The following is a 55822-nucleotide window of genomic DNA, read 5'->3' on the forward strand; positions in this document are numbered from 1 at the left end:
CCCTCCCCCACCTCCCTATCCTCCCGGCGTCGCGGTCAATCCCGCGACCGGGTTTGACAGCCCGAACTTACAGGCGCGATTGCGCTTCAGGTGCATGCGAAAAACGGCGGACGTTTTTTGCAGGCACGTGTTCGTATGCAGTTTTCTGACTGCACTGCGTCATGGCAGATCGCGCGGGGAGACCCTCGGGTCTGCCGGGTCCTGTAACCGGTCTGTCAACCCCGCGCGGTTTGCCACCCTTCGATTGACAGCGTGGGTGGCGATCCTGAAATCACTTACAGGAGCAACACCATGCACGACGCACATACCCCCATCGTTTTCCAACGCCACAACCACCAGCTCCGTGCCGCCATGGTCGACAACCAGCCCTGGTTCGTGGCCATGGACTTCGCGCGGATGATCGGCGCGCTGAAGCCCGGCCGCCTGCCCCGCCTGGTGGATCCGCACCAGCGCCGCGCCGTCCGCTTGCGGCACGCCAGCGGTGGCAGCGAGGAAGTCATCGCCCTCAGCGAGGCCGGCGCCTACCGCCTGCTGTACCGCTACCAGCACCCGGAGCACCGCTGCCTGAGCCGCTGGCTCAGCGAGGAGGTGGTGCCGACGCTGCATGACCACTACCGTGACGCCAACGCGGCGCCCCGCCGGGCGTACATGAGCTGGGCCAACCAGCGGATCGGCGTGGTGAAGTGGCAAGGGGACATCTGGATCGCCCGGCGCGACCTCCCGGTGTTCCTCTGCAGCCGCGAGGAGCCGGCACTGGGCAACGAGCCGAGCTGGAAGCACATGCCCTTCGGCGATTGGTAGCCGAACCGGGAGCGGGTGCGCCCCGCTCCCGGTTGTCGAAACTGTGCGCGTGTGCGGTATGCACCGGTGGCCGTTCGGCTAGGGTGCTGCTTTTGCCCCCACCGAGCGGATTTGAGCATGGACACCCTGCAAAACGGCATCGACGCGTACAACCAGACCTTCCAGGAACTGCACGGCGAAGACGATGAGCTGGCCTGCGACGGGCCCGCGCCGGCGTCGGACATCGAGCGCTTCCAGGCCCTGGCCGGGATACCGCTGCCGGCGGAGCTGGTGGCCTTCTACCGCCACTTCGGCAGCCTGAAGAACAACACCCAGGACGACAACCACTGCTTCTGGCTGCCCGCCCCGGGCGAGCTGGTGGACTGGCTGGAAGACCAGGGCAGTGGCGCCGGGCTGGTGTCGCTGATGCGGGCCTTCTGGGGTGGCGACCGTCCGGAGCTGGACGCGGGCACGCACTTCGATGCGGCCCAGCTGCAGGCGCTGGACCAGCGTTTCATCGGCTTTGGCTGGTTCATGGGCGACGACATGCTGGAAGGCGCGCACTTCCTGTTCTTCGACCGGGCCGGCGGGTTCGGCCGCCTGCACTACCACCAGGACCGTTTCGCCGAAGCCCGGCGTGGCCTGCTCGGGCTGCTGGAGTCGGGCCTGCCCGGCCACTCGCTGGAGGCCCTGCTCGGCCAGGCGCTGGACGAGGTGCGCGAGGGGCTGGAAGCCTTCGGCTGACCCAGGGAACAGCACCAGCTGTGCCAGGATGCGCGCGGCCCAGGCGCTCCGCACGACAAGGAGTGGCCAGCCCTGCGCGCTGAACCAGCGAGGGCTTACCTGGGCCTGTCGTCAGGCTGCACGCCTAGTGAGGCACTCAGGAGAGGCTGCGCGGTTGATGATCAAGCAGCAGCACCAGGTCACGCACGTGCAGAACCTTGCCGTAGAAGGGGTTGTTCTCAACGCCCGCCAGAGACCGGCCACTTAGTCGGGCCATATCCTCCAGCAGCTCGAATTCCAGATCCTCGTCGTCCAGGTTCAGATCCTCCTCGAAGCGATCATCGGCACGGATCGGCAAGCGTCCACCGAGATAACCGTGCAGAGACTCGTACACGGCGCGGATCACCCAGGTGTCCACCTGCCACCGAGGGAAGGCGCGAGCGAACTGGCATATGGACTGCCCCTGGCGCTGCGCAGCCAGCCTCGCCAAACGTTGCTGCTCTCGCCAGCTCAAGTACTTCACCAGCACAGCCGTGCCGGCCACAACCCACAGCAGCGCAGGCTGCTGCACGATGCTCCAGACCAGGCCAACGAGCAGGCACAGCAGCAACAGAACCAAGCCGAGCGGTAACCGTGCCGGTGCGTGTGGCATGTCGTGCATGTGTCTTGAAGGTTTGCGCATGGCGTTGCCCCGTTGTGGACAGGCTCGCAACCTATCCCAGCCCTCACCGGGCGGGCAAGACAGCACAGGAGCACCTTTGCGGCAAGGCGTCTCTGGCAAGCGCTGTACAAGGCCAAGCAGCCGCAACCGTATCGTCCAAAACTGATGAAAGCGCCTCAGGAAGAAACCACCCGCTCAGGCGCACACCACTGAAAAGAGTTCGGCAGGTGGCAAAGCCCCGTGGCTGGCTGTGGACTGGCGGCGACCTTCACCCCCTGCGAAAAAGCGCCAGCCAGCAACCGAAGCCCACCAGCAACGCGCCGAAGCTGCGGTCCACCCAGTGCCGCACCGCCAGCAAGCGCTGGCGCACGGCGCCGGAGGAGAAGCACAGCGCCACCAGGCCGAACCAGGCGACGTGGGCGCTGGCGATGAAGGCGCCATAGCCCACCTGTACCGCCAGGGGCGTATCCGGGCGCACCACCTGCAGGAACAGGCTGACGATGAAGACCGTGGTCTTGGGGTTGAGCACGTTGGTGAAGAAGCCCATGCGCAGGGCCGCTGCGTCGCTCAGCGGTGCTTCGGGCGCCTCGGCCTGGGTGCCGGCGGGCTGGCTGCGCAGCATCTTCACCCCCAGCAGGATCAGGTAGGCGGCCCCGGCCAGGCGGATGGCATCGAACAGCCAGAGCGACTGCTGGATGAGCACGCCGACACCCACCAGGGTGTAGCTGACATGCACCAGCACACCCAGCCCGATGCCCAGCGCCGTCAGGCCGCCGGCGCGGCGGGAGCGCAGCAGGCTGTTGCGTGAGACGAGGGCGAAGTCCGGCCCGGGGCTGATCACCGCGAGCAGGGTAATGGTGATGACGGCTAACAGTTCGGCCATGGCGTATCCTCTGGCGGTTCGATAGAGGTGCCGATCATAGGAAGCCAGCCAGGGGCCTGACCAACGATGCTTTCTGACCATTCCGGTGAGCCTGGCTCACCATCCAGTGACTCCCGCCTGCCCTCGCTGATGGCGCTGCGCTGCTTCGAGGCCGCAGCCCGCCTGGAGAACTTCACCCGCGCGGCGGAGGCGCTGCACCTGACCCATGGCGCGGTGAGCCGGGCAGTGCGGCTGCTGGAAGACGACCTCGGCGTAGCGCTGTTCGAACGGCGCAACCGCCGTGTCTTCCTCACCGAGGACGGCCGCACCCTGGCCCGCGCGGTGCACGACGGGCTGGCGCTGATGCAACAGGCTGCCCAGGGCTTGCGAGCCAAGACACGCCGGGAGCGGCAATGGGTGGTGTCGTGCGAGCCGACGCTGCTGATGCGCTGGCTGATCCCGCGCTGGCCGGACTTCCAGGCGCGCCACCCGGACTGGGTGATCCACCTGGTGGCCGGCGGCGGGGCCTTCTCCTTCCAGGCCGGCATCGACCTGGCGATCCGCCGCGAGGATTTCCCGCACCCGCCGCACTGGCACGTGGAGCCATTGTTCGAGGAGCAGGTGGGGCCGGTGTGCCGGCCGGAGCGGGCCACCCAGTGGTTCGAGGCCGACGACCTGCGCCCGGATGCGCCCCGGCTGCACACCCGCACCCGGCCAGCAGCCTGGGCGGACTGGAGCGCGGCGGCCGGTCGCGCTCCGGGCCTGCCGGGCGGGCAGGTGTTCGAGCACTTCTACTTCAGCCTGCAGGCGGCGGTGGCCGGGCTGGGGGTGGCCATCGGCCCGTGGCACCTGGTGCGCGACGACCTGGCGAGCGGCGCGCTGGTGGCGCCGCTGGGGTTCGTGGCCGATGGCTCGCGCTACTGCCTGCTGAGCGAGGCCCCGCCACCGCCCGGCAGCCTGCCGGCCGCGCTGCTGGCGTGGCTGCGGGAGCAGGCCTGATGCAACGAATGACGGAACGGCATGCGCGCCGTAGCATCCAACCCCACATGCCCTATTTGAAAAGGAGATCGACATGCCCTGGTATGCCTGGCTGATCCTGGCGTTGGCCCTTGGCTCCATCGTCGGCGGCCTGATGATGCTGCGTGACACCGCGAAGAAGGTTCCGCTGACCGAGGAGCAACTGGCGCGCATCCGCCAGCGCAACGCGGAAGCCGACGCCAAGGACGCGGAAGACCGCTGAGAGCCGGCACGGAAGCCGGCCACGGGCCGGTTTCCCGCACATCCGCCAACACCTGATGGCGAGATGGCCTTAAAGTGCGCCACCTGATTTCTCAGGAGGTGCCATGCCTATCCATCTACAAATCCTGCTTCCCCTGCTCACCCTGGCCCTGGGCCATGCCACCGGCCACATCAGCCCGCTCGGCCTGGCGCTCGGCGTGGCCTATGCCGGCTGGGTGCTGGCGGCGAAACGCCTGCCCAACTGGCTGTGGCTGCCGGTGACGCTGCTGGCCAGCGTGGCCCTGGCCGCGCACCTGGTGCCGGGCTTCGCCTACCTCTCCCTGACCGAGCCGACACCCTGGAGCCCGGACGCGCCGCCCTACGCCCTGCGGGTGAACTGGGACAAGGCGCTGGTGGGCATGAGCCTGCTGGCCTGGTGGCTGGGCCGCCCGGACCCGGTGCCGACGGCGCGCCGGAGCGCGACCCTGGCGGTGATGCTGGCGACGCTGGTGGCCGTGCCGGTACTGGCGCTGGCCCTGGGGCTGGTGGGCTGGGTGCCGAAGTGGCCGGAACACCTGGCGCTATGGCTGGCGGTGAACCTGCTGGTGACGGTGCTGGCGGAGGAGCTGGTGTTCCGCGCGCTGCTGCAGCGCTCCCTGGCGGCGCGCCTGGGCCCCTGGGCGGGGCTGCTGCTGGCGACGCTGCTGTTCGGTGCGGTGCACCTGCCCTTCAGCACGCTGTTCGCCGTGGTGGCGACGGTGGCGGGCCTGGGCTACGGCCTGGCGTTCCACTTCTCGGGTCGGCTGGGGCCGGCGGTGGCCCTGCACCTGGGGGTCAATCTCTGCCACGTCCTGCTGCTGAGTTATCCACTGAAGCTGGGCTGACGCGGATGCGGTAGCGGCCGAAGATGCGCTCCAGGCTGCCATCGGCCCGCAGCGTCTCCAGCAGGCGCGCGAAGCGCTCGGGGGTGATGGGCGCCCCCGGCCGCAACAGGGCGTAGTGGCGGTAGTACTGGTCGACCCGGTCGGAGACGAGGAACTGCCCCGCCACGTCCGGGTTGCGCTCCAGGTACATGCCCAGGTACGAGCGCGTCACCAGGGCGATGTCGGCGCGGTCTCGCAGCACCATCAGCAGGTTGCTGTCGTGGGAGTAGGTCAGCATCGCGTTGAATTCGCGCATGAGGTATTCCGGGTCGGCGTCGAACCCGGCGAAGCCGTAGTGGTAGCCGCTGTAGAGGGCCAGGCGCTTGCCATCCAGGCTGCGGAAGTAGTCCTGGCCACGGCTGTCGCGCTTGTGGGCGACGAAGACTTCGGCGTCCTCCAGGCCCATGTCGATACGCGCCGCCTCGATGTCCTGCCAGCCCCAGCCGGGGTTCTCGAACACCGCCATGTCGATGCGCCCGCTCTGGAAATCGCGGAAGCGCCGCGGGATGGCCGTGGGCAGCATGACGAAACGGTAGTCCGCCTGGGCCTGGTTGAGGGCCTCCAGCAGTTCGGGCAGCAGGCCGGTGGCCGCTTCCGATTCCGGCTTGATCACATAGGGCGGGAAGTGGGCGCCGCCCACCTTGACCACCTCGGCGGCGAGCGCCGGCTCCAGCGAAGCGAACAGGGCCAGAGCGGCCAGCAGTCCCTTGCGTCCCCCAATCCGTTGTCGGCCGTCCTTCCGCCGAACGCGTGCAAAAGCCATGTTTTCCCCGTATGCGCCGTTCTTAATCTCGGTCGTTCTTCTTGAACGGCAGCTGGTATCGCTCCAGCAGCCGTTGGTAAGACTCATCCGCCTGCAACCGCTGCAACAGCCCCTCGAAGTCCTGGGGCTCGATGGGGGCGTTGGGTCTGAGCATGGCGTTGAGATGGTATTCCTGATCGAACCGACGGGAAACAAGCAGTTTGCCGCGCAGTTCGGGGTCCCGCTGGAGCATCTGCCCGAGGTAGGACCGGGTGACAACGGCTATATCGGCACGATCATGCAAAACCATGAGCAGGTTGCTGTCGTGGGAATAGGTGAGCGTGGCCTGGAAGCGTTTCTGCAGCATGAGCGGATCGGCGTCGTAGCCGGCGAAGCCGTAGTGATAGCCGGCATAGAGCACCAGGCGCTTGCCGAGCAGGGTGTCGAAATAGTCCTCGCCCCGTTCGGGCTCGGCGCGGGCCACGTAGACCTCGGCATCGTCGATGCCCATGTCGATGAGGGTGTAGCGCGCGCCCTCCCAGCCCCAGTGGGGGTCCTCGAAGAGGATGAGGTCGTAGCGGCCGGTCTGCAGGTCGCGGTAACGGCGCGCAGAAGAGGTGGGCACGATGCTGAAGTGGAAGCGCTTCTGCACCTGGTTGAACAGCGCCACCAGCTCCACCGTCAGGCCGCTGCCGGTATCCCGCTCGGGGTGCACCATGTAGGGCGGGAAGTTGTAGGCGCCGATGAGAATCTCGCGGGGCAGCGCGGCCCAGGCGCTCCCTGCCAGGAGGCAGAGCGACAGCAGGAACAACCGTGACGTGATAGACCAGACACCCGACATCTTGGCCCCGGAGAAAGAGGTGGAACGGCTCCCGGGGAAGACTAGTTCATGCCGGCTCAGCCGTCCTTGAGCACCAGCGCCAGAGCCTCTTCGCAGAGCTGATCGAGGCTCATGGGGCCCTCGGGGCGGAACCAGGTGGTGGTCCAGGACAGCGCGCCGGTGAGGAAGCGCCGCAGGATGAACGGGTCGCCCTGGACGTAGCCCTGGGCACGGGCCTCGCCCAGCACCTCCAGCCAGAACTGCTCATAGGCATCGCGCAGTTCGAGGATGTAGCGCTGCCCCTCCTCCGAGAGCGAACGCCACTCGTACACCAGCACGGCCATGGCCTCGCCGGTGCCGCCCATGATCGACTGCAGTTCGCAGCGGATCAGCGCCAGCACCCGCTCGCGCAGGCTGTCGGCCTCGGCCAGGGCGGCCTTCATCAGCGCGGTGTTGTAGAGGATGGTCTCCTCCATCACCGAGCGGAGGATCTCGTCCTTGCTCTTGAAGTGGTGAAAGATGCTGCCCGACTGGATGCCCACGGCACTGGCCAGGTCGCGCACGGTGGTGCGCTCGTAGCCCTTGCTGCGGAACAGGTGGGCGGCGGTCTGCAGCAATTTGCCGCGGGGGCTCTCCGGGTCGGTGATCTGCCCGCTTTCCACCAGTTCACGCATCACGTCTTGGGCTTTTGGGTTGTCCAGGCTCATCGCTCGCCACTACCTCGTTCGCACGGCGCTTGCCCATCCAACTTAAGAATGGAGCGCAAGTCTCTGTCTTGATTCGCGAAATCTATTCCCCGCCCGGCGCCCAAGCAAGCGCTTGGGCAAAAAACTGCCACCCTCCACTTTTCAACCAAGCGCTTGCTTGGTAATGTCACCCCACCTTCTCGAGTGATACGGGCCACAACAATGACCAGAGCCGTACGCATCGGTTGCGCCTCCGCATTCTGGGGCGACACCTCCACCGCCGCCGCCCAGTTGGTGAACGGCGCGCACTTGGACTACCTGGTGTTCGACTACCTGGCGGAGATCACCATGTCGATCCTCGCCGGGGCACGCATGAAGAAGCCGGACGAAGGCTATGCCACCGACTTCGTCGAGGTGCTGGCACCGCTGCTGCCGCAGATCGCCGACAAGCGCATCCGCGTGATCAGTAACGCCGGCGGAGTCAACCCGGTGGCCTGCGCCGCTGCGCTTTCCGCGGCCTGCGAGAAAGCCGGCGTGGCGCTGAAGATCGCCGTACTGCACGGCGACAACCTGCAGCCACGCCTGGGCGAGCTGGCCAAGGCCGGCGTCCGCGAGATGTTCACCGACGCCCCGCTGCCGCCCATGTGCGTCTCCGTCAACGCCTACCTGGGCGCCCCCGGCATCGTCGCGGCGCTGGAAGCCGGTGCCGACATCGTCATCACCGGCCGGGTGGTGGACAGCGCCGTGGTCAGCGCCGCCCTGGTCTATGAATTCAAATGGCGCTGGGACGACCACGACCGCCTGGCCCAGGCCGCCCTCGCCGGCCACATCATCGAATGCGGCGCCCAGTGCACCGGCGGCAACTTCACCGACTGGGAACAGGTGCCGGACTACGAGCACATCGGCTTCCCCATCGTCGAAGTGGAGGCCGACGGCCAGTTCTGCGTGACCAAGCCGGACGGTTCCGGCGGCCTGGTGACGCCCTTCACCGTCGGCGAGCAGATGCTCTACGAGATCGGCGACCCGCGCGCCTACCTGCTGCCCGACGTGATCTGCGACTTCACCCAGGTGCGCCTGGAGGCCGCCGGCACCGACCGCGTGCGCGTCTCCGGCGCCCGGGGCCTGGCGCCCACCGACCGCTACAAGGTCAGCGCCACCTACCCCGACGGTTTCCGCTGCACCGCCAGCTGCCTGATCGCCGGCATCGACGCGGTGAAGAAGGCCGAGCGGGTGAGCCGCGCCATCATCGCCAAGACCGAGGAAATCTTCGCCGCACGGGGCTGGGGCCCCTACCGCGAGGTGAACATCGAACTGCTCGGCAGCGAGGCCACCTACGGGCCCCACGGCCAACGGCAGGACAGCCGCGAAGTGGTGATCAAGCTCGCCGTGCGCCACAGCAAGAAGGAGGCGCTGATCCTCTTCTCCCGCGAGATCGCCCAGGCCGCCACCGGCATGGCCCCCGGCCTGACCGGCATCGTCGGCGGCCGCCCCACGGTGTACCCGGTGATCCGCCTGTTCTCCTTCCTGGTGGACAAGAGCGCCTGCAGCCTGGAGGTGGAGCTGGACGGCGAGCGCCACCCGGTGGCCCTGCCCGAAGCCGGCAGCGCCGACCCGACGGCCCTGGCCGAAGACCTGCACCCGCCACGCCCGGTCGGCGAGGCCGACGCCAGCGTGCCGCTGATCAGGCTCGCCGTGGCCCGCTCCGGCGACAAGGGCAACCACAGCAACATCGGCGTCATGGCGCGCCGGCCCGAGTTCCTGCCGTGGATCGCCGAGGCGCTGACGCCCGAGGCCGTGGTGGACTGGATGGCCCACGTGCTCGACCCGCAGACCGGCCGCGTCCAGCGCTGGTACCTGCCCGGCACCCACAGCCTGAACTTCCTGCTGGAGAACGCCCTGGGCGGCGGCGGCGTCGCCAGCCTGCGCATCGACCCGCAGGGCAAGGCCTTCGCCCAGCAACTGCTTGAATTCCCCGTACCGGTGCCGCGCGCACTGGCCGAGACCCTGTAGCGCGACGAGGACGACAACAACAATGAGCTACGACTCCGTATTCCGGCCCGGCCTGTTCGCCGGCCAGACCATCCTGGTTACCGGCGGCGGCAGCGGCATCGGCCGCTGCGTGGCCCACGAACTGGCCCACCTGGGCGCCCACGTGGTGCTGGTGGGGCGCAAGGCGGAAAAACTCGAAGCCACCGCCGGCGAGATCATCGAAGACGGCGGCAGCGCCAGCTGGCAGGCCTGCGACATCCGCGACGAAGAAGCGGTCAAGGCCATGGTCAAGGCCGTGGTGGCCGAGCGCGGCCCCATCCACCACCTGGTCAACAACGCCGGCGGCCAGTTCCCCGCGCCGCTCATCGGCATCAACCAGAAGGGCTTCGAGACCGTGGTGCGCACCAACCTGGTGGGCGGCTTCCTGGTGGCCAAGGAGGTCTTCCTGCAGAGCATGAGCAAGACCGGCGGCAGCATCGTCAACATGCTCGCCGACATGTGGGGCGGCATGCCCGGCATGGGTCACTCCGGCGCCGCCCGCGCCGGCATGGAGAACTTCACCAAGACCGCCGCCTACGAATGGGGCCACGCCGGGGTGCGGGTCAACGCCGTGGCGCCGGGCTGGATCGCCTCCAGCGGCATGGACACCTACCCCGAGTCGATGAAGGCGATGATCCGTTCCCTCAAGGACCACGTCCCGCTGCAGCGCATCGGCACCGAGTCCGAGGTGGCGTCCGCCATCGTCTTCCTGCTTTCCCCCGGCGCCCATTTCATCAGCGGCAACACCATCCGCATCGACGGCGCCGCCAGCCAGGGCACCCGCGCCTGGACCCTGGGCAAGGCCCGCGCCAGCGAGTCCTACAACGGATTCCACCGGGCCTATCTGCCCGCCGTGTTCAAGGACGAGGAGTAAGCCATGGCCGTGATCCAATCCGAACTCGACGTCCACGGCGACGACTTCGCCCGCAACCGCGAGGCCATGCTGGCCGCGGTGGCGAGCTTCCGCGAGGTGGAGCAGAAGGTGCTGGACAAGGCACAGGACGCCAAGCCCAAGTTCGAGAAGCGCGGCCAGCTGCTGCCCCGCGAACGCCTCAACCTCCTGCTGGACCCGGGCAGCCCCTTCCTGGAGCTGTGCTCCCTGGCCGGCTACAAGCTGCACGACGACAAGGACGGCACCCAGGCCGGCGGCGGCATCATCGCCGGCATCGGCTACATCGCCGGGGTGCGCTGCCTGATCAGCGCCAGCAACAGCGCCATCAAGGGCGGCACCATCTCCCCCACCGGCCTGAAGAAGACCCTGCGCCTGCAGCAGATCGCCGTGGAGAACAAGCTGCCCATGGTGGCCCTCACCGAGAGCGGCGGCGCCAACCTCAACTACGCGGCGGAGATCTTCGTCGAAGGCGCGCGCGGCTTTGCCAACCAGGCGCGCATCTCCGCCATGGGCATTCCCCAGGTCACCGTGGTGCACGGCTCCAGCACCGCCGGCGGGGCCTACCAGCCGGGCCTGTCGGACTACGTCATCGTGGTGCGCGGCAAGGCCAAGATGTTCCTCGCCGGTCCGCCCCTGCTCAAGGCCGCCACCGGCGAAGTGGCCACCGACGAAGAACTCGGTGGCGCCGAGATGCACGCCCAGGTGGCCGGCACCGCCGAATACCTGGCCGAGAACGACGCCGACGCCCTGCGCATCGCCCGCGAGGTGCTCGCCATGCTGCCCTGGAACGCCCAGTTGCCGGCCCCGGCGAAGCCCACCTGGCGCGAGCCGCTGTACAGCACCGACGAGCTGCTGGGCGTGGTGCCGGCGGACCCGAAGAAGCCCTACGACGTGCGCGAGATCATCGCCCGCATCGCCGACGGTTCCGAATTCCTCGACTTCAAGAACGAGTTCGACAGCCAGACCGTCTGCGGCCACCTGCGCATCGAGGGCCGCCCCTGCGGGCTGATCGGCAACAACGGCCCGATCACCCCGCGCGGCGCCGCCAAGGCCGCGCAGTTCATCCAGCTCTGCGAGCAGAGCAACACCCCGCTGCTGTTCCTGCACAACACCACCGGCTTCATGGTGGGCACCGAGTCGGAGCAGCTGGGGGTGATCAAGCACGGCTCGAAGATGATCCAGGCCGTGGCCAACGCCAGCGTGCCCAAGCTCACCCTGGTGGTGGGCGGCTCCTACGGCGCCGGCAACTACGCCATGTGCGGCCGTGGGCTGGACCCGCGCTTCATCTTCGCCTGGCCCAACAGCCGCACCGCCGTGATGGGCGGCGCCCAGGCCGGCAAGGTGCTGCGCATCGTCACCGAGGAGAAACACGCCAAGGAGGGCAAGGAGGCCGACCCGAAGATGCTCGACATGCTGGAACAGATGACCGCGCAGAAGCTCGACAGCCAGTCCACCGCGCTCTACGGCACCGCCAGCCTGTGGGACGACGGCCTGATCGACCCCCGCGACAGCCGCAAGCTGCTGGGCTACCTGCTGGACATCTGCGCCGAGGCCGAGGCCCGGCCCCTGAAGACCAACCGCTTCGGCGTGGCTCGCTTCTGAGAACCCTCACGGTGCGCCTGGCGCACCCCCAACGGCTTACTCACGGAGAACAACAACAATGATCTTCACCCAGGAACACGAAGAACTCCGCCGTACCGTCCGCAACTTCGTCGACAAGGAGATCAACCCCCACGTCGACCAGTGGGAGAAGGACGGCCGCTTCCCCATCCACGACATCTTCAAGAAGGCCGGCGAGCTGGGCCTGCTGGGCATCTCCAAGCCGGAGAAATTCGGCGGCATGGGCCTGGACTACAGCTACTCCATCGTCGCCGCCGAAGAGTTCGGCACCATCCATTGCGGCGGCATCCCCATGTCCATCGGCGTGCAGACCGACATGTGCACCCCGGCCCTGGCGCGCTTCGGCTCCGACGAGCTGCGCGAAGAGTTCCTCCGCCCGGCCATCGCCGGCGAGATGGTCGGCTGCATCGGCGTCTCCGAGGTGGGTGCCGGCTCCGACGTCGCCGGGCTCAAGACCACCGCTCGCAAGGACGGCGACGACTACGTGATCAACGGCAGCAAGATGTGGATCACCAACTCCCCGTCCGCCGACTTCATCTGCCTGCTGGCCAACACCTCCGACGACAAGCCCCACGTCAACAAGTCGCTGATCATGGTGCCGATGAACACCCCCGGCATCACCCTCAGCCCGCACCTGGACAAGCTCGGCATGCGCAGCTCCGAGACCGCCCAGGTGTTCTTCGACAACGTCCGCGTGCCGCAGCGCAACCGCATCGGCCACGAAGGCGCCGGCTTCATGATGCAGATGCTGCAGTTCCAGGAAGAGCGCCTGTTCGGCGCCGCCAACATGATCAAGGGCCTGGAGCACTGCATCGACGCCACCATCGACTACTGCAAGGAACGCAAGACCTTCGGCAACGCGCTGATCGACAACCAGGTCATCCACTTCCGCATGGCCGAGCTGATGACCGAGGTGGAATGCCTGCGCGCCCTGGTCTACCAGGCCACCGAAATGTACGTGAAGGGCAAGGACGTCACCCGCCTCGCCTCCATGGCCAAGCTCAAGGCCGGGCGCCTGGGCCGCGAGGTCACCGATGCCTGCCTGCAGTACTGGGGCGGCATGGGCTTCATGTGGGACAACCACATTTCCCGCGCCTACCGCGACACCCGCCTGGTGTCCATCGGCGGCGGTGCCGACGAGATCATGCTCGGCATCATCTGCAAGCTGATGGGCATCCTGCCGGGCAAGAAGAAAGACTGAGACGGGGGTGACCATGGAACTGCCGAACACCGAGACCCTGCTGCTGGAGCCCGCTGACGGCGTGCTGCACATCACCCTCAACCGCCCGGAGAGCCGCAACGCCATGAGCCTGGCCATGGTGGAAGAGCTGCGCGCGGTGCTCGCCGCCGCGCGCCAGGCGCCCGAGGTGCGTGCCTTGGTGCTGCGCGGGGCCGGCGGGCACTTCTGCGCCGGCGGCGACATCAAGGACATGGCCAGCGCCCGCGCCACCGGCGGTGAGGCCTACCAGCGCCTGAACCGCGCCTTCGGCCGCCTGCTGGAAGAGGCCCAGGCCCAGCCGCAGGTGGTGATCGCCGTGCTGGAAGGCGCGGTGCTCGGTGGCGGCTTCGGCCTGGCCTGCGTGTCCGACATCGCCCTGGCCGCCGAAAGCGCCCAGTTCGGCCTGCCGGAGACCAGCCTCGGCATCCTCCCGGCACAGATCGCGCCCTTCGTGGTCAAGCGCATCGGCCTCACCCAGGCCCGCCGCCTGGCCCTCACCGCCGCCCGCTTCGACGGCCGCGAGGCCCTGCGCCTGGGCCTGGTGCACAGCGCCGAGGCCGACGCAGCGGCCCTGGACCAGCGCCTGGCCGACACCCTCGACCAGGTGCGCCGCTGCGCCCCCGGCGCCAACGCCCGTACCAAGGCGCTGCTGCTGGCCACCGAGGAACGCGAGCTGGGCCCGCTGCTGGACGACGCCGCCGCCTGGTTCGCCGAAGCCGTCACCGGCACCGAAGGCACCGAGGGGACCCTGGCCTTCGTGCAGAAGCGCAAACCGACCTGGGCCCAGTGAGCCCAGGCGGTGGATCGATAGAGCGCGATCCACCCTACGCCCGCCCCCACGCAACACCGAAGCACCCGTAGGGTGGATGTCGCTCTTCACATCCACCGCAACACCGAACACCACAGGCGGATCACCCCAACCCGATCCCCACGCAACACCGAAGCACCCGTAGGGTGGATGTCGCTCTTCACATCCACCGCAACATCGAACACCACAGGCGGATCACCCCAACCCGATCCACCGGCAACACCGAACGCAAACAGCCCGGATCCCGGACGCCCTCCGGTCCCCCAGCAGGAGCACGAAGATGCCCGCATTCAACAAGATCCTGATCGCCAACCGGGGCGAGATCGCCTGTCGGGTGATGCGCACCGCCCACGACCTGGGCTACCGCACCGTGGCCGTGTACAGCGAGGCCGACCGCGACGCGCGCCACGTGCAGCTGGCCGACGAAGCCGTGTGCATCGGCCCGGCACCGGTGGGCCAGTCCTACCTGTGCGTCGAGGCCATCCTCGACGCTGCGCGGCGCACCGGCGCGGATGCGGTGCACCCGGGCTACGGCTTCCTCTCCGAGAACGCCGCCTTCGCCCAGGCCTGCGAGGCCGCCAGCATCACCTTCATCGGCCCCACCGTGGAGGCCATCCATCTGATGGGCAGCAAGCGCCTGTCCAAGATCGCCATGCTCGAAGCCGGCGTGCCCTGCATCCCCGGCTACGAAGGCGCCGATCAGGACGACGCCACCCTCGCCCACGAGGCCGAGCGCATCGGCTACCCGCTGATGATCAAGGCCAGCGCCGGCGGCGGCGGGCGTGGCATGCGCCTGGTGCACGAGGCGAGCGAGCTGGCGGCGCAGATCCGCACCGCGCGCTCGGAAGCGCAGAACGCCTTCGGCAGCGGCGAGCTGATCCTCGAACGCGCGGTGATCCAGCCGCGCCATGTGGAGATCCAGGTATTCGGCGACCGCCACGGCCACATCCTCTACCTGGGCGAGCGCGACTGCTCGGTGCAGCGCCGCCACCAGAAGGTGGTGGAAGAAGCCCCCTGCCCGGTGATGACACCGTCCCTGCGCCAGGCCATGGGCGAAGCGGCCGTCAAGGCGGCCGCCTCGGTGAACTACCTGGGCGCCGGCACCGTGGAGTTCCTGCTGGACGCCGAAGGCCGCTTCTACTTCCTGGAAATGAACACCCGCCTGCAGGTGGAGCACCCGGTCACCGAACTGGTCACCGGGCTCGACCTGGTGGCCTGGCAGATCCGCGTCGCCGCCGGCGAAGCCCTGCCGCTGGCCCAGGACAACATCCGCCTCGACGGCCACGCCATGGAAGTCCGCCTCTACGCCGAGGACCCGGCCGCCGGCTTCCTGCCGCAGACCGGCGACGTGCTGCGCTGGGAACCCGCCAGCGGTGCCGGCGTGCGCATCGACCATGGCCTGGTGGAAGGCCAGCCGGTGACGCCCTTCTACGACCCCATGCTGGCCAAGGTGATCGCCTGGGGCGCCACCCGTGACGAAGCCCGGCGCAAGCTGATCCGCGCCGTGGAGGACTGCGTGCTGCTGGGGGTCAAGGGCAACCAGCGGTTCCTCGCCAACCTGCTGGCCCACCCCGAATTCGCCGCCGGCCACGCCACCACCGCCTTCATCGGCGAACACTTCGCCGCCGACCCGAGCCTGGCCCCGCAGCCGTTACCGGCCGCGGAGCTGGCCGCCGCAGCCACTCTGCTCTACCAGGCCTCCGCCGAATCCCGCGCCCACCAGGCCGGCCTCGCCGGCTGGCGCAACGCCGGCAGCGCGCCCTGGCGCCTGGTGCTGCGCCAGGGCGAGCAGAAGCACGAAGTCCTGCTGGACGTCCGCGCCAGCGGCCCGCAACCGCAGTTGCAGGTCCAGGCCGCCGGGCAGTCCGTCGCCGTAAGCCTGCTGACCTGCGACGGCCGCTGGGCCACCCTGGAGCTGGACGGCATCCGCCGCCGCCTCGCCTACCACCACGACGGCGAGCACCTGTGGCTCAAGGGCCACCAGGGCAGCATCGAACTGCAGGACGTCACCCACGAACCCGCCGGCGGCCAGGCCAGCGCCGCCTCCGGCACCGTCAAGGCGCCCATGGACGGCGCCATCGTCGACGTGCTGGTGGAGGAAGGCACCCCGGTCACCAAGGGCCAACTGCTGGTGGTGCTGGAGGCCATGAAGATGGAACACCCCCTCAAGGCCGGGATGGACGGCACCGTCCGCCGCGTGCAGGTCAGCGCCGGCGACCAGGTGAAGAGCCGCCAGGTGCTGGTGGAGGTCGAAGCCGCCGACTGAACAACCGCTCGAACCGCGCGACTCGACTAGGTTGAGTAGCCAGGAACCCGACAACACCAACAGGAGCACCCCCATGTCCCTTTCCGGCAAGACCCTGTTCATCACCGGTGCCAGCCGTGGCATCGGCCGCGAGATCGCCCTGCGGGCCGCCGCCGATGGCGCCAACATCGTCATCGCCGCCAAGAGCGCCGAGCCCCATCCCAAGCTGGAAGGCACCATCCACAGCGTCGCCGCGGAAGTGGAAGCGGCCGGCGGCCGGGCCCTGCCCCTGCAACTGGACGTGCGCGACGAAGCCGCCGTACGCGATGCCCTGGCCCAGGCCGCCGAGCACTTCGGCGGCATCGATGCCCTGGTCAACAACGCCGGCGCCATCAAGCTGGTGGGCGTCGAGCGCCTGGAACCCAAGCGCTTCGACCTGATGTACCAGATCAACACCCGCGCGGTGATGGTCTGCAGCCAGGCCGCCCTGCCCTACCTCAAGCAGAGCGGCAACGGCCACATCCTCAACCTGTCCCCGCCGCTGAACCTCGACGCCAAGTGGTTCGCCCAGCACGGCCCCTACACCGTCACCAAGTACGGCATGAGCATGCTCACCCTGGGCATGAGCGAGGAGTTCAAGCGCTACGGCATCAGCGTCAACTCGCTGTGGCCGAAGACCATGATCGCCACCGCCGCCATCGAGTTCGAACTGGGCAGCCGCGACGCCTTCAAGCGCGCCCGCACCCCGGCGATCATGGCCGACGCCGCCCACGCCATCCTCTCCAGCGAAGGCCGCCGCATCACCGGGCGCCTGCTGGTGGACGAGGAGATCCTCCGCGAACAGGGCCAGACCGAGTTCGAGCACTACCGCTTCGACCCCGAGGGCGGCAGCCTCATCCCGGACCTGTTCGTCGACTGAGCCACGCCACGCGCCGTGCGCACACCCGCGCACGGCGCCGCACTTCGCCTCCCTGGGCACCGCACCTGAACCACACCCCCGGTATTTGCCGAACTGCCCGCCCTCCTCCGCGCGCGGGCCAAGTGCATGCGCCGGAAACGCGTCTAGATTCGCCGGTGGCGCCTATTCCCACCCCGCGAAGGTGGTCAGAACAACAAGACTGAAGTGCGAGAACCATGACCCAGGCCGACCTGATCTCCCCGTTCCGCTTCCTCGCCCGCCTGCCGGCGAACCTCAACCGCGTGCCCCGCATGTTGCTGGGCCTCTACTTCACCGGGATCCGCAACCGCGACAAGACGCTCTCCCTGGGCTGGGCCCTGGAGCGGGCGGCGGCGCGCTATCCGCAGCGGCCGGCGGTGATGGACGAGACGCGCAGCCTGACCTACGCCGAGTTCAATGCCTGGGCCAACCGCATCGCCCACGCGCTCAAGTCCGAGGGCGTGGGCCCCGGCAAGGTGGTGGCGATCATGCTGGAGAACCGCATCGAGATCCTCGCGGTGCTGGCGGCGGTGGCCAAGCTGGGCGGCATCGGCGCGCTGGTCAACACCACCCAGCGCGGCAAGGTGCTCGCCCACAGCCTCAACCTGGTGAAGGCCGGCCACCATGTGGTCGGCGAAGAGCTGCGCAGCGCCTTCGAGGAGGTGGAGGCGGAACTGGAGACCGCCGGCGCCCGGCGCTACTGGGTGGCCGACGATCTGGACACCCGCCGCGATGCCGGACAGGCCCCGCGCGGCTGGACCAACCTGATGCGCCTGGCCGGCGAGCACAGTGCGGAGAACCCGGCGGACACCGGGCGGGTGCGCCTGAAGGACGCCTGCTTCTACATCTACACCTCCGGCACCACCGGCCTGCCGAAGGCCTCGATCCTCAGCCACGGCAAGTGGATCAAGGCCTACGGCGGCTTCGGCCACTCCGGGCTGGGGCTCACCGACCGCGACGTCTTCTACCTGACGCTGCCCTGCTACCACAACAACGCCGTGACCGTGAGCTGGGCCTCGGTGCTGGCCGGTGGCGCGGCCATCGCCCTGCGCCGCAAGTTTTCCGCCAGCAACTTCTGGAAGGACGTGGCGCGCTACCAGGCCACCTGCTTCGGCTACATCGGCGAGCTGTGCCGCTACCTGCTGAACCAGCCGCCCTGCCCCGAGGAGAAGGACAACACCCTCACCAGCATGATCGGCAACGGCCTGCGCCCGGCCATCTGGGACGAGTTCAAGACCCGCTTCGGCATCCAGCGCGTCACCGAGTTCTATGCCTCCAGCGAGGGCAACATCGGTTTCACCAACGTCTTCAACTTCGACAACACCGTGGGCTTCTCCCCGGCCACCTACGCCATCGTCCGCTACGACCTGGAGAACGACTGCCCGGTGCGCGACCACAAGGGCTTCCTGACCAAGGTGGACAAGGGCGAGCCGGGCCTGCTGATCAGCGAGATCAGCGAGAAGTGGCCCTTCGACGGCTACACCGACCCGGCCAAGAGCGAGGCGGTGATCCTGCGCAACGTGTTCAAGAAGGGCGATGCCTGGTTCAACACCGGCGACCTGATGCGCGACATCGGCTGCAAGCACGCGCAGTTCGTCGACCGCCTGGGCGACACCTTCCGCTGGAAGGGCGAGAACGTCTCCACCACCGAGGTGGAAAGCGTGCTGGGGGTGTTCGACGGGGTGGAGGATGCGGTGGTCTACGGCGTGGAGATTCCCGGCACCAACGGCCGCTGTGGCATGGCGGCCCTGCGCCTGAGCCCCGACGCGGACCTGGACGCCGCCGCCGTGGCCGAGCACCTGGACCGCGAGCTGCCGCCCTACGCCGCCCCGCTGTTCCTGCGGCTACTGGACGAGATCGAGACCACCGGCACCTTCAAGTACAAGAAGACCGACCTGAAGAAGGCCGGCTTCGACCCCACCCAGGTCAACGAGCCGCTCTATGTGCGGCTACCGGGGGAACCGGCCTTCCGCCCCCTGGACACCGACCTGCATGCAGCGATCCAGAGCGGCGAGTACCGCTTCTGAGGCTGCTCCACGGGGTGAGCCCGGCTCACCCCGTTGCCTTCTCGCCATGAGCGCCAGCCGGGCTACTGCTTGAACTCGATCTGCAGCTCGGCGCCCTCCACGGAGCGCAAGTAGTCTTCTTCCCGCTGGTTGGTGATGAGCTTGCCGTTGAGCTGGTAGGGGCTCTGCTCCGGCGGCTTCTCCACGAACATCGGCGGCAGCAGTGGCCGGTCGGAGTGTTGCTCCTGCTTCACCCGCGGTTCCAGTTCGTCCACCAGGTGCTTGGGCAGGCTCAGGTCGAGCTTCGGCTCGCGCAGCTTGACCTGCTCCACCTTGGACGGCTTGGGCTTGGCGGGCGTGGGCTTCGGTTTTGGCTTGGGGGTGGCGGGCTTGGGTTTGGGCTTCGGCTTGGCTTGCGTAGAGGCCTCTGCGCAGGCGTTGCCGGGGCTCACGGCGGGCATGGCCACCAGGCCAGGCCAGGCGTCCACCCGGGGGGCCACCGGGGCCGGGCTGGCCAGGGTCGATGCGCAGAAGCCAAGGAACAGGGCAGGCAGCAGGATTCGGGTCATGGAGCGGCTACCGCAGGGTGAGATGTGCGCCATGCTGGCGCGCCAGGCGGACACTGGCAACCCTGCTTCATTCGCGGGCGGCTTCACGGCCGGTGAATACGGCCACCAGCAGCAGGCCGAAGCCCAGGGTATGGACCAGCCCGCCGATGGCGCTGATGCCGCTGAAGACCACGCTCACCCGCGCTGCCTCCATGTCCTCGGCCCACAGGTAGACGGTGAGGTAAAGCACCTGCTGCAGCAGGGTCCAGGCCAGCATCACGCCCATGCTGGCCAGGCAGAAGCGGGCGGCCCGGGGGCGCTCGCGCCAGTAGCGGACGGACAGGGCGATGCCGGCCAGCCAGGCGATGATCAGCGGTACCAGGCCGATGTAACCGAGAACCTGCATGGTCAGGGCGTGGGAGAGGATGCTCTCGCTCATTGGGGTCTCCAGGGGTCGAGATGGGCGGTATCGAGGCGCCGCCACTGGGCAGCACGGAGGCGCTCGGAAGGTGGCAGCCAGAGGCCGTCCACGGCCTCCAGCGCCTCGGGGGCGACGCCCAGGAGGGCGTCGAGGGGCAGGTGTCGAGGCTCGCCAGCCTCTTCTGCGACGTCGTCGTGGTACGGGTGGTTCCGCCAATGCAACGCCCCACCGCTGAACCCTTCGAAACGCGGCATCGGGCCGATGGGGTCGGGCCAGGGGTGGAGCCGGTGCGCGAAGGTGTCCAGCACCAGCAGGTGCCACTCGCCGTCGTCATGGCGTGTCAGGGCCAGGTAGCGGCCGTCCGCCGACCAGGCCATGGCCGGGGCGAGATCGGCCAGGGCGCAACCGCAGGCGGTAAGCAGGTACCCACCCTGGCGCGGCAGGCGCTCATGCAGGTAGGCGCCGCCATAGGCGGTGCGGCTGCCGAACAGCCAGGCCGCATTGCCACCGGCGGGCGCCGGCAGCACGAAGTCGCCGTAGGCGTTGGAAGCGGGCGGCTGGCTCAGCGGGCGCCAGTCGGGCAGCGGTTCGAGCGCCGCGCCCACACGCAGGCGGCGCAGGGCATAGCAGAGCTGGCTGCCCTCCCGGCGCGTGAGGAAATCCGCAGCGCTCGCCACCGGGGGTGGCGGCTGGTCGATGGTCTGCAACGGGGTGGCCGTGCGCGTGTCGGCCAGGCGTCCGGTCACCACGGCCAGTTCGACGATGCCGTCCTGGAAATCCATCAGCCGTGCCAGGGGCAGGCCGAGGTCGATGCCCAGCAGGCGACGGGCCGGCACGTCCGCCACCACCAGGCGATGGGGTACGGCCGGGGCTTCGGCGAACGCCACCAGTGCGAGGTAGCGACCGCAGGCGGAAACACGGTGATCCAGGCACCACTCGCCCTCCAGCACCCACTCACCGATGCGGCAGCGGTAGGCGGCCCGCAGCCCGTCGGCGCTCTCCCGCTGCCACTCCAGCAACGGGCGGCGGCCATCGGCCAGCGGTGCCAGGCGCAGGTCGGCCTGCATCACCGGCGTGCCCCGGCCGAGGGGGTACAGCAGCTCCAGCCGCGTGGCAGCACGCAAACCCGGCACGGCGCGGCCCCAGGCGTCGAAGCCGGCCAGGCGTTCGAGTTCCTCGTTGAAGATGTGGTGCACGGCGTTCCCATGCTCCATCTGGTCCAGTTCGGGGAGGTCGAAGCGGGCCTGCATGACCAGGTGGGTCGGCTCCAGCGCGAGCGGCGCTTCGAGCATCAGGCGCGGCTCATCCTCCCGCGGCTGCCAGTCGTCCAGGGTGCGCCAGCCCGGCCCGGCTTCCCAGACCCGGACAGGGCATGGCCAGGGACGTTCCTGGGCGGTGTCGCGCAGGCGGCAGGCGAAGGCCAGGCCGTCGGCTCGCCACACGGGGCGCGCGTCGTCGGGCAGCAGCAGCCCGGTGGGGGCGTCGTCCAGCCACAGCTGGTAGCTGGGGTAGCGCAGCGGCAGCAGCGGATCGTCACGCTCGCGCAGTCGCTCCGGCAGCCAGGGTTCGCCGCGCAGGCGATGGGGGCCGGTGGGGGGCGAGAGGTCCAGCACGGCCTGCTGCTGCCTCTCGGCCCAACCGGGAGCGAGCCAGAGGTCGCCGATGGCGACGAAGTCCTCGCAGGTCGCCTCGCGCAGCACGGCTTCGAGGCTGAGGCGGTAGCCCTGGTCCGACACCAGCGGGCTGTGGCGACCGCGCAGCTCGCCGCCACTGAAGGCATCCAGCTCCCAGAAGGCGTCGTTGGCGCAGTGGTAGAGCCGGCGCAGCTGGCGATCAAACACCGCCAGCGACCAGGCGCCGCGCGAGGGGATCGGCGCGGCGAAGTAGCGGCCGTCGTCGGAGAAGCGGGCCGAGCTGCCCAGGCCCTCCAGCAACACGCCGTCAGGCATCAGGTAATCGGTGTACACCGGCCCGCCCATGGCGATCTCGCCCCAGCCCAGGGTGCGCACCGGCTCGCCTTCCGGCGTGAGCAGCTCACCGCCGCCCCAGGCGCTGGTGCCCCGGGCGCCCGTGGCCACCGGGCCGATGGGTTCGGCCGTGACCGGGGCGCTGGCCAGGCCCAGGCGACGCTCCAGGGTCGCCGCGCTGGCCAGGCCGATGAACACCCAGAGCACGCCGGCGCCGATGCCCCAGTAGCCGGGCAGCGTGGCTCCCAGGCTGAAGGCGGCGCCGATCACGGCGCTGGTGAGCAGGCTGCTGACGCCCTTGCCGATGCGCGGCCAGCGGGCGACGACGATCAGCACCAGGGCCAGCCCCACCACGCTTGCGGCCGCACCGGCCAAGGGCAGGCTGGCCACCAGCAGGATCGGAAGCACCAGCACCGCCAGTTGCCAGACGAGCCCCAGCAACAGGCGCGGCAGGCTCTCGGTCGGGGCGTCGGATTCGGGAACGGGGGGCATGTCAGGCTCCTGCGCGGGCGTCACAGGGTGACGGATCGACCGTCACCCTGGCGTGACACAGGCGGCAAGTCGCGACCATCAGGGCGCCGGGGAAGGCTCCAGGGCCTTCAGCAGGGCGTCCAGGTCCTGCCGGGGGTAGGCCTTGCGCAGGGCCTCCAGGCGCTCGTCGGCGGCCTTGGCCTGGCCTTGGCGTCGCAACTCCAGCACCTCGCGCAGGCCCTGCTGCAGGGCCGGTTCGAGGGGCGCAGCTACGGGCTTGGCCAGCTTGGCGGCGGGCGGGAAGGCCTCGTCGGCGGCCAGGCGGGCCTGCTCGGCGATCCGCGCATCGGCAGTGGCGCTGTCGGCCAGCGCGGCCACCGGGGCGGACTCGAACTGGGACGCGGCCTTTTTCATCTCCGCCGCCGGCGCGGGCGCGGAAAAGGCCTGCATCGGCGGCGCAGCCGGCTCGGCGCTGTAGCCGGCATCCGGGTCGGGAGCGCTGCGGGCCAGGGGCGCCGGGGCGGCTGGAGCCATGGCCGGTGCAGGGGCGACGGCGTACTCCGGCGGCTGCCGGTCGAGGTTCTGGAAGGTCAGGCTGACGCCCACGCCCAGGCAGGCCAGGCCGGCGAAGGCCACCGACCAGCGCTGGCGGCCACCGGGGCCGAACAGCCAGGCATGCAGGCGCTGGCCCAGGCTCGGCGCCGGCGGGCGTACGGCCTCGCGGGCGGCGGCGAGGATGCGTGCATCCAGCTCGGCGGAGGGCTCGCCCTCGCCGTGGGCACGGAAGTGGGCGAGCAATTGCCGCTCCAGCTCGTCCTCTCTGCGTTGGTCCTGGTTCATGCGGATATCTCCTCGGCGGCGGGGTCGGCCAGCAGCCGGCGCAGCTTCTGCAGGGCATAGCGCAGGCGACTCTTCACCGTCTCGGCGGGTGTGCGGGTCATCTCGGCGATCTCGTGCAGTTCGAGGTCGCCATGGGCGCGCAGCAGGAAGACTTCTCGCTGCTCGCCGGGCAGTTCGTCCAGGGCGGCCTGCAGGCGCTGGCGGTCGCGGCTGAGGCTCAGCTGGGCCTCGGGGCCGTCGGCCTCCTCGCTCGGCAGCAGGTCGGCATGGGCCTGCTCGTCGAAGGCCTCCACCTTGCCCTGCAGCCGTCCGTGCTTGCGCCAATGGTCGATCAGGCGGTTGCGGGCGATCTGGTAGAGCCAGGTGCGGAAGGCCACGGCCTCGCGCTGCTCGCTGGCGCTGCGCACCAGGCTGAGCCAGGTCTCCTGGAAGATCTCTTCGGCCAGCGAGCTGTCGCCGCACAGGCCGCAGAGAAAACGGTAGAGGCCGAGGCGATGGCGTGCGTAGAGCACGCCGAAGGCCTCGGCATCGCCGCGTCGGTAACGCCGCAGCAGGGCGGCGTCGTCATCCGTGATGGTGTCGCTCAAGTCACTCGGTCCGTACCGGGTTGGAGGCCGGATTTTGCAGGCTTTGCGCGAGTTCCACCAGTTGCACGAACTCGTTGCGCAGGCCGTAGGGGTCATCGCCGCGCGCGCCACGTGCCAGGGCCAGGGTGTCGGCGTAGCCGAACTGGCCGGTGTAGCGGGCGCCCTTGAGCTGCTGGGCGAAGGCGGCGACCGAGGCGGCGAAGCGCAGGTCGTCGCTGGCCTGGGCGATGGGACGGGCGTCGACGGCGGCGATGGGTTGCTCCAGCAGGCGGCTGGTGTCGGCACCCGGCGCCTTGTAGCGAATGCGCAGCCAGGCCAGCTCGCCGGCCTTGCCGGCCGCCGGTGCGGCCGGCTGGTAACGCAGCGGCTCAAGCCAGCCTTTGCCGCCGGCCGGGACGATCTCGTACAGCGCGGTGACGGTATGGCCCGCGCCGATCTCGCCGGCATCGACCTTGTCGTTGCTGAAGTCTTCGCGCTTGAGGGCACGGTTCTCGTAGCCCAGCAGGCGGTATTCGCTGACCTGGGCGGGGTTGAATTCCACCTGCAGCTTCACGTCCTTGGCCACCACCTGGAGGGTGGAGCTGAGCTGGTCAACCAGCACCTTGCGGGCTTCGCGCAGGCTGTCGATGTAGGCGTAGTTGCCGTCGCCGGCGTCGGCCAGCTGTTCCATCAGGTGTTCGTTGTAGTTGTCCACGCCAAAGCCGAGGGTGGTGAGGGAGATGCCGGTGCGGCGCTTCTCCTCGGCCAGGGCCTTGAGGCTGTCGAAGTCGCTGATGCCGACGTTGAAGTCACCGTCGGTGGCCAGGAGGATGCGGTTGATGCCGTCCTTGATCAGGCCCTTGCGCGCCTGAGCATAGGCCAGCTGGATGCCGGACTCGCCGGCGGTGGAGCCCCCGGCGGCCAGTTGGTCGATGGCGGCGCGGATCTTCTCCTTCTCGTTGCCCGGGGTGGACTCCAGCACCACGCGGGCTTCGCCGGCGTAGGTGACGAGGGACACGCGGTCCTCGGGGCGCAGCTGGTCCACCAGCAGCTTCAGGGTGCCCTGCACCATGGGCAGGCCTTCGCGACGGTCCATGGAGCCGGAGACGTCCACCAGGAACACCAGGTTGGCCGGGGGAATGCGTGCGACCTGGGTGTCGGAGGCCTTGATGGCGATGCGCAGCAGGCGCGCCTCGGGGTTCCACGGCGAGCGGGCCAGTTCGGTGTCGATGCCGAACGGCACGTTGCCCTTGGGCAGCGGGTAGTTGTAGGGGAAGTAGTTGACCATCTCTTCGAGGCGCACCGCCTCCTTGGGCGGCAGGCTCCCACCGTTGAGGAAGCGCCGTACGTTGGCGTAGGCGCCGGTGTCGACGTCGATGCTGAAGGTGGAGACCGGCTCGGCGGCCACGGCGTGGACGCTGCTCTCTTCCACCTTGGCGTACTGCTCGCGGTAGCTGTCCTGGTAGCCGGGGAGGCTGTCGGTCAGCGGTGCGGGGGCCACCGGTACCGGTGCCATCATCTTGCGCTCCATCACCGCGTAGCTGGCGTTGGGCTCTATGGCGGCAGGCTTGGCGGCCAGGCTGTCTTTCTGCGACGCGCTGGCGGCGCCGCTGGTCTCCCCGCCATGCTGGGAGCAGGCGGCCAGGGCGAGCAGCAGGGTGGCGGCGAAACCGGCGGCGAGGGGGCGACGGGTCAGGGCTTGGAGCGGGTGCATGGCGGGTTCTCCTGGGGGGGACCGGAATGTCCTTGTGCACCGGTAGACGGAGGGGGTTCGGCGAACGGGTTAAGGGGTGTGAAGTTTTTTTGCGGTTCGAGAATGCGCCCCCCCTGGCGGCGGAAAAACGGCCGCCGCTTGCGGGTCGTCCGTAAAAAACCTCCCCACCCTAACCGCGACGCAGTAGCATCCCGCCTCGGATCTTCGGCCTCGCGCCGATCCCCCGGGGCGGCCGGCACGCCACGAAAGAGCCGCCTCCGACAACAACCAGGCCCCGTGGGCCACCGCCAGGGAATTCGGACATGAAGAAGTTGCTGGGCCTGCTGGCCCTGTTGATCCTCGCGCTCACCCTCTACCTTGCCTTCACCCCCTCCCCCATCGACCCGCTGGCCTGGGATGCGCCGCCGGCGCCGACCATGACCGGGGTGCTGGAACCCAACGACACGCTGATGAAGGCCGAGCTGCTGGCCAAGGGGCAGGTGCACGGGCCGGAAGACACCGCCGTGGATGCCCAGGGCCGCGTCTACGCCGGCCTGCATGACGGCCGCGTGGTGCGCATCGACACCGACGGGCGCCTGGAAACCTTCGCCGAGACCGGCGGCCGCCCCCTGGGCATGGACTTCGACGCCCAGGGCAACCTGATCGTCGGCGACGCCTACAAGGGGCTGCTGAGCATCGACCCGAAAGGCACCATCAAGGTGCTGGCCACCGAGGCCGAAGGCGGCCCGTTCCGCTTCACCGACGACCTGGACATCGCCAGCGACGGCCGCATCTATTTCACCGACGCCTCGGACAAGTTCCAGCAGCCGGACTACCTGCTGGACCTGCTGGAGGCCCGCCCCCACGGCCGCCTGATGCGCTACGACCCGGCCACCGGCAAGGTGGAGGTGCTGCTCAAGGACCTGTACTTCGCCAACGGCGTGGCGCTGTCGGCCAAGGAAGACTTCGTGCTGGTGAACGAGACCTACCGCTACCGCATCACCCGCTACTGGCTGAGCGGCGAGAAGGCCGGGACCCATGACGTGTTCATCGACAACCTGCCGGGCCTGCCGGACAACCTGCAGGGCGACCGCAAGGGCACCTTCTGGGTGGCCCTGCCCTCCCCGCGCAAGGCCGATGCGGACTTCCTCCACACCCAGCCCTGGCTGAAGGCACAGATCGCCAAGCTGCCCCGCGCGCTGTGGCCGAAGGCGGTGCCCTACGGGCTGGTGATCGCGCTGGACGAGAACGGGCAGATCATCCGCAGCCTGCACGACACCAGCGGCACGCACCTGCGCATGATCACGTCGGTGAAGCCGGTGGGCGACACACTGTACTTCGGCAGCCTGGACAACGACCGCATCGGCAAGCTGAAGCTGCATTGAGGCAAAAGGGCTCTCCCACCTGGGAGAGCCCTTCGGACGGGCGTTTTCAACACCGTCGGTATTCCCGCAGCCTGCCAGGGGTCAGAGCAGGTTGGGTTCCATCTCCAGTTCGACCCCGAACCGGGCGGCGATGTCCGCCTGGATGCGCCCGGCCAGGGCGTGGATCTCCCCACCGGTGGCCTGGCCGTGGTTCACCAGCACCAGCGCCTGCAGGCGATGGACGCCCGCATCCCCTTCGCGAAAACCCTTCCAGCCGGCCTTGTCGATCAGCCAGCCGGCGGCGAGCTTCGCCAGGCCTTCGCCCTGGGGATAGGCCACCAGGTCGGGGTACTGCTGGCGCAGCGCCTCGGCCTGGGCGGCCGGCACCACGGGGTTCTTGAAGAAGCTGCCGGCGTTGCCGAGCTGGGCCGGGTCCGGCAGCTTCTCGCTGCGGATGGCACAGATGGCGCGGCTGACATCACGCGGGGTGGGCGCGCTGATGCCTTCGGCCTCCAGGCGCTGACGCACCGGGCCGTAGTCCAGGTGCAAGGCGGCGGCGCGGCCCAGGGCGAAGCGCACGCGCAGGATCACCCAGCGGCCGGCCTCGCGCTTGAAGCGGCTCTCGCGGTAGCCGAAGGCGCAGTCGTCGAGGCCGAACTCGCGCAGCTCGCCGCTCCGGCGATCCAGCGCGGTGAGGCCGACGAAGACGTCCTTGATCTCCACCCCGTAGGCACCGATGTTCTGCATCGGCGCGGCGCCGACCGTGCCCGGAATCAGGCTGAGGTTCTCCAGCCCGGCCAGGCCCTGGTCGAGGGTCCAGAGCACGAAGGGATGCCAGGGTTCGCCGGCTTCGGCTTCGACGATGACGCGTCCGTCGGCCTCGGCCAGCACGCGGATGCCACGGCTGGCCATGCGCAGCACCAGGGCGTCGAGGTCACGGGTCAGCAGCAGGTTGCTGCCGCCGCCGATCACCTGCAGCGGCAGGTCGCGCTCGGCGGCCAGGGCCAGCGCTTCGCGCACCTCGTCGTCGTTGCGGGCCTCGGCGAACAGGCGCGCATGCACCGATACGCCGAAGGTGTTGTAGGGCTTGAGGGGCTGGTTGTCGTGCAGTTGCAGGCTCACAGGCGCTCCCGGATCTCGGCGATCAGGCCGTCGCAGGCCTGCTCCACCAGGTCGAGCACGGTCTCGAAGCCGTCTTCCCCGCCGTAGTAGGGATCGGGCACTTCCTCGGTGGCCAGGCCGTAGCGGCGCAGGAACAGGTCCGGGGCGTTGCCCCGGCCGGCGTGCAGGGCCTTGAGGTCACGCAGGTTGGAGTGGTCCATGGCCAGGACCAGGTCGAAGCGCTGGAAGTCCTCGGCGCTGACCTGGCGCGCACGCAGGGCGGAAAGGTCGTAGCCGCGCTTGGCGGCGGCCTGGCAGGTGCGCGGGTCCGGCGCCTTGCCGATGTGCCAGCCGGCGGTGCCGGCGGAATCCACTTCCACCCGCTCAGCCAGGCCGGCCTGTTCCAGCTTGCCGCGCAGGACGCCCTCGGCGGTGGGCGAGCGGCAGATGTTGCCGAGGCAGACGAAGAGAACGCGCATCAGGCCCCCAGCAGGCGGCGGACCCGCTCCAGGTCTTCGGCGGTGTCGACCCCGGCAGCCGGGGCTTCCAGGGCATCGGCGACGTGGATGCGCACGCCGTGCCAGAGGGCACGCAGCTGCTCCAGGCACTCGGTGTCTTCCAGCCAGCACGGGCCCCAGGCGACGAAGTCATGCAGGAAGCCGGCGCGGTAGGCGTAGATGCCGATGTGGCGGCGGTAGGGCACGCCGGCCGGCAGGCTGTCGCGGTCCCGGGCGAAGGCGTCCCGCGCCCAGGGCAGCGGTGCGCGGCTGAAGGTCAGGGCCAGGCCGTTGAGGTCGGTCACCACCTTCACCACGTTGGGGTTGAACAGGGCCTGCACTTCGCCGATGGGCTCGGCCAGGGTGGCGATGCCGGCTTCCGGGTGGGCGGCCAGGTTGGCGGCCACCTGGTCGATGATCGCCGGGGGGATCAGCGGCTCGTCGCCCTGCACGTTGACCACGATGGCGTCGCCGGCCAGGCCCAACTGGGTGGCCACTTCGGCCAGACGGTCGGTGCCGGAGTTATGGTCGACGCGGGTCAGCACCACCTCGGCGCCGAAGCCCTGGCAGGCCTCGACGATGCGCGCATCATCGGTGGCCACCACCACGCGCTCGGCGGCGCTGCGACGGGCCTGCTCCCAGACGTGCTGGATCATCGGTTTGCCGCCGATGTCCTGCAGGGGCTTGCCGGGCAGGCGGGTAGAGGCGTAGCGGGCGGGGATGACGACGGTGAAGGCCTGGCCCATCACTTGTCCAGCCGTTCATCGACGTTGAGGGTGCGGGCTTCGCCTTCGAGCATCACCGGGATGCCTTCACGCACGGGGAAGGCCAGGGCGTCGTTCTTGCAGATCAGCTCGCTCTTGTCGTCGGAGAGCTTGAGCGGGCCCTTGCACAGCGGGCAGGCGAGGATGTCGAGCAGTTTCGGGTCCATGGGGGAATCCTTGGTGACCGCCTCGGGGGCGGGTTTCAGGGGCGGGCCGGCGCCAGTGCGGCGAGGCGCGCATCGAGCCAGCGGACGAAGCCGGCGGATGGTACGGCGTCCACCGCCAGGTACCACCAGTCGGCGCCGGCGAAGGCCCGGCACTTGACCGCGTCCTTCTCCGTCATCACCAGGGGCAGCGGCGGGCTGAACTGCAGCTCGGCGGGCCCGAAGCGGGCGTGATCGGCGAAGGCATGCGGAATCGGGCGCCAGTTTAGCGCCTCGAGCGTGGTGAAGAAACGCTGCGGGTTGCCGATGCCGGCCACCGCGTGCAGGGCCTGGCCGGGGGGGAAATGTTCGAGCCCGACGCGCTCGCCGCTGCGCAGGTTGACCAGCGCCGAGGGGCGCAGGCGGAAGCCGTGGGCACCGTCTGGGCCCTCGTCTGCGCCGTTGTAGAGCACGGCATCGACGCTGGCCAGGCGCTCGGCGGGCTCGCGCAGGGGGCCGGCCGGCAGGCAGCGGCGATTGCCGAGGCCACGGGCGGCGTCGATCAGCACCAGTTCGATGTCCCGCGCCAGGCGGTAATGCTGCAGGCCGTCGTCGCTGAGGATGAGGTCGAAGGGCCCCTCCTCCAGCAACGCGCGGACGGCGCGGGAACGGTCGGGGTCGATCACCAGCGGCACGCCGCTGCGCTGGACGATCAGCAGGGGTTCGTCACCGGCGACGGCGGCGCTCTGGTCGGCCTCGACCCGCCAGGGCAGGTGCGGCGGCTCGGCGCCGTAGCCCCGGCTGACCACGCCGACGCGCAGGCCGCGCTGCCGGCAGTGCTCGATCAGCCAGAGGATCATCGGGGTCTTGCCGGTGCCGCCGACGGTGATGTTGCCCACCACCATCACCGGGACCGGGGCGCGGTAGATCTCGCCCTCGCCGGCCAGGAAGGTGGCACGGCGACGGGCGGCGATGCGGCGGTAGAGGGCCTCGAGCGGGCGCAGCAGGCCCAGTGCGGGATGGCCCCGGTACCAGGCCTCCAGCAGGCGGTCGGAGAAGGCCATCAGGGCTTCTCCGGCTGGGCCTCGACGGTGGTGATGCGCAGCTTGCTGAAGCCCAGCTTGCCGGCGGCATCCATGGCGGTGATCACCGACTGGTGAGTGGTCTTGGCGTCGGCGCTGATGATCATCGGCAGGCTGTTGTCACCACCGGATTCCTTGCCCAGGGCGTTCATCAGGGTGGTGAGGTCGTTCTTCACCAGCACCTGGCCGTTGAGGGCGTATTGCCCGTCGGCGCTGATGCTCAGCTCCAGGGTCTTCTCGGTGGTGGCCTCGGTGGGCGTGCCGCTGACCGCCTCGGGCAGTTCGATCTTCATCTCGCTGGGGCGGCTGAAGGTGGTGGTGACCACGAAGAACAGCAGCAGCACGAAGATGACGTCGATGAACGAGGTCAGGTTGAGGAAGACTTCCTCGCGGGCCACGTTGCCCGCCCGACGGCGGAACTTCACGCTTTGCCTTCCTCTGCGAAGTCCACTTCACGGTCGCCCTGGGTCACTTCCACCAGCTTGATGGCGTCCTGTTCCATGGCCACCACCAGCTCGTCGACACGACGCAGCAGGAAGCGGTGGAAGAACACGGCGGGGATGGCGACCATCAGGCCGGCGGCGGTGGTGATCAGCGCCTTGCCGATACCGCCAGCCAGGGCCGGGGCGTTGGCCATGCCGTTGTCCATGAAGCCGCCGAAGATCTCGATCATGCCGAACACGGTGCCCAGCAGGCCGAGCAGCGGGCCCATGGCGGCAATGGTGCCGAGGGTGTTGAGATAGCGCTCCAGCTCGTGGATGACGCGGGACGCGGCCTCCTCGATGCACTCCTTCATGATCTCGCGACCGTGCTTGGAGTTGGCCAGGCCCGCGGCGAGCACCTCACCCAGCGGCGAGGAGGCGCGCAGCTCCTTGAGCTTCTGGCTGTTGAGCTGCTTGTCCTTGACCATGCGCCAGACCTGGCCCAGCAGTTGCGGCGGTGCGACACGGTTCTTGCGCAGCGTCCAGAGACGCTCGGCGATGATGGCGGTGGCGACCACGGAACTCAGAATGATCGGCAGCATCATCCAGCCGCCTGCTTTGACCAGCTCCCACACGGTGGTAAATCCCCTCGAAAAAAGTCGCGCAACTCTAGCACAGGGCACCCGGCCCGCCGACCGTCGCTGTTCTCATTTTTCCCGCCAGAAACGTGCCTGGCTCCGCAGTCCCGACACCTCGCCGTGGGTGCCCAGGCGAATCAGCAGCGCGCCGGACTCGGCGGTGTCGTAAAGAACCGCCGGCAGTGCACGGTAACGCGCCAGCACCTGGGGATGGGGATGGCCGAAGGCGTTGCGCGCGCCCCGGGAGATCAGCGCCCCGCGCGGCCGCACCGCCTGCAGCAGGCGCGCCGAGGAGGAGCTGCGGCTGCCATGGTGGGGCGCCAGCAGCCAGTCCGCAGCGAGGCGCTCGCCGCTCTCCACCCAGGCGGCTTCGGCGGCCTGGCCGAGGTCGCCGGTCAGGTGCAGGCGCTCGCCGTTGGCCTCGAGGGTGAGCACGCAGGAGCGATCATTGCTGTCGCGGGCCTCGGGCCAGCGCCAGGTGCGCAGGTGCACGCCATCCCACTCCCACTGGCGGGCTTCGCAGGGCTGGGCGTTGAGGCCGGGCGGCAGGCGCTCCACCTCGCCGCTGATCACCCGCGCCACGGACAGGGCGCGCACCACCGCCTCGGCCCCGCCGGAATGGTCGTTGTCGGCATGGCTCAGCAGCAGTTCGTCCAGATGCCGTACACCCAGCCCGCGCAGGGCCGGCACCACCACCCGCTCGCCCAGGTCGAAACCGCCCTGGCGCGGGCCGGCGTCATACAGCAAGGCGTGGTGCTCGGTGAGCACCAGCACCGCCAGGCCCTGCCCCACGTCCAGCACGCGGACATCCGCCGTACCGGGCGCGGGCCGCTGCAGGGGCGGCCAAACCAGCAGCACCAGCAACAGCAGCCCCGGCAGGCGAAAGGGCAGCGCCGGCGGCAGGATCAGCAGCAGGCAGCCCAGCAGCACCAGGCCCCAGCTCCAGACCGCCAATGCAGGCGCCTGCCAGGCCGGCATCGCCTCGGCGATCCAGCCCAATAAAAGGAAGAGCCCCTCCAAGGAAAGCCCCGCCAGCCACAGCAGGCCTTCCCCCAGGCCGGGCACGGCGTGCAGGGCCGTGCCGGCCAGGGACAGCGGCACAGAGACGAAGCTGACCCAGGGCACCGCCACCAGGTTGGCCAGGGGGCCGCTGAGGCTGATGGGCAGGGCAAGGGCCATCAGCGCCGGGGTCAGCGCCAGGCTCAGGGTCCACTGTGCCCGCCACGCACTGCGCCAGGCCGGCAGGCTGCCCAGCCGCCCGGCGAACACCAGCACCAGCAGCGCCACGGCTGCGAAGGAGAGCCAGAAGCCCGCCTGCAGGGAGGCCAGCGGGTCCACCAACAGCACGATACAGAGCACAGCCAACAGCGGCGTGACCACCCCGAGCCGGCGGAAACGCAGGCGCCAAAGCAGCACCAGGGCGGTCATCAGGCAGGCGCGCTGCACCGGTACGTCGAACCCGGCCAGCGCCCCATAGCCAAGGGCACCGGCCAGGGCCAGCGCGCAGGCACAGGGCAGCCAGGGCAGGCGCGTTGGCCAGATCCCGAGCCGGGCCAGGGCGGCCACGGCACCGTAGAGCAGCAGTGCCAGCAGGGAGATGTGCTGCCCGGAGATGACCATCAGGTGAACCGTGCCGGTGTCCTGCAGGTGCCGCCAGTCGCGGCTGCTGAGGCCGGAGCCGTCGCCCAGCACCAGCGCGGCGATGGTGCCGTTGCGCCCCCGCGCCTCGGCCTGTTGGATGGCCTGGCGCAGGTCGTCACGCCAGGCGCCGGGCCCTTCGGCCGCCATGAGCCGCTCGCCCGCCTTCACCGTGCCGGTGGCACCGATATGCCGGGCCAGCAGCCAGGCCTCGTAGTCGAAGGTGTGGGGGTTCACCAGGCCACGCGGGCGGCGAAGGGTGACGGCCAGTCGCCAGGTCTCGCCGCTGCGCACCTCCGGCCCGCCGTACCAGGACACCCGCATCCGCCCGGGCAGGCGCAGCCCTTCGATGGCAGCGGGCACCAGTTCGAAGCGCACCACGCCGCCCTCCTGCTGCGGCAGGCCGACCACCTGCCCCTGCAGCCAGCGGGTGGTGCCGTCCAGCACCGGGTCGAGCCGGTCGTCGAGGGCGACCTGGGCGCAGTGACAGGCCCAGGCGAAGCCGATCAGGGCAACGCCCAGCGCTCGCGTCCGCCAGGGCAGCAGCACCACGCCGATGCCCGCCAGCCCCAGCAGCACCCAACCGGGCGGCAGCGCCGGCAGGAAGCGCAGCGCCAGCAGCCCACCGGCCAGGGCCAGCCAGAAACCTCGCATCCCCTACCCTCCCTGGAGACGATGCGAACCCGAGGCCCGTGGTTGAGCGGGTGCCTCGGGTTCGTTCATTTATCGACACAAACTGTCCCGGCGGTGTCATGAATCGCTATGCATAATGACCGGCGCTTCCGCCCGCCGAGACCGCCGATGCCGCGCCACCTCTTCAAACGCTACATGCCCAACCCGGACACGATCAGGGAGCACAAGTCCCTGCGTTTCCTCGGCACGCTGCTGCACGATCCCAACCTCTGGCACCTCAATCGCCATTCCGTCTCGCGGGCGATGGCCATGGGGCTGTTCGCGGCTTTCGTGCCGATCCCGATGCAGATGCTGCTGGCCGCCGGCCTGGCGGTGATGGTGCGAGCCAACATGCCCATCTCGGTGGGGCTGGTGTGGCTGACGAACCCTATCACCATGCCGCCGGTGTTCTATTGCACCTACAAGATGGGCGCCTGGCTGATGGGCGTGGCGCCGCGCACGCTGCCGGACTCGCTCACCTGGGAGTGGATCACCCAGGAGCTGTCCACCCTGTGGCAACCCTTCCTGCTGGGCTCGCTGGTCTGCGGTGTGCTGGTGGGAGCGCTGGGCTACGTGCTCACCATGCTCTATTGGCGCTGGTGGGTCGCCCACAGCTGGCGCAAGCGGCAACGTCGCCGCCGCGAGCGCACGGGGGCCTGACACCGGGAAACGAAAACGCCGCATCACTGCGGCGTTTTTTCGTCTGCGGCATCCGGGCGGGGATCACTCGTAGCGCAGGGCCTCGGCCGGGTGGGTCTGGGCGGCACGCCAGGCCGGGTAGAGGGTGGCGAGGAAGCTCATCAGCAAGGCCGCGCCGCAGACCATCACCACATCGCCCACCTGCAGGTCGGACGGCAGGTAGGCCACGAAGTACACGTCGGAACTGAAGATGTGCAGGCCGGTGGCGCGTTCCAGGGCGGCGATCCAGGTGCTGACGTTGAGCGCCGTGACCACGCCGAGCAGGGTGCCGATCAGGGTGCCGACGCTGCCGATGACGCTGCCCTGGACCATGAACACCGCCATGATCTGCCGGGGCGTGGCGCCCAGGGTGCGGAGGATGGCGATGTCGGCGCGCTTGTCGGAGACCACCATGATCAGCGTGGCGATGATGTTGAAGGCGGCGACGGCGACGATCAGCATCAGCAGCAGGCCGATCATGGTCTTCTCCATCTTCATCGCGCTGAACAGGCTGCCCTGGGTGTGGGTCCAGTCGTCGGCCCGGTAGCCCGCGCCCAGCTGCCGGGCGATCTCGGCGGACACCTGGGGCGCCTGGTACAGGTCCTTGAGGGCGATGCGCACCCGCTGCACGGTGCCTTCCGGCAGGCGCAGCACATCGGAGGCGTCGGCGACGTTGATCAGCGCCAGGGTGCTGTCCAGCTCAGCGCCGACCTTGAATACGCCCACCACGTTGAAGCGCTGCATGCGCGGGGTGATGCCGCCCGGGGCGCTGCTCAGCTCGGGGACGATCAGGGTCAGCTTGTCGCCCACGGAGAGGCGGAAGCGCCGCGCGGTGATCTCGCCGATGACGATGCCGGACTCGCCGGGGCGCAGGTCCTGCAGCGAGCCCTGCACCATGTGCTGGCCGATGATGGAAACCTTGGGCTCTTCCGCCGGGTCGATGCCGTTGATCTGCACCGGCTGCATCAATCCCTTGAAGGAGAGCATGCCCTCCAGCTCGGCGAACGGCGCCACGCCGGTGACGCTGCGGTTGCGCGAGGCGGCCTCGGCCACCTGGCGCCAGTCGGCCAGCGGTTCGGGCCCGGACAGGGTGGCGTGGGGCACCATGCCGAGGATGCGCGAGCTCATTTCCTTCTGGAACCCGTTCATCACCGAGAGCACCACGATCATCGCCAGCACGCCCAGCGCCAGCCCGATCATCGAGGTCAGGGAGATGAAGGAGATGAAGTGGTTGCGTCGCTTGGCACGCACGTAGCGCGCCCCGACGAAGACGGCGAGGGGTCTGAACATGTCAGGCAGCCACCAGCCGGCCGTCTTCCAGGCGCAGCACGCGGTCCATCTGCCGGGCCAGTTGCGGGTCGTGGGTGACCACCAGGAAGGCGGTGCGCGACGACTGGCTCAGCTCCAGCATCAGTTCCTGAATGCCCTGGGCGGTGTGCTGGTCGAGGTTGCCGGTGGGCTCGTCAAGCAGCACCAGCGCCGGGTTGTTGACCAGCGCCCGAGCGATGGCGACGCGCTGGCGCTCGCCGCCGGACAGCTCCGCCGGCTTGTGCGTCAGGCGGTGGCCGAGGCCGACGCGCTCCAGCAGCGCGGTGGCGCGCTGGCGGGCTTCGGCGATGGGCGTGCGGCCGATCAGCAGCGGCATGCAGACGTTCTCCAGGGCGGTGAACTCCGGCAGCAGGTGGTGGAACTGGTAGACGAAGCCGAGCGCACGGTTGCGCAGCAGGCCACGGGCGCGTTCGTTGAGGGCGGACAGCTCTTCGCCGGCCAGCCAGACGCTGCCGGTGGTGGGTACGTCGAGGCCGCCGAGCATGTTCAGCAGGGTGCTCTTGCCGGAGCCGGAGCTGCCGACAATGGCCACGCGCTCGCCGGGGTTCAGCTCCAGTTCGACGCCGCTGAGCACCTGCACGGACTGCGGGCCCTCCTCGTAGCTCTTGGCGATGTTGCGGCAGCTCAGCACCGCGCGGTCTTTCACGTCACTCATAACGAAGCGCCTCAGCAGGCTGGGTGCGGGAGGCACGCCAGGCCGGGTAAAGGGTGGCGAAGAAACTCAGGATCAGGGCAGCGCCGCAGACCAGGACCACGTCCTCCAGCTGGAGCTGGGAGGGCAGGTAGTCGATGAAGTACACCTCGGCGCTGAGGAATTTGTGGCCGATCAGGCGCTCCAGGCCGTCGATGGCGGCGCTGATGTTGAGGGCGGCGAGCACGCCCAGCACACAGCCGATGGCGGTGCCGACCACGCCGATCACCGTGCCCTGGACCATGAAGATGCCCATGATCTGCCCCGGCGTGGCGCCGAGGGTGCGGAGGATGGCGATGTCGCCCTTCTTGTCGGTCACCACCATCACCAGGGTGGAGATGATGTTGAAGGCAGCCACGGCGACGATCAGCAGCAGCAACAGGCCGATCATGGTCTTCTCCATGCCGATGGCCTGGTAGAGGTTGCCGTGGGTGCGGGTCCAGTCGCGGGCGTAGAAGTCCTCGCCCTTGAGCTGGCCGGCGATCTGCCAGGCGATCTGCGGTGCCTGGAACAGGTCGTCCAGCTTGAGCCGCAGCCCCTGCACCTGCTCGGGTTTCCAGCGGTGCAGACGGGCGGTGTCCTGCAGGTTTGTCAGCGCCAGGAAGCCGTCCAGTTCACCGGCGCCGACATGGAACAGGCCGACCACGGTGAAGCGCTTCATGCGCGGGAAGACCCCGGCCGGCGTCACCGAGACCTCGGGCAGCACGATGGTGACCTTGTCGCCCATCGTCACGCCCAGCTTGGCGGCGGCGCGGTCGCCGATGACGATGCCGAACTCGCCCGGGCGCAGGTCCTGGATACTGCCCTGCTGCATGAAGTTGCCGATGATCGACACGGCGCCTTCGAGGTCCGGGTCCACCGCATTCACCAGCACCTTCTGCACCTGGCCATTGCTGGTCAGCAGGCCCTGCATCTGGATGTAGGGCGCCACGGCGGCGACGCCCGGCTGCTGCCGGACCTGCTCGGCGAGGGCCTGCCAGTCGTTGATGGGCACTGCGGATTCGATGGTGGCGTGGGGCACCATGCCCAGCACGCGTTCGCGCATCTCCCGGTCGAAGCCGTTCATCACGGACAGCACGAGGATCATAACCAGCACGCCGAGGGCGAGGCCGATCATGGAAGTCAGGGAGATGAACGAGACGAAGTAACTGCGACGCTTGGCGCGCGTGTAACGGGCGCCGATGAACAGGGGCAGCGGTCTGAACATAGAAAAAAGGTTCGCTTGCGAAGAAAGGAACGTCCTTGTGGCGGGGCCCGGCGAGCAGCTTTACACTCTGACCACCCCTGCAGCCATGGGTTCGCCATGTCGATACAAGACGCAGATGACCGCCGCGAATACTACCGTATCGAAGATACGATCGCACTGGAATTCATGCCGCTTTCCAGTGCCCAGGCGCAGGCTGGCGAAGCCCTCCAGGACCCTTCCCCGCTGTTCAACCTGCTCAGCGACCTGCACCTGATGGACTTCGAGTCCCAGCACCTGTTGCGCCACATCGCCGAGCGCGACCGTACCCTGGCCAGCTACCTGAAGGTGATCAACAAGCGCATCGACCTGCTGGGCCAGGCGGTGGCCCAGAGCCTGATGCGCGACATCGGCCCGCCCCGGCAGGTGACGCTGTCCGAAGGTGGCGTGGGCTTCGTCACCGCACAGCCGTTGGATCAGGGCACCCACCTGGCGATCAAGATGGTACTGATGCCCCAGGCGCTCGGCCTGCTGTTGCGTGCGGTAGTGATCCACTGCAAGCCGCGCGAGGACGGCCAGTACGAACTGGGTACCGAATTCGAAGCGCTGACTGACGCACAGCGCCAGTTGCTGGCCCGGCATATCCTGCAGAAACAGGCCCAGGCCCGTCGCCTGGCCCGCCAACGCCCGTCTTCAGGATGAATCCATGTCGCGTCTGCTGCTCCTGCTCTGCCTCGCCCTGCCCCTCCCCGTCCTCGCTGACACCCTGGAAATCCCGCTGGGCCAGCAAGGCGACAGCGGCAGCCCGCTGCCTGCGCGCGGTGAGTCGCAGCGCGCCGTGCTGGAGCGTTTCGGCCTCCCGGACGAGGAGCACCCGGCGGTCGGCAAGCCGCCGATCGCCCGCTGGGACTACCGTGAGTTCTCCGTCTATTTCGAGAGCGGCCGCGTGATCGACAGCGTCCGCCACCACCAACCCCGCAACCCCGAGGTTTCCCAGTGACCCTGATCTACGGCCATCGCGGCGCCAAGGGCGAATGCCCGGAAAACACCCTGGCCAGCTTCCAGCAGTGCCTGTCCCACGGCGTCAAGCGTTGCGAGCTGGACCTGCACCTGTCCCGCGACGGCGAGCTGATGGTGATCCACGACCCGACCCTCAAGCGCACCACCGGCCGTCGCGGCAAGGTGGTGGAGCATGACGCCGAGGAGCTGGTGAAGTACGACGCACGCCTGGGCGGCCCGGGCTGGGTCAGCCCCTGCCCCATCCCGCGCCTGTCCGAGCTGTTCGAGCGCTGCGACTTCGAGCACTGGCAGCTGGAGGTAAAGAGCGCCTCCCGCGTGCGCGCCGCGCGTACCGTGCTGGCGATCCAGGAACTGGCCGAGCGCTACGGGCTGATGGACAAGGTGACGGTCACCTCCAGCTCCCGCGAGGTGCTGCGCGCGCTGAACCGGCTGACACCGAAGCTCTCCCGTGGGCTGGTGGCGGAATATGCCTGGCTCGACCCGCTGAAGGTCGCCGCCCACCACGGCTGCGACCTGCTGGCGCTGAACTGGACCCTGTGCACCCCGGAGCGCCTGCTGCGCGCCCAGAAGCAGGGGCTGCACGTATCGGTATGGACGGTGAACGAGCCGGCCCTGATGCGCCGCCTGGCGGACTTCGGTGTCGACAGCATCATCACCGACTTCCCCGGCGTGGCGGTGAGTACGCTGCCGCGTTGAATACCCTGGCTCCCGGGCTGAAGCCCGGGCTAAGCAAGGCCCGGGCAGGCGGTGGGCTGAAGCCCGCCCTACGGCGCACGGCAGAAACGAAAAAACCGGCCACCTGGGCCGGTTTTTTCATGGGCGCTGCCTGATCAGAAGCTCTCGCGATTAGGCCAATGCCAGTTGGCCGGATCCCCGAGAGGGTCCTCCCCGGCCGGTTCAGGCGCCCGGCCGGTGCCGCTCAAAAAAGCCGGTTGAGGCCGTCGAACGCCGCCACCCGATAGGCTTCCGCCATGGTCGGGTAGTTGAAGGTGGTGTTGATGAAGTACTTGATGGTATTCGCCTCACCCTTCTGGTTCATGATCGCCTGGCCGATGTGGACGATCTCCGAGGCCTGGTAGCCGAAGCAGTGCACGCCGAGCACTTCCAGGGTCTCGCGGTGGAACAGGATCTTCAGCATGCCCACCGGCTCCACGGCGATCTGCGCGCGGGCCATGCCCTTGAAGAAGGCCTTGCCGACTTCGTAGGGGATCTTGGCCTGGGTCAGTTCCTTCTCGTTCTTACCGATGGAGCTGATCTCGGGGATGGTGTAGATGCCGGTGGGCACGTCGTCGACGAAGCGCCAGCTGTCGTTCTCCACGGCGCTGCCGGCAGCGGAGCGGCCCTGGTCGGCGGCGGCACTGGCCAGGCTCGGCCAGCCGATCACGTCACCGGCAGCGTAGACGTTGCTGACTTCGGTGCGGTAGTGCTCGTCGACGCTGATCTGGCCACGGCTGTTGACCTTGATGCCGATGTTCTCCAGGCCCAGGCGGTCGGTGTTGCCGGTACGGCCGTTGCACCACAGCAGGCAGTCGGCCTTGATCTTCTTGCCCGACTTCAGGTGCAGGACCACGCCGTTGTCCACCCCTTCGATGCGCTCGTACTCCTCGTTGTGGCGGATGAGCACATTGTTGTTGCGCAGGTGGTAGCTGAGGGCGTCGGAGATCTCGTCGTCGAGGAAGCTGAGCAGCTGGTCGCGGTTGTCGATCAGGTCCACCAGTACGCCCAGGCCACTGAAGATGGAGGCGTATTCGCTGCCGATCACCCCGGCTCCGTAGATGATGATCCGGCGCGGGGTGTGGGTCAGGCTGAGGATGGTGTCGCTGTCGTAGATGCGCGGGTGGGTGAAGTCGACGTCGGCCGGGCGGTAGGGGCGCGAACCGGTGGCGACGATGATCTGCTTGGCCACCAGGCGCTCCACCACGCCGTTCAGGCACACCACTTCGATGGTCTGCTCGTCATGGAAGCTGCCGGTGCCGAAGAAGGTGTCGATGCGGTTGCGGGCGTAGTAGCCGGTGCGCGAGGCCACCTGCTTGGCGATGACCTTCTCGGCGCTCTTGAGCACGTCGGGGAAGGAGAACCAACGCGGCTCGCCGATCTGGCGGAACATCGGGTTGGTGTTGAACTGCATGATCTGTCGGACGGAGTGACGCAGGGCCTTGGAAGGGATGGTGCCCAGGTGGGTGCAGTTGCCGCCGACTTCGCGGCGGCTGTCCACCACGGCGACCTTGCGGCCCGCCTTGGCGGCGTTCATTGCCGCACCCTCACCCGCCGGGCCGGAACCCAGCACCACGATGTCGTAGTTGTAGACAGCCATGCTTACTCCTCATACACGGACCGGGGATCGTCAGCGCCCCCGGCAGGGCCACGGCACCAGCGGCCGTGGCAATTCGAATTCGGCGCGCAGCTTAGTCACACTGCATGGCGCTGCACATTAGCGCTTGGTCGCGTCGTAGGCGAGTTCCGCGTCCACTACATCGCCAGCGCGATTCACCTCTTCGCACTTTTCGCGATTGCCGCCACAGATCGAGCATTCCTTCTCGATTCCCAGGTTGGCGATGCCGCCGCAGGAACCGGCGATGGGCTTGCGCCCCATGATCACGCCGATGGCCATGCCCAGCACCACCAGCAGCATGATCAGGAAGACCAGTAGCCAGGTCATGTTCAGTGCGCCTCCGTGGGGAACAGTTGCTCGAAGCGGCGGCTGCCGCGGGTGGCGAAGCCCGTGCCTTCACGGGTGACGAAGAACGCCGCGATGTCGTGGCGGTCGGCAAACGCCAGGCCGACCTCGGGGCCGAGCACCATCAACAGCGTAGACAGTCCATCGGCACGCAGGGCCGACGGGTCGATGACCGTGACCGCTGCCAGGTGATGGGTGATGGGTGCGCCGCTGGTGGGATCGAGGGTGTGAGAATACCGCTGTCCACCCCGTTCGAAGTAGTTGCGATAGTCGCCTGAGGTGGAAATGCCCATGTCCTGCAATGCAACAATTTTCTGCGCCACCTGGCGGTCGTCGCGCGGTGCCTCGATGGCCACGCGCCAGGGGCTGCCGTCGGGCTTGTGGCCGACGGCCTTCATCTCCCCGGTGATTTCCACCAAGGAACTGGTCACCCCCAGCTCGCCCAGCCGCGCGCTGACGCGATCCACGGCATAGCCGGCGGCGATGGCGTTGAAGTCCAGCTGAACGGCGGCGTCCTTGCACAGTTGGTCGCCCTGGCGCTTGAGGTGCTGGTGGCCGACATCGGCCCGGGCCGCGGCGATGGCCTCGGCGCTGGGCACCTGGTCCCCGCGCGACTGCGGGCCGAAGCCCCAGAGGTTGAGCAGCGGCTCCAGGGTCATGTCGAAGGCGCCGTCGCTCTGTGCGGACAGGCTGTCGCCAAAGGCCACCAGCTCCAGCATGGGCGCCGGCAGGGCCATGCAGCTGCCCGCCGGCAGGGCGTTGAAACGCGCCACGTCGGAGTCGGCACGGTAGGTGGACATCTGCCGGTCGATCTCGGCGAGGATGCCCTCCACTTCGCCCCGCGCCTGCTCCACGGAGGGCCCGGACGCGTTGCGCACGTACTTCACCGAGTAGCTGCTGCCCATGGTCGGGCCGCCGAACTGCTCCAGGGAGTCGCCGCATCCGGCCAAGAGAACGCTGGCCGAAAGCAGCAGGGCGAAGGGTCTAACCACCGAAGTCGTCCAGCAGGATGTTCTCGCGCTCGACGCCCAGGTCCAGCAGCATCTTGATCACGGCGGCGTTCATCATCGGCGGGCCGCACATGTAGAACTCGCAGTCCTCGGGGGCCGGGTGGTCCTTGAGGTAGTTCTCGAACAGCACGTTGTGGATGAAGCCGGTATAGCCGGTCCAATTGTCCTCGGGCTGCGGGTCGGACAGCGCCAGGTGCCACTGGAAGTTCGGGTTCTCGGCAGCCAGCTGGTCGTACTCCTCGGTGTAGAAGGCTTCACGCAGGGAGCGCGCGCCGTACCAGAAGCTGATCTTGCGCTGGGAATCCAGGCGCTTGAGCTGGTCGAAGATGTGCGAGCGCATGGGCGCCATGCCCGCGCCGCCACCGATGAAGACCATCTCGGCCTGGGTCTCCTTGGCGAAGAACTCGCCGAAGGGGCCGTATACGGTGACCTTGTCGCCCGGCTTGAGGTTGAACACCCAGGAGGACATCTTGCCCGGCGGGATCTCGTCCTTGCCCGGCGGCGGCGAGGCCACGCGGATGTTGAACTTCACGATGCCCTTCTCGTCCGGGTAGTTGGCCATGGAGTAGGCGCGGATGACGGTCTCGTCGACCCTGGAGACGTACTTCCAGAGGTTGAACTTGTCCCAGTCGGCCCGGTACTCGGGCTGGATGTCGAAGTCCTTGTAGTGCACCTCGTGGGGCGGGCACTCCAGCTGGACGTAGCCACCGGCGCGGAAGTCGACGCTCTCCCCTTCCGGCAGGCGCAGGGTCAGCTCCTTGATGAAGGTGGCGACGTTGGGGTTGGACTCCACCGTGCATTCCCACTTCTTCACCCCGAAGACCTCTTCGGGCACCTCGATGTGCATGTCCTGCTTCACCGGTGTCTGGCAGGACAGGCGCCAGCCTTCCTTCGCTTGGCGGCGGGTGAAGTGGGACTCCTCGGTGGGCAGCATCTCGCCGCCACCGCTCTCCACCACGCACTTGCACTGGGCGCAGGTACCGCCGCCACCGCAGGCCGAGGAGAGGAAGATGTTCTGCGCTGCCAGGGTCTGCAGCAGCTTGCCGCCGGCCGGGACGGTGATGGTGCGCTCGCGGTTGATCACGATGTTCACGTCGCCGCTGGACACCAGCTTGGCGCGGGCGGCGAGGATGATCACCACCAGCGCGAGGACGATGGCGGTGAACATGCCAATGGCGAGGAAGATTTCGAAACTCGGCATGTCGTCTCCTTACAGCTGGACGCCCGAAAAGGACATGAAGCCCAGCGACATCAGGCCGATGGTGATGAAGGTGATGCCCAGGCCCTGCAGGCCCTCGGGTACATCGCTGTACTTGAGCTTCTCGCGGATGCCGGCGAGCAGCGCGATGGCCAGGGCCCAGGAGAAGCCGGAACCGACGCCGTAGACCACGCTCTCACCCAGGTTGTAGTCGCGCTCCACCATGAACAGCGAGCCGGCCATGATGGCGCAGTTCACCGTGATCAGCGGCAGGAACACGCCGAGGGCGTTGTAGAGCGAGGGCACGTACTTGTCGAGCAGCATCTCGAGGATCTGCACGATGGCGGCGATCACCCCGATGTAGCTGAGCAGGCCGAGGAACGACAGGTCCACGTCCGGCAGGCCGGCCCAGGCCAGTGCGCCGTCCTTGAGCAGGAGGGTGTAGAGCAGGTTGTTGGCCGGCACGGTGATGGCCTGCACCACGATCACGGCGATGCCGAGGCCGATGGCGGTTTCCACCTTCTTGGAAATGGCGATGAAGGTGCACATGCCGAGAAAGAAGGCCAGGGCCATGTTCTCGACGAACACCGCCTTCACGAACAGGCTGATGTAGTGCTCCATCAGTAGGCCTCCTTGTTGGATACCTGGGGCGCGATCTTGAAGGACGGCGCTTCCTTCTGCTCGGTCTTCCAGCTGCGCAGGGCCCAGATGATCAGGCCGATGAGGAAGAAGGCCGAGGGCGGCAGCAGCAACAGGCCGTTGGGCTGGTACCAGCCGCCGTCGTTGATCACCGGGAGGATCTCGTAGCCCAGCAGCTTGCCGGAGCCGAACAGCTCGCGGATCACGCCGAGGACGATGAGCATGGCGCTGTAGCCCAGGCCGTTGCCGATGCCGTCGAAGAACGACAGCACGGGCGGATTGGCCATGGCGAAGGCTTCGGCGCGGCCCATCACGATGCAGTTGGTGATGATCAGGCCGACGAATACCGAGAGCTGCTTGGACAGGCTGAAGGCATAGGCCTTGAGCACCTGGTCGACCACGATGACCAGCGAGGCGATGATCACCATCTGCACGATCATGCGGATCGAGCTGGGGATCTGGCTGCGGATCATCGAGATGAACAGGTTGGAGAAGCCGGTCACCAGCGTCAGGGCGATGGACATCACCAGCGCGGTCTTCAGGTTGGAGGTGACCGCCAGGGCCGAGCAGATGCCGAGGATCTGCAGGCCGATGGGGTTGTTGTGCAGGATCGGGTCCAGCAGGACCGAGCGGATCGTGGGTTGCGCCATGTTCATGCCTCCCCGTTGTTCAGCTTGGCCAGGAAGGGGCCGAAGCCGTTCTTGCCGAGCCAGAAATGCAGCAGGTTGTTGACGCCCTTGCTGGTCAGCGTGGCGCCGGCCAGGCCGTCGACCTGGTGGCTGGCGTTGGGCGAGCCGGGCTCGACACTGCCCTTGATGATCTGGATGGCCAGCTGGCCCTGCTCATCGAACAGGCTCTTGCCGTTCCACAGCGCCTTCCATTTCGGGTTGTCCACCTCGCCGCCGAGGCCGGGCGTCTCGCCATGCTGGTAGAAGCCCAGGCCGACCACGGTATTGAGGTCGCCCTTGAGGGCGAGGAAGCCGTACAGGGTCGACCACAGGCCGTAGCCGCGCACCGGCAGGATCAGGGTGTCCAGCTTGCCGTCCTTCTCCACCAGGTAGACGGTGGTGAAGCGCTCGCGGCGCTTGATGGAGGCGATATCCTGGTCACCCGGCAGGGCGTCGGAGAGCTTCGGGTCCTTGGCGGCCTTCAGCGGGTCGAAGCCGGCGGCCTGGATGGCGTCGCTGTACTCGCCGCTGGAGAGGTCCACCACCTTGGCGGTGATGCGCTCGGCATAGAGCGCCTTCACTTCGCTGGCGGACATGCCCGGCTGGCCGAGGCCGGCGATGGAGAGGATGCTGCGCTGCTTGTCCAGCTCGCGGTTCTCCACCTGCACCGGCTTGAGGGCTACTGCCCCGCCGGCGACGAAGATGGAGCACACCAGGCAGACCACCAGGGCCACCAGCAGGGTGCGGATCGTGGATTCCTTCTGGTTAGCCATGGCGTGCCAGCCTCCGCTTGATGTTGGCCTGGACGACGAAGTGGTCGATCAGCGGTGCACAGAGGTTGGCGAAGAGGATCGCCAGCATCATGCCTTCCGGGAAGGCGGGGTTGACCACGCGGATCAGCACCACCATCAGGCCGATCAGCGCGCCGAACAGCCACTTGCCGGTGTTGGTCATGGAGGCGGACACCGGGTCGGTGGCCATGAACATCATGCCGAAGGCGAAGCCGCCGAGAACCAGGTGCCAGTACCAGGGCATGGCGAACATCGGGTTGGTGTCGGAACCGATGGCGTTGAACAGCGTGCTGGTGGCGATCATGCCCAGCATCACGCCGGCGACGATGCGCCAGGCGGCGATGCGGGTCAGCAGCAGCACGCCGCCGCCGATGAAGATGGCCAGGGTGCTGGTCTCGCCAATGGAGCCGTGGATGGTGCCGAGGAAGGCGTCCATCCAGGTGATGCCGTGACCGACGATGTTCTCCACGCCACCGGCAGCGCCCAGGCTCAGGGAGGTGGCGCCGGCGAAGCCGTCCACCGCCGTCCACACGGCGTCACCGGAAATCTGCGCCGGGTAGGCGAAGAACAGGAAGGCACGGCCCACCAGGGCGGGGTTGAGGAAGTTCTTGCCGGTGCCGCCGAACACTTCCTTGCCCAGCACCACGCCGAAGCTGATGCCCAGGGCCACCTGCCACAGCGGGATGCTCGGCGGCAGGGTGAGGGCGAAGAGCACGGAGGTGACGAAGAAGCCTTCGTTCACTTCATGGCGGCGGATGGCGGCGAACAGCACTTCCCAGAAGCCGCCGACGATGAAGGTCACGGCGTAGATGGGCAGGAACCAGGCGGCGCCCTGGATGACGTTGTCCCACAGGCTGTTGGGGTCGAAACCCGCCAGGCTGCCGATCAGCGCGAAGCGCCAGCCGTCCTGGGCGGCCAGCAGGTCCGGGCTCTGGGCGAACACCAGGTTGGCCTGGTAGCCGACGTTCCACATGCCGAAGAACATCGCCGGGAAGGTGCAGAGCCACACGGTGATCATCATGCGCTTGAGGTCGATGCCATCGCGCACGTGGGCCGTGGTCCGGGTGACGTTGGCCGGCCGGTAGAAGAAGGTGTCGATCGCTTCGTACAGGGCGTACCACTTCTCGAAGCGGCCACCCTGTTCGAAGTTGTGCTCGATCCGGTCGAGGAATTTGCGCAGGCCCATGTCAGCCCTCCTTCTCGATGCGGTTGAGGTTGTCCCGCAGGATGGGGCCGTATTCGTACTTGCCGGCGCAGACGTAGCTGCACAGCGCCAGGTCTTCCTCGTCCAGCTCCAGGCAGCCCAGCTTCTGGGCCATCTCGGTGTCGCCGACGATGAGGTAGCGCAGCAACTGGGTGGGCAGGATGTCCAGCGGCATCACCGCCTCGTAGTTGCCCACCGGCACCATGGCGCGCGGGCTGCCGTTGGTGCTGGTGCTGAAGGCGAACCGGCGGGCCGCCATCAGCTTGGACACGAAGATGTTCAGCACCGAATGCTTGTTCACCCCGGCGCGCAGGTAGTGCAGCAGCTCGCGGTCATTGCCTTCGGCGAGGCAGGAAACCTGCAGGTGGTAGCGCCCCAGGTAGGCGCAGGCGCCACGGGAGGTGCGCCCGCCCAGCAGGGAGCCGGACACCACGCGGTTGACGCCGGGCTTGAGCTCGCCGGCGGTCAGTTCGTCGAGGCTCGCCCCCAGGCGGGTGGCCAGCAGGCGCGGCTTCTCCACCACCGGGCCGGCCAGGGACACGACACGCTCGACCCACAGGCGGCCGGTGGCGAACAGCTTGCCGATGGCGATCACGTCCTGGTAGCCGATGTGCCAGACGCTCTTGGTGGCGCTGACCGGGTCGAGGAAGTGGATGTGGGTGCCCGGAAGACCCGCCGGATGCGGACCGGAGAAGGCCTCGGCGCGCACGCCGGCCAACTGCTCACCCGGCAGGCTGGCCCCGTCGGCCTTGCACAGGAACACCCGGCCCAGGCGCGCCAGCACCTTGAGGCCGCGTTCGAAGTCGGCGGCGTGGGCAGCGATGATCGGCTGCGGGTCGGCGGCCAGCGGGTGAGTATCGAGGGCGGTCACGAAGATCGAACTGGGTACGGCATCGACGGCCGGCACCCGGCTGAACGGGCGCGTGCGCAGTGCGGCCCAGAGGCCCGAACGCTGCAGGTTGTCCCGCACGGCCTGGGGATCAAGGGAATCCAGGGCGTTGTCCGGGCAGGTGTCGAAGACGACTTCGTCGTCGCCGTCCACATCGATCACCACCGACTGCAGCACACGCTGCTCGCCGCGGTGGATGGCCGAGACCACGCCCGCCGCCGGTGCGGTGAAGAGCACGCCGGGGTTCTTCTTGTCGGCGAACAGGGCCTGGCCCAGCTTCACCCGGTCCCCGACCTGCACCTGCATGGTGGGCTTCATGCCGTGGTAGTCGAAGCCGATCACGGCCACGCTACGCACGGCGCGTGCAGCCTCGATGCGCTGCTCAGGCTGGCCTGCGATGGGCAGGTCCAACCCCCGTCTGATTCTTGTCATGTCTCTCGCCTGAACCTTGAGAAGGGTTTCGTCCCGGTGTCGAACAGTAGCCGCCAAACGCCAGGCAGGCACCGGCACATATGCCGGCACGCGGCAGAGCCTCGGGACGAAAACCGCGCATTATAAAGAGGCGACTTCCCAAGCGGCCACTGAAAGTCCTGAAATTTCCGACTGTTAGAGCGACTCGGGCAACTGGAAGTCAGCGTGCGGACGAATGGTCACCGCCCGCCACGCCATGAAAAACGGGGGCCGAGGCCCCCGTTTCAGGTTTTACCGGCGCGCCCCGGTGGAGCGCCTGACCCAGTAACAAATCGCAATAAATGCGAGCCAGAACGGAATGGCGTAGACCGACACGTTGATGCCCGGGATCAGCAGCATCACGCCCAGGATGAGCGCCACGAAGGCCAGGCACAGGTAGTTGCTGAAGGGGTACCAGAGCGACTTGAAGAACGGCTCGATGCCCTGGCGCTGCAGCGACTTGCGGAACATCAGGTGAGACAGGCTGATCATCGCCCAGTTGATCACCAGGGCCGCCACCACCAGCGCCATCAGCAGTTCCAGCGCCTGCTTGGGCGCCAGGTAGTTCACCAATACGCAGAGCAGGGTGATCAGCGCGGACACGCCGATGGCCAGCACCGGCACGCCACGGCGGTTGACCTTGAGCAGCGCCTTCGGCGCATCGCCCTGCTCGGCCAGGCCGTAGAGCATGCGGCTGTTGCAGTACACGCCACTGTTGTAGACCGACAGCGCGGCGGTCAGCACCACGAAGTTCAGCAGGTGGGCGGCGGTGTCACTGCCGATCAGCGAGAAGATCTGCACGAAGGGGCTGCCGCTGTAGGGGTCGCCGGCGGCGTTCAGGGTTTCCAGCAGCTTGTCCCAGGGATATAGCATCAGCAGCACGCTGAGGGCGCCAATGTAGAAGATCAGGATGCGGTAGATGACCTGGTTGATCGCCTTGGGGATCACCTTCTTCGGCTCGCTGGCCTCGGCAGCGGTGATGCCCACCAGCTCCAGGCCCCCGAAGGAGAACATGATGATCGCCAGGACCATCACCAGCCCTTCCAGGCCATTGGGGAAGAACCCGCCGTGGCTCCAGAGGTTGCTCACCGCGGCCTGCTCGCCGCCGGTGCCGGAGACCAGCAGGTAGAGGCCGAGGATGATCATGCCGATGATCGCTACCACCTTGATCAGGGCGAACCAGAACTCCGTCTCCCCAAAGACCCGCACGTTGGCCAGGTTGATCAAGTTGATCAGCACGAAGAACACCGCTGCCGTCACCCAGGTGGGCACGTCGGGCCACCAGAACTGGATGTACTTGCCCACGGCGGTCAGCTCGGCCATGCCCACCAGGACGTAGAGTACCCAGTAGTTCCAGCCGGCCAGGAAGCCCGCGTAGCCGCCCCAGTACTTGTGGGCGAAGTGGCTGAAGGAGCCCGCCACGGGCTCCTCGACGATCATCTCGCCCAGTTGGCGCATGATCAGGAAGGCGATGAAGCCGGCGATGGCGTAGCCGAGGATCATCGACGGCCCGGCGGACTTGAGCACCCCGGCGGAGCCGAGGAACAGGCCGGTGCCGATGGCGCCACCCAGGGCGATCAACTGGATATGGCGGTTTTCCAGCCCGCGCTTGAGCGAGCCGGCGTGCTGCTGTTGTCCGTCCATCAGGAGTTCCGAAAAGAAGGGAGGGGTCTAGCGATTACAGCCGGAAAAATGAAAAACGGGAGCCCGAGAGCTCCCGTTTTCACGGACCAGCGACTTAGCGCGGGAAGGCCGGCGGGTTGACCCCAGCCATGTCTTCCATCACGCGGACCACCTGGCAGCTGTAGCCGAACTCGTTGTCGTACCAGACATAGAGGACGACACGGTTGTCGTTGCAGATGGTGGCTTCGGCATCCACCACGCCAGCATGGCGGGAGCCGACGAAGTCGGTGGAAACCACTTCCTGGGAGGAGACGTAGTCGATCTGCTTGTGCAGGTCGGAGTGCATGGCCATCTGGCGCAGGTACTCGTTGATCTCGTCGCGGGTGGTGGCCTTCTCCAGGTTCAGGTTGAGGATGGCCATGGAGACGTTCGGGGTCGGCACGCGGATGGCGTTGCCGGTCAGCTTGCCTTTCAGCACCGGCAGGGCCTTGGCGGCTGCGGTGGCGGCACCGGTCTCGGTGATCACCATGTTCAGCGCGGCGCTGCGGCCACGGCGGCTGCCCTTGTGGAAGTTGTCGATCAGGTTCTGGTCGTTGGTGTACGAGTGAACGGTCTCGACGTGACCGTTGGCGATGCCGAACTTGTCATTCACGGCCTTGAGCACCGGCACGATGGCGTTGGTGGTGCAGGAGGCAGCGGAGATGATCTTGTCGTCGGCGGTGATTTCGCCGTGGTTGATGCCGTGGACGATGTTCTTCAGCGCGCCCTTGCCGGGAGCGGTGAGGACCACGCGGTCGATGCCCGGGCACTTCAGGTGCTGGCTCAGGCCCTCGGCGTCACGCCATTTGCCGGTGTTGTCCACCAGCAGGGCGTTCTTGATGCCGTAGGCGGTGTAGTCGACCGAGGCGGGATCGTTGGAGTAGATCACCTGGATCAGGTTGCCGTTGGCGGTGAGGGTGTTGTTCTCCTCGTCGATGACGATGGTGCCGTCGAACGGACCGTGCACGGAGTCGCGACGCAGCAGGCTGGCGCGTTTGACCAGGTCGTTCTCGGCGCCCTTGCGGACGACGATGGCGCGCAGGCGCAGGCCGTCGCCGCCACCGGTCTTCTCGATGAGGATGCGCGCCAGCAGGCGGCCGATGCGGCCGAAGCCGTAGAGGACGACGTCGGTGCCTTCACGGGCAGCGCCGTTCTGCTTGCCGACCAGCTCGGCCAGCTCGTCCTTGGTGAACTGCTCGAGGCTGCGACCGGCACCCTCGGCCTTGAACTTGGCGACCATCTTGCCCAGGTCGACGGAAGCGGCGCCCAGCTTGAGCTCGCTCATGGCCTTCAGGATCGGGAAGGTGTCGTGGACCGACAGCTCGGCTTCGTCGGCCTGGCGGTGGCGGGCGAAACGGTGGGCTTTGAGGATGTCGATCACGGAACGGTTGATCAGGCCGCGACCATAGATCGAGGTGACCACGTTGTTGTTGCGATAGAGCTGGCCGATCAGCGGAATCATCGCTTCCGCGAGGGCTTCACGATCGATCCATTCACCGAGACACTGGTCGGGCTTCTGAGTCACGGGCAGTACCTTCCACATGTAGGGGATGAAAAAAGGGGCTACATTATGACGACGCGCGCAAGCGCCGGCAATCTGCAGCCGTCGCAAGACTGACATCCAACGGTCGGGATAGTTACAATCGCCCGGTTCGAATTCCGACCGGAGCCCCCTTTTGCCCGCCTCCGTCCTGCGTCTCCCGACCCTCCCCACCGCCAGCGGCAAGCAGCAGTGGGGCAACCTCAACGGTGCGGCCCTCGGCCTGGCCATCGCCGAAGCGGCGAGCGCTGCCCGACGCTTCACCCTGTTGCTGACCGCCGACAGCCAGAGCGCCGAACGCCTGGAGCAGGAGCTGGGCTTCTTCGCCCCGGACCTGCCGGTGCTGCACTTCCCGGACTGGGAAACGCTGCCCTACGACCTGTTCTCCCCCCACCAGGACATCATTTCCCAGCGGGTGGCCAGCCTCTATCGCCTGCCGGAACTGGACCACGGCGTGCTGGTGGTGCCGATCACCACCGCCCTGCACCGCCTGCCGCCCCGGCGTTTCCTGCTGGGCTCGAGCCTGGTGCTGGACGTGGGCCAGAAGCTGGACGTGGAGCAGATGCGCCTGCGCCTGGAAGGGGCCGGCTACCGCTGCGTGGAAACGGTCTACGAGCACGGCGAGTTCGCCGTGCGCGGCGCGCTGATCGACCTGTTCCCCATGGGCAGCGACCTGCCCTACCGCATCGACCTGTTCGATGACGAGATCGAGACCCTGCGCACCTTCGACCCGGAAACCCAGCGCTCGGTGGACAAGGTGGAGTCGATCCGTCTGCTGCCGGCCCGCGAGTTCCCGCTGGACAAGAAGGCGGTCACCGACTTCCGCGGCCGCTTCCGCGAGCGCTTCGACGTCGACTTCCGCCGCTGCCCGATCTACCAGGACCTGGCCAGCGGCATCACCCCGGCCGGCATCGAGTACTACCTGCCGCTGTTCTTCGAGGAGACCGAGACGCTCTTCGACTACCTGCCCGGCAACACCCAGGTGTTCTCCCTGCCCGGCATCGAACAGGCCGCCGAGCAGTTCTGGAGCGACGTGCGCAGCCGCTATGAAGAGCGCCGCGTCGACCCCGAGCGCCCGCTGGTGCCGCCGGCCGAACTGTTCCTGCCGGTGGAGGACTGCTTCGCCCGGCTGAAGGCCTCACCCCGCGTGGTGGCCGACCCCAGCGACCTGGCGCCCGGCGTGGGCCGCGAGCGCTTCCCCACCCGCGCCCTGCCCGACCTCGCCATCGAAGGCAAGGCCAGCGAGCCGCTGGCGGCCCTGCGCCGCTTCCTGGAGGAGTTTCCCGGCCGCGTGCTGTTCAGCGCCGAATCGGCCGGCCGCCGCGAAGTGCTGCTGGAACTGCTCGCCCGGCTCAAGCTGCGCCCGCAGGAAGTCGCCGGCTGGCCGGAGTTCGTCGCCAGCAGCGAGCGCCTGGCCATCACCATCGCCCCGCTGGACGAGGGCCTGCTGCTGGACGAGCCGGCCCTGGCGCTGGTCGCCGAAAGCCCGCTGTTCGGCCAGCGCGTCATGCAGCGCCGTCGCCGCGAACGCCGCAGCGACGGTGGCGACAACGTCATCAAGAACCTCGCCGAGCTGCGCGAAGGCGCGCCGGTGGTGCACATCGACCACGGCGTGGGCCGCTACCTCGGCCTGATCACCCTGGAGATCGAAGGCCAGGCCGCCGAATTCCTCGCCCTGCAGTACGCCGAGGAAGCCAAGCTCTACGTGCCGGTCGCCAGCCTGCACCTGATCGCCCGCTACACCGGCACCGATGACGCCCTGGCACCGCTGCACCGCCTGGGCTCGGAAACCTGGCAGAAGGCCAAGCGCAAGGCCGCCGAACAGGTGCGCGACGTCGCCGCCGAGCTGCTGGACATCTACGCCCGCCGCGCCGCGCGAAAAGGCTATGCCTTCAAGGACCCGCTGGCCGACTACGCCACCTTCTCCGCCGGCTTCCCCTTCGAGGAAACCCCGGACCAACAGGCCGCCATCGAGGCCGTGGTCGCCGACATGCTGGCGCCCAAGCCGATGGACCGCCTGGTCTGCGGCGACGTCGGCTTCGGCAAGACCGAAGTGGCCATGCGCGCGGCCTTCGTCGCCGTGCACAGCGGCAAGCAGGTGGCGGTGCTGGTGCCCACCACCCTCCTCGCCCAGCAGCACTACAACAGCTTCCGCGACCGCTTCGCCGACTGGCCGGTGCGCGTGGAGGTGATGAGCCGCTTCAAGACCGCCAAGGAAGTGGAAGGCGCCGCCAACGAGCTGGCCGAAGGCAAGGTGGACATCGTCATCGGCACCCACCGCCTGCTGCAGGGCGACATCCGCTTCAAGCAGCTGGGCCTGGTGATCATCGACGAGGAACACCGCTTCGGCGTGCGCCAGAAGGAGCAGCTCAAGGCCCTGCGCAGCGAGGTGGACATCCTCACCCTCACCGCCACGCCGATCCCGCGCACCCTGAACATGGCCGTGGCCGGCATGCGCGACCTGTCGATCATCGCCACCCCGCCGGCGCGCCGCCTGTCGGTGCGCACCTTCGTGATGGAGCAGCAGAACACGGTGATCAAGGAGGCCCTGCTGCGCGAGCTGCTGCGGGGCGGGCAGGTCTACTACCTGCACAACGAGGTCAAGACCATCGAGAAGTGCGCCGCCGACCTCGCCGAACTGGTGCCTGAGGCCCGTATCGGCATCGGCCACGGGCAGATGCACGAGCGCGAGCTCGAACAGGTGATGAGCGACTTCTACCACAAGCGCTTCAACGTGCTGGTGGCCTCCACCATCATCGAGACCGGCATCGACGTGCCCAGCGCCAACACCATCATCATCGAGCGCGCCGACAAGTTCGGCCTGGCCCAGTTGCACCAGCTGCGCGGCCGAGTCGGCCGCAGCCACCACCAGGCCTACGCCTACCTGCTGACGCCACCGCGCAAGCAGATGACAGAGGACGCCCAGAAACGCCTGGAAGCCATCGCCAACGCCCAGGACCTGGGGGCCGGCTTCGTGCTGGCCACCCATGACCTGGAGATCCGCGGCGCCGGCGAACTGCTGGGCGAGGGCCAGAGCGGGCAGATCCAGGCCGTGGGCTTCACCCTCTACATGGAAATGCTCGAACGCGCGGTCAAATCCATCCAGAAGGGCGAGCAACCCAACCTGGAGCAGCCCCTGGGCGGCGGGCCGGAAATCAACCTGCGGGTGCCGGCACTGATTCCCGAGGACTACCTGCCCGACGTGCACGCACGGCTGATCCTCTACAAGCGCATCGCCTCGGCCGCCGACGAGGACGGCCTGAAGGAGCTGCAGGTGGAAATGATCGACCGCTTCGGCCTGCTCCCCGAGCCCACCAAGAACCTGGTACGCCTCACCCTGCTCAAGCTGCAGGCGGAGAAGCTCGGCATCAAGAAAGTCGACGCCGGCCCCCAAGGTGGTCGGATAGAATTCGCCGCCGACACCTGCGTCGACCCGCTGGTGCTGATCAAGCTGATCCAGGGCCAGCCCAAGCGCTACAAGTTCGAAGGCGCCACCCAGTTCCGCTTTCTGGTCCCGATGGAGCGACCGGAAGAACGCTTCAACACACTGGAGGCGCTGTTCGAGCGCCTCGTTCCGCAATCCGCTTAAAGGACTGATCCATGCGTGCGTTCCGTTTCATCACCCTGCTGCTCGCCCTGGTGGCCCCCAGCGCCTTCGCCGACGGGCTCTACCAGGTGGAGATGATCCTCTTCCGCCAGGCCGGCGAGCCGGTCCCGGCCACCCAGAACGCCCCGGATGACTGGGCCAACGGCAGCCAGACCCTGTCCAGCGTCGGCGAGCGCGCCACCAACCTGAACAACGAAGCCGCCCGCCTCAACCCGGGCGCCGGCTACCAGGTGCTGCTGCACAAGGCCTGGTCCCAGAGCATTGGCGCCACCCCGAGCAAGGTGGCGGTCACCACCGGCGACGGCCAGCTCGGCCACTTCCCGGTAGAAGGCACCGTGGAGCTGAGCCAGGGTCGCTTCACCGACGTGTCCGTCGACTTCTGGGTCAACCGCTTCGACGCCAGCGGCCTGCTCAGCGGCAGTGAGCGCATCAAGCAGGGCACCCGCCTGAAGAGCGGCGAGCTGACCTACCTCGACCACTCCAGCCTGGGCATCCTGATCCGCGTCAACCCGCTCTGACCCATGCCCACCCTGCTCGAACACCTGCGCCAGGAGGACTGGCGCCAGGACTTCGACCAGGGCGCGCTCGA

At 68.2% G+C, this 55822-nt stretch carries 53 protein-coding genes; 20 read left to right on the top strand and 33 right to left on the bottom strand.

The genetic code is table 11. The features are described from left to right. The first annotated feature begins 291 nt into the window (after window positions 1-291). Together SZ55_RS09715 and SZ55_RS09720 are read left to right on the top strand one after the other, a co-directional pair. Complete coding sequence (locus SZ55_RS09715; RefSeq protein WP_044404871.1) at window positions 292-801, top strand: BRO-N domain-containing protein; 510 nt, start codon at window positions 292-294, stop codon at window positions 799-801. Between the two features lie 117 nt (window positions 802-918). Next, window positions 919-1524, top strand: coding sequence for a hypothetical protein (locus SZ55_RS09720; RefSeq protein WP_044404874.1), 606 nt, complete (start codon window positions 919-921; stop codon window positions 1522-1524). 136 nt (window positions 1525-1660) lie between these two features. On the opposite strand, the gene SZ55_RS09725 is transcribed toward SZ55_RS09720, so the two are convergent. Beyond that, on the bottom strand, window positions 1661-2185 hold the full coding sequence (locus SZ55_RS09725; RefSeq protein ID WP_044404877.1) for a hypothetical protein: 525 nt from the start codon (window positions 2183-2185) through the stop codon (window positions 1661-1663). 247 nt (window positions 2186-2432) lie between these two features. Beyond that, the gene (locus SZ55_RS09730) at window positions 2433-3047 is read right to left on the bottom strand and encodes a LysE family translocator (protein WP_044404880.1); all 615 of its coding nucleotides are present in this window, start codon (window positions 3045-3047) and stop codon (window positions 2433-2435) included. A 66-nt stretch (window positions 3048-3113) separates the two neighbouring features. Here SZ55_RS09730 and SZ55_RS09735 point away from each other — a divergent pair, with 66 nt between their 5' ends. The 3 genes from SZ55_RS09735 (at window position 3114) to SZ55_RS09740 (ending at window position 5128) form a co-directional block, all read left to right on the top strand. Next, complete coding sequence (locus SZ55_RS09735) at window positions 3114-4025, top strand: LysR family transcriptional regulator (protein WP_044404883.1); 912 nt, start codon at window positions 3114-3116, stop codon at window positions 4023-4025. Between the two features lie 73 nt (window positions 4026-4098). Continuing rightward, on the top strand, window positions 4099-4266 hold the full coding sequence (locus SZ55_RS27355) for a DUF2897 family protein (RefSeq protein ID WP_069561667.1): 168 nt from the start codon (window positions 4099-4101) through the stop codon (window positions 4264-4266). Window positions 4267-4369: 103 nt separating this feature from the next. Then, entirely contained in the window at window positions 4370-5128 is a 759-nt protein-coding gene (locus tag SZ55_RS09740; RefSeq protein WP_044404886.1) for a CPBP family intramembrane glutamic endopeptidase, read from the top strand. Here the strand turns inward: SZ55_RS09740 and SZ55_RS09745 are convergent. From SZ55_RS09745 to SZ55_RS09755, 3 genes are read right to left on the bottom strand one after another with little or no spacing between them, the layout of a single operon-like run. Beyond that, window positions 5079-5930 (bottom strand): substrate-binding periplasmic protein, encoded by an 852-nt coding sequence (locus SZ55_RS09745; protein WP_082078198.1) that lies wholly within the window; start codon window positions 5928-5930, stop codon window positions 5079-5081. The genes SZ55_RS09740 and SZ55_RS09745 overlap by 50 nt on opposite strands. 22 nt (window positions 5931-5952) lie before the next feature. Next, window positions 5953-6750 carry a substrate-binding periplasmic protein gene (locus SZ55_RS09750; protein WP_044404889.1) on the bottom strand — a complete coding sequence of 266 codons (798 nt, stop codon included), beginning with the start codon at window positions 6748-6750 and terminating at the stop codon, window positions 5953-5955. Window positions 6751-6806: 56 nt separating this feature from the next. Then, window positions 6807-7430: a TetR/AcrR family transcriptional regulator gene (locus tag SZ55_RS09755; RefSeq protein WP_044405217.1), complete on the bottom strand. Its 624-nt coding sequence runs from the start codon at window positions 7428-7430 to the stop codon at window positions 6807-6809. A gap of 207 nt (window positions 7431-7637) precedes the next feature. On the opposite strand from SZ55_RS09755, the gene SZ55_RS09760 reads away from it, so the two are divergent. The 8 genes from SZ55_RS09760 (at window position 7638) to SZ55_RS09795 (ending at window position 19191) form a co-directional block, all read left to right on the top strand. After that, window positions 7638-9425 carry an acyclic terpene utilization AtuA family protein gene (locus SZ55_RS09760; protein ID WP_044404892.1) on the top strand — a complete coding sequence of 596 codons (1788 nt, stop codon included), beginning with the start codon at window positions 7638-7640 and terminating at the stop codon, window positions 9423-9425. A 22-nt stretch (window positions 9426-9447) separates the two neighbouring features. Then, window positions 9448-10317: an SDR family oxidoreductase gene (locus SZ55_RS09765; protein ID WP_044404895.1), complete on the top strand. Its 870-nt coding sequence runs from the start codon at window positions 9448-9450 to the stop codon at window positions 10315-10317. A gap of 3 nt (window positions 10318-10320) precedes the next feature. Next, window positions 10321-11937 carry a geranyl-CoA carboxylase subunit beta gene (gene atuC, locus SZ55_RS09770; RefSeq protein WP_044404898.1) on the top strand — a complete coding sequence of 539 codons (1617 nt, stop codon included), beginning with the start codon at window positions 10321-10323 and terminating at the stop codon, window positions 11935-11937. 58 nt (window positions 11938-11995) lie between these two features. Next, on the top strand, window positions 11996-13156 hold the full coding sequence (gene atuD, locus SZ55_RS09775; RefSeq protein WP_044404901.1) for a citronellyl-CoA dehydrogenase: 1161 nt from the start codon (window positions 11996-11998) through the stop codon (window positions 13154-13156). 13 nt (window positions 13157-13169) lie between these two features. Continuing rightward, entirely contained in the window at window positions 13170-13964 is a 795-nt protein-coding gene (atuE, locus tag SZ55_RS09780) for an isohexenylglutaconyl-CoA hydratase (protein WP_044405220.1), read from the top strand. Window positions 13965-14262: 298 nt separating this feature from the next. Next, complete coding sequence (locus SZ55_RS09785; protein ID WP_044404904.1) at window positions 14263-16248, top strand: acetyl/propionyl/methylcrotonyl-CoA carboxylase subunit alpha; 1986 nt, start codon at window positions 14263-14265, stop codon at window positions 16246-16248. 73 nt (window positions 16249-16321) lie between these two features. After that, window positions 16322-17146 (top strand): SDR family oxidoreductase, encoded by an 825-nt coding sequence (locus SZ55_RS09790; protein WP_044404907.1) that lies wholly within the window; start codon window positions 16322-16324, stop codon window positions 17144-17146. Window positions 17147-17361: 215 nt separating this feature from the next. Further along, complete coding sequence (locus SZ55_RS09795; RefSeq protein WP_044404910.1) at window positions 17362-19191, top strand: long-chain-acyl-CoA synthetase; 1830 nt, start codon at window positions 17362-17364, stop codon at window positions 19189-19191. Window positions 19192-19253: 62 nt separating this feature from the next. Here SZ55_RS09795 and SZ55_RS09800 read toward each other — a convergent pair whose 3' ends face one another. The 6 genes from SZ55_RS09800 to SZ55_RS09825 form a co-directional block, all read right to left on the bottom strand. Beyond that, window positions 19254-19739 carry a hypothetical protein gene (locus SZ55_RS09800; protein WP_236692404.1) on the bottom strand — a complete coding sequence of 162 codons (486 nt, stop codon included), beginning with the start codon at window positions 19737-19739 and terminating at the stop codon, window positions 19254-19256. Between the two features lie 67 nt (window positions 19740-19806). Further along, window positions 19807-20157 carry a hypothetical protein gene (locus tag SZ55_RS09805; RefSeq protein ID WP_044404913.1) on the bottom strand — a complete coding sequence of 117 codons (351 nt, stop codon included), beginning with the start codon at window positions 20155-20157 and terminating at the stop codon, window positions 19807-19809. Further along, window positions 20154-22598, bottom strand: a complete 2445-nt coding sequence (locus tag SZ55_RS09810) for a hypothetical protein (protein WP_044404916.1) — start codon at window positions 22596-22598, stop codon at window positions 20154-20156. Before SZ55_RS09810 ends, SZ55_RS09805 begins: the two co-directional genes overlap by 4 nt. Before the next feature lie 78 nt (window positions 22599-22676). Further along, window positions 22677-23417, bottom strand: coding sequence for a hypothetical protein (locus SZ55_RS09815; RefSeq protein WP_044404919.1), 741 nt, complete (start codon window positions 23415-23417; stop codon window positions 22677-22679). Next, window positions 23414-24004 carry an RNA polymerase sigma factor gene (locus tag SZ55_RS09820; protein ID WP_044404923.1) on the bottom strand — a complete coding sequence of 197 codons (591 nt, stop codon included), beginning with the start codon at window positions 24002-24004 and terminating at the stop codon, window positions 23414-23416. Before SZ55_RS09820 ends, SZ55_RS09815 begins: the two co-directional genes overlap by 4 nt. Window position 24005: 1 nt before the next feature. Further along, entirely contained in the window at window positions 24006-25697 is a 1692-nt protein-coding gene (locus SZ55_RS09825) for a vWA domain-containing protein (RefSeq protein WP_044404926.1), read from the bottom strand. 302 nt (window positions 25698-25999) lie between these two features. On the opposite strand from SZ55_RS09825, the gene SZ55_RS09830 reads away from it, so the two are divergent. After that, window positions 26000-27061 (top strand): SMP-30/gluconolactonase/LRE family protein, encoded by a 1062-nt coding sequence (locus tag SZ55_RS09830; RefSeq protein ID WP_044404929.1) that lies wholly within the window; start codon window positions 26000-26002, stop codon window positions 27059-27061. Between the two features lie 81 nt (window positions 27062-27142). Here SZ55_RS09830 and murB read toward each other — a convergent pair whose 3' ends face one another. From murB to SZ55_RS09870, 8 genes are all read right to left on the bottom strand, one after another. Further along, window positions 27143-28162 carry a UDP-N-acetylmuramate dehydrogenase gene (gene murB / locus SZ55_RS09835; RefSeq protein WP_044404931.1) on the bottom strand — a complete coding sequence of 340 codons (1020 nt, stop codon included), beginning with the start codon at window positions 28160-28162 and terminating at the stop codon, window positions 27143-27145. Further along, window positions 28159-28620 carry a low molecular weight protein-tyrosine-phosphatase gene (locus tag SZ55_RS09840; RefSeq protein ID WP_044404933.1) on the bottom strand — a complete coding sequence of 154 codons (462 nt, stop codon included), beginning with the start codon at window positions 28618-28620 and terminating at the stop codon, window positions 28159-28161. The genes murB and SZ55_RS09840 overlap by 4 nt, the downstream gene beginning before the upstream one ends. Further along, complete coding sequence (gene kdsB / locus SZ55_RS09845; RefSeq protein WP_044404936.1) at window positions 28620-29384, bottom strand: 3-deoxy-manno-octulosonate cytidylyltransferase; 765 nt, start codon at window positions 29382-29384, stop codon at window positions 28620-28622. Before kdsB ends, SZ55_RS09840 begins: the two co-directional genes overlap by 1 nt. Next, on the bottom strand, window positions 29384-29569 hold the full coding sequence (locus tag SZ55_RS09850; RefSeq protein WP_044404939.1) for a Trm112 family protein: 186 nt from the start codon (window positions 29567-29569) through the stop codon (window positions 29384-29386). Before SZ55_RS09850 ends, kdsB begins: the two co-directional genes overlap by 1 nt. A 35-nt stretch (window positions 29570-29604) precedes the next feature. Then, window positions 29605-30609: a tetraacyldisaccharide 4'-kinase gene (lpxK, locus tag SZ55_RS09855; protein WP_044404942.1), complete on the bottom strand. Its 1005-nt coding sequence runs from the start codon at window positions 30607-30609 to the stop codon at window positions 29605-29607. Continuing rightward, window positions 30609-31052: an ExbD/TolR family protein gene (locus SZ55_RS09860; RefSeq protein WP_044404945.1), complete on the bottom strand. Its 444-nt coding sequence runs from the start codon at window positions 31050-31052 to the stop codon at window positions 30609-30611. Before SZ55_RS09860 ends, lpxK begins: the two co-directional genes overlap by 1 nt. Next, complete coding sequence (locus SZ55_RS09865) at window positions 31049-31684, bottom strand: MotA/TolQ/ExbB proton channel family protein (protein WP_044404948.1); 636 nt, start codon at window positions 31682-31684, stop codon at window positions 31049-31051. Before SZ55_RS09865 ends, SZ55_RS09860 begins: the two co-directional genes overlap by 4 nt. Before the next feature lie 72 nt (window positions 31685-31756). Further along, window positions 31757-33979: a DNA internalization-related competence protein ComEC/Rec2 gene (locus tag SZ55_RS09870; protein ID WP_044404951.1), complete on the bottom strand. Its 2223-nt coding sequence runs from the start codon at window positions 33977-33979 to the stop codon at window positions 31757-31759. A gap of 147 nt (window positions 33980-34126) precedes the next feature. Between SZ55_RS09870 and SZ55_RS09875 the strand changes: the two genes are divergently transcribed. After that, the gene (locus tag SZ55_RS09875; RefSeq protein WP_044404954.1) at window positions 34127-34657 is read left to right on the top strand and encodes a DUF2062 domain-containing protein; all 531 of its coding nucleotides are present in this window, start codon (window positions 34127-34129) and stop codon (window positions 34655-34657) included. Between the two features lie 63 nt (window positions 34658-34720). Here SZ55_RS09875 and SZ55_RS09880 read toward each other — a convergent pair whose 3' ends face one another. The 3 genes from SZ55_RS09880 to SZ55_RS09890 are packed head-to-tail and all read right to left on the bottom strand — an operon-like array spanning window position 34721 to window position 37902. Continuing rightward, the gene (locus SZ55_RS09880; RefSeq protein WP_044404956.1) at window positions 34721-35965 is read right to left on the bottom strand and encodes a lipoprotein-releasing ABC transporter permease subunit; all 1245 of its coding nucleotides are present in this window, start codon (window positions 35963-35965) and stop codon (window positions 34721-34723) included. 1 nt (window position 35966) lies between these two features. Further along, window positions 35967-36650 (bottom strand): lipoprotein-releasing ABC transporter ATP-binding protein LolD, encoded by a 684-nt coding sequence (gene lolD, locus SZ55_RS09885; RefSeq protein ID WP_160481182.1) that lies wholly within the window; start codon window positions 36648-36650, stop codon window positions 35967-35969. Window position 36651: 1 nt separating this feature from the next. Beyond that, the gene (locus SZ55_RS09890) at window positions 36652-37902 is read right to left on the bottom strand and encodes a lipoprotein-releasing ABC transporter permease subunit (RefSeq protein ID WP_044404962.1); all 1251 of its coding nucleotides are present in this window, start codon (window positions 37900-37902) and stop codon (window positions 36652-36654) included. 96 nt (window positions 37903-37998) lie between these two features. Between SZ55_RS09890 and SZ55_RS09895 the strand changes: the two genes are divergently transcribed. Genes SZ55_RS09895 through SZ55_RS09905 form a run of 3 tightly spaced genes read left to right on the top strand, consistent with a single transcriptional unit; the run spans window position 37999 to window position 39594 of the window. After that, entirely contained in the window at window positions 37999-38580 is a 582-nt protein-coding gene (locus SZ55_RS09895) for a PilZ domain-containing protein (protein ID WP_044404965.1), read from the top strand. Window positions 38581-38584: 4 nt separating this feature from the next. Then, window positions 38585-38878 (top strand): hypothetical protein, encoded by a 294-nt coding sequence (locus SZ55_RS09900; RefSeq protein ID WP_044404968.1) that lies wholly within the window; start codon window positions 38585-38587, stop codon window positions 38876-38878. After that, a complete protein-coding gene (locus SZ55_RS09905; protein WP_044404971.1) occupies window positions 38875-39594 on the top strand; it encodes a glycerophosphodiester phosphodiesterase in 720 nt (239 codons plus the stop codon). Before SZ55_RS09900 ends, SZ55_RS09905 begins: the two co-directional genes overlap by 4 nt. Before the next feature lie 223 nt (window positions 39595-39817). On the opposite strand, the gene sthA is transcribed toward SZ55_RS09905, so the two are convergent. The 11 genes from sthA to SZ55_RS09960 all read right to left on the bottom strand — a co-directional run bounded on the left by sthA (window position 39818) and on the right by SZ55_RS09960 (window position 51629). Then, window positions 39818-41212, bottom strand: coding sequence for a Si-specific NAD(P)(+) transhydrogenase (sthA, locus tag SZ55_RS09910; protein ID WP_044404974.1), 1395 nt, complete (start codon window positions 41210-41212; stop codon window positions 39818-39820). 117 nt (window positions 41213-41329) lie between these two features. Next, window positions 41330-41557 (bottom strand): (Na+)-NQR maturation NqrM, encoded by a 228-nt coding sequence (gene nqrM, locus SZ55_RS09915; RefSeq protein WP_044404977.1) that lies wholly within the window; start codon window positions 41555-41557, stop codon window positions 41330-41332. Window positions 41558-41559: 2 nt separating this feature from the next. Then, complete coding sequence (locus SZ55_RS09920) at window positions 41560-42567, bottom strand: FAD:protein FMN transferase (RefSeq protein ID WP_082078199.1); 1008 nt, start codon at window positions 42565-42567, stop codon at window positions 41560-41562. Beyond that, complete coding sequence (gene nqrF, locus SZ55_RS09925) at window positions 42560-43786, bottom strand: NADH:ubiquinone reductase (Na(+)-transporting) subunit F (protein WP_044404983.1); 1227 nt, start codon at window positions 43784-43786, stop codon at window positions 42560-42562. The genes SZ55_RS09920 and nqrF overlap by 8 nt, the downstream gene beginning before the upstream one ends. 9 nt (window positions 43787-43795) lie before the next feature. After that, on the bottom strand, window positions 43796-44404 hold the full coding sequence (nqrE, locus tag SZ55_RS09930) for an NADH:ubiquinone reductase (Na(+)-transporting) subunit E (RefSeq protein WP_021219522.1): 609 nt from the start codon (window positions 44402-44404) through the stop codon (window positions 43796-43798). Further along, window positions 44404-45078, bottom strand: coding sequence for an NADH:ubiquinone reductase (Na(+)-transporting) subunit D (locus tag SZ55_RS09935; protein WP_172433032.1), 675 nt, complete (start codon window positions 45076-45078; stop codon window positions 44404-44406). Before SZ55_RS09935 ends, nqrE begins: the two co-directional genes overlap by 1 nt. Beyond that, complete coding sequence (locus SZ55_RS09940; protein WP_044405014.1) at window positions 45075-45863, bottom strand: Na(+)-translocating NADH-quinone reductase subunit C; 789 nt, start codon at window positions 45861-45863, stop codon at window positions 45075-45077. Before SZ55_RS09940 ends, SZ55_RS09935 begins: the two co-directional genes overlap by 4 nt. Beyond that, window positions 45856-47067, bottom strand: coding sequence for an NADH:ubiquinone reductase (Na(+)-transporting) subunit B (locus tag SZ55_RS09945; protein WP_044405017.1), 1212 nt, complete (start codon window positions 47065-47067; stop codon window positions 45856-45858). The genes SZ55_RS09940 and SZ55_RS09945 overlap by 8 nt, the downstream gene beginning before the upstream one ends. A gap of 1 nt (window position 47068) precedes the next feature. Next, window positions 47069-48406 carry a Na(+)-translocating NADH-quinone reductase subunit A gene (locus SZ55_RS09950; protein WP_044405020.1) on the bottom strand — a complete coding sequence of 446 codons (1338 nt, stop codon included), beginning with the start codon at window positions 48404-48406 and terminating at the stop codon, window positions 47069-47071. A 270-nt stretch (window positions 48407-48676) separates the two neighbouring features. Beyond that, window positions 48677-50068 (bottom strand): amino acid permease, encoded by a 1392-nt coding sequence (locus tag SZ55_RS09955; protein WP_044405023.1) that lies wholly within the window; start codon window positions 50066-50068, stop codon window positions 48677-48679. A 94-nt stretch (window positions 50069-50162) separates the two neighbouring features. Continuing rightward, window positions 50163-51629, bottom strand: a complete 1467-nt coding sequence (locus SZ55_RS09960; RefSeq protein ID WP_074968622.1) for a glyceraldehyde-3-phosphate dehydrogenase — start codon at window positions 51627-51629, stop codon at window positions 50163-50165. A gap of 133 nt (window positions 51630-51762) precedes the next feature. On the opposite strand from SZ55_RS09960, the gene mfd reads away from it, so the two are divergent. Both mfd and SZ55_RS09970 read left to right on the top strand, forming a co-directional pair. After that, complete coding sequence (gene mfd / locus SZ55_RS09965; RefSeq protein WP_044405026.1) at window positions 51763-55215, top strand: transcription-repair coupling factor; 3453 nt, start codon at window positions 51763-51765, stop codon at window positions 55213-55215. 11 nt (window positions 55216-55226) lie between these two features. Further along, entirely contained in the window at window positions 55227-55751 is a 525-nt protein-coding gene (locus SZ55_RS09970) for a CsiV family protein (protein WP_044405028.1), read from the top strand. The last annotated feature ends 71 nt before the right edge of the window (window positions 55752-55822 follow it).

This window comes from Pseudomonas sp. FeS53a, assembly GCF_000931385.1.
Taxonomy (GTDB): Bacteria; Pseudomonadota; Gammaproteobacteria; order Pseudomonadales; family Pseudomonadaceae; genus Metapseudomonas; species Metapseudomonas otitidis.

Bases quoted from the DNA above. Each gene is read 5' to 3' on its own strand.
- SZ55_RS09765 (WP_044404895.1), top strand. From the start codon at position 9,448: ATGAGCTACGACTCCGTATTCCGGCCCGGCCTGTTCGCCGGCCAGACC.
- SZ55_RS09870 (WP_044404951.1), bottom strand. From the start codon at position 33,979: ATGCGAGGTTTCTGGCTGGCCCTGGCCGGTGGGCTGCTGGCGCTGCGC.
- SZ55_RS09955 (WP_044405023.1), bottom strand. From the start codon at position 50,068: ATGGACGGACAACAGCAGCACGCCGGCTCGCTCAAGCGCGGGCTGGAA.
- SZ55_RS09940 (WP_044405014.1), bottom strand. From the start codon at position 45,863: ATGGCTAACCAGAAGGAATCCACGATCCGCACCCTGCTGGTGGCCCTG.
- SZ55_RS09875 (WP_044404954.1), top strand. From the start codon at position 34,127: ATGCCGCGCCACCTCTTCAAACGCTACATGCCCAACCCGGACACGATC.
- SZ55_RS09935 (WP_172433032.1), bottom strand. From the start codon at position 45,078: ATGAACATGGCGCAACCCACGATCCGCTCGGTCCTGCTGGACCCGATC.
- SZ55_RS09805 (WP_044404913.1), bottom strand. From the start codon at position 20,157: ATGAGCGAGAGCATCCTCTCCCACGCCCTGACCATGCAGGTTCTCGGT.
- SZ55_RS09745 (WP_082078198.1), bottom strand. From the start codon at position 5,930: ATGGCTTTTGCACGCGTTCGGCGGAAGGACGGCCGACAACGGATTGGG.
- SZ55_RS09800 (WP_236692404.1), bottom strand. From the start codon at position 19,739: ATGACCCGAATCCTGCTGCCTGCCCTGTTCCTTGGCTTCTGCGCATCG.
- atuE (WP_044405220.1), top strand. From the start codon at position 13,170: ATGGAACTGCCGAACACCGAGACCCTGCTGCTGGAGCCCGCTGACGGC.
- lpxK (WP_044404942.1), bottom strand. From the start codon at position 30,609: ATGGCCTTCTCCGACCGCCTGCTGGAGGCCTGGTACCGGGGCCATCCC.
- SZ55_RS09750 (WP_044404889.1), bottom strand. From the start codon at position 6,750: ATGTCGGGTGTCTGGTCTATCACGTCACGGTTGTTCCTGCTGTCGCTC.
- atuC (WP_044404898.1), top strand. From the start codon at position 10,321: ATGGCCGTGATCCAATCCGAACTCGACGTCCACGGCGACGACTTCGCC.
- SZ55_RS09730 (WP_044404880.1), bottom strand. From the start codon at position 3,047: ATGGCCGAACTGTTAGCCGTCATCACCATTACCCTGCTCGCGGTGATC.
- SZ55_RS09760 (WP_044404892.1), top strand. From the start codon at position 7,638: ATGACCAGAGCCGTACGCATCGGTTGCGCCTCCGCATTCTGGGGCGAC.
- SZ55_RS09970 (WP_044405028.1), top strand. From the start codon at position 55,227: ATGCGTGCGTTCCGTTTCATCACCCTGCTGCTCGCCCTGGTGGCCCCC.
- SZ55_RS09785 (WP_044404904.1), top strand. From the start codon at position 14,263: ATGCCCGCATTCAACAAGATCCTGATCGCCAACCGGGGCGAGATCGCC.
- kdsB (WP_044404936.1), bottom strand. From the start codon at position 29,384: ATGGGCCAGGCCTTCACCGTCGTCATCCCCGCCCGCTACGCCTCTACC.
- SZ55_RS09735 (WP_044404883.1), top strand. From the start codon at position 3,114: ATGCTTTCTGACCATTCCGGTGAGCCTGGCTCACCATCCAGTGACTCC.
- nqrF (WP_044404983.1), bottom strand. From the start codon at position 43,786: ATGCCGAGTTTCGAAATCTTCCTCGCCATTGGCATGTTCACCGCCATC.
- SZ55_RS27355 (WP_069561667.1), top strand. From the start codon at position 4,099: ATGCCCTGGTATGCCTGGCTGATCCTGGCGTTGGCCCTTGGCTCCATC.
- SZ55_RS09740 (WP_044404886.1), top strand. From the start codon at position 4,370: ATGCCTATCCATCTACAAATCCTGCTTCCCCTGCTCACCCTGGCCCTG.
- SZ55_RS09830 (WP_044404929.1), top strand. From the start codon at position 26,000: ATGAAGAAGTTGCTGGGCCTGCTGGCCCTGTTGATCCTCGCGCTCACC.
- SZ55_RS09890 (WP_044404962.1), bottom strand. From the start codon at position 37,902: ATGTTCAGACCGCTGCCCCTGTTCATCGGCGCCCGTTACACGCGCGCC.
- nqrM (WP_044404977.1), bottom strand. From the start codon at position 41,557: ATGACCTGGCTACTGGTCTTCCTGATCATGCTGCTGGTGGTGCTGGGC.
- SZ55_RS09825 (WP_044404926.1), bottom strand. From the start codon at position 25,697: ATGCACCCGCTCCAAGCCCTGACCCGTCGCCCCCTCGCCGCCGGTTTC.
- SZ55_RS09795 (WP_044404910.1), top strand. From the start codon at position 17,362: ATGACCCAGGCCGACCTGATCTCCCCGTTCCGCTTCCTCGCCCGCCTG.
- SZ55_RS09960 (WP_074968622.1), bottom strand. From the start codon at position 51,629: ATGTGGAAGGTACTGCCCGTGACTCAGAAGCCCGACCAGTGTCTCGGT.
- SZ55_RS09950 (WP_044405020.1), bottom strand. From the start codon at position 48,406: ATGACAAGAATCAGACGGGGGTTGGACCTGCCCATCGCAGGCCAGCCT.
- sthA (WP_044404974.1), bottom strand. From the start codon at position 41,212: ATGGCTGTCTACAACTACGACATCGTGGTGCTGGGTTCCGGCCCGGCG.
- SZ55_RS09815 (WP_044404919.1), bottom strand. From the start codon at position 23,417: ATGAACCAGGACCAACGCAGAGAGGACGAGCTGGAGCGGCAATTGCTC.
- SZ55_RS09895 (WP_044404965.1), top strand. From the start codon at position 37,999: ATGTCGATACAAGACGCAGATGACCGCCGCGAATACTACCGTATCGAA.
- SZ55_RS09790 (WP_044404907.1), top strand. From the start codon at position 16,322: ATGTCCCTTTCCGGCAAGACCCTGTTCATCACCGGTGCCAGCCGTGGC.
- SZ55_RS09900 (WP_044404968.1), top strand. From the start codon at position 38,585: ATGTCGCGTCTGCTGCTCCTGCTCTGCCTCGCCCTGCCCCTCCCCGTC.
- SZ55_RS09725 (WP_044404877.1), bottom strand. From the start codon at position 2,185: ATGCGCAAACCTTCAAGACACATGCACGACATGCCACACGCACCGGCA.
- atuD (WP_044404901.1), top strand. From the start codon at position 11,996: ATGATCTTCACCCAGGAACACGAAGAACTCCGCCGTACCGTCCGCAAC.
- SZ55_RS09945 (WP_044405017.1), bottom strand. From the start codon at position 47,067: ATGGGCCTGCGCAAATTCCTCGACCGGATCGAGCACAACTTCGAACAG.
- SZ55_RS09810 (WP_044404916.1), bottom strand. From the start codon at position 22,598: ATGCCCCCCGTTCCCGAATCCGACGCCCCGACCGAGAGCCTGCCGCGC.
- SZ55_RS09880 (WP_044404956.1), bottom strand. From the start codon at position 35,965: ATGTTCAGACCCCTCGCCGTCTTCGTCGGGGCGCGCTACGTGCGTGCC.
- SZ55_RS09850 (WP_044404939.1), bottom strand. From the start codon at position 29,569: ATGGACCCGAAACTGCTCGACATCCTCGCCTGCCCGCTGTGCAAGGGC.
- nqrE (WP_021219522.1), bottom strand. From the start codon at position 44,404: ATGGAGCACTACATCAGCCTGTTCGTGAAGGCGGTGTTCGTCGAGAAC.
- SZ55_RS09720 (WP_044404874.1), top strand. From the start codon at position 919: ATGGACACCCTGCAAAACGGCATCGACGCGTACAACCAGACCTTCCAG.
- SZ55_RS09715 (WP_044404871.1), top strand. From the start codon at position 292: ATGCACGACGCACATACCCCCATCGTTTTCCAACGCCACAACCACCAG.
- SZ55_RS09840 (WP_044404933.1), bottom strand. From the start codon at position 28,620: ATGCGCGTTCTCTTCGTCTGCCTCGGCAACATCTGCCGCTCGCCCACC.